Annotated in this window: 36 protein-coding genes and 6 tRNA genes (2 of these 42 cut by a window edge); 27 read left to right on the top strand and 15 right to left on the bottom strand. The window is 67.0% G+C overall.

The genetic code is table 11. From position 1 onward, the window contains the following. The 15 genes from DEH84_RS10210 to DEH84_RS10140 all read left to right on the top strand — a co-directional run. Positions 1-1,086, top strand: the 3' portion of a protein-coding gene (locus tag DEH84_RS10210) for an efflux RND transporter periplasmic adaptor subunit (RefSeq protein ID WP_109038319.1). The gene continues 78 nt to the left of window position 1, outside the view; the window shows 1,086 of its 1,164 coding nt (coding positions 79-1,164); its start codon lies off the left edge, out of view; its stop codon occupies positions 1,084-1,086. A gap of 16 nt (positions 1,087-1,102) precedes the next feature. Next, positions 1,103-4,270 carry an efflux RND transporter permease subunit gene (locus tag DEH84_RS10205; RefSeq protein WP_281262551.1) on the top strand — a complete coding sequence of 1,056 codons (3,168 nt, stop codon included), beginning with the start codon at positions 1,103-1,105 and terminating at the stop codon, positions 4,268-4,270. A 96-nt stretch (positions 4,271-4,366) separates the two neighbouring features. Beyond that, positions 4,367-4,453 (top strand) — tRNA-Leu (locus DEH84_RS10200). A 37-nt stretch (positions 4,454-4,490) separates the two neighbouring features. Further along, on the top strand, positions 4,491-5,813 hold the full coding sequence (gene tig / locus DEH84_RS10195; protein ID WP_109036763.1) for a trigger factor: 1,323 nt from the start codon (positions 4,491-4,493) through the stop codon (positions 5,811-5,813). Between the two features lie 285 nt (positions 5,814-6,098). Further along, on the top strand, positions 6,099-6,707 hold the full coding sequence (gene clpP / locus DEH84_RS10190) for an ATP-dependent Clp endopeptidase proteolytic subunit ClpP (protein WP_109036762.1): 609 nt from the start codon (positions 6,099-6,101) through the stop codon (positions 6,705-6,707). Positions 6,708-6,856: 149 nt separating this feature from the next. Continuing rightward, positions 6,857-8,134, top strand: coding sequence for an ATP-dependent Clp protease ATP-binding subunit ClpX (clpX, locus tag DEH84_RS10185; protein WP_109036761.1), 1,278 nt, complete (start codon positions 6,857-6,859; stop codon positions 8,132-8,134). A gap of 134 nt (positions 8,135-8,268) precedes the next feature. Continuing rightward, positions 8,269-10,692, top strand: a complete 2,424-nt coding sequence (gene lon / locus DEH84_RS10180; RefSeq protein WP_109036760.1) for an endopeptidase La — start codon at positions 8,269-8,271, stop codon at positions 10,690-10,692. Between the two features lie 160 nt (positions 10,693-10,852). Then, positions 10,853-10,928, top strand: a tRNA-Gly gene (locus tag DEH84_RS10175). 46 nt (positions 10,929-10,974) lie between these two features. Then, a tRNA-Cys gene (locus DEH84_RS10170) sits at positions 10,975-11,048 on the top strand. A gap of 47 nt (positions 11,049-11,095) precedes the next feature. Next, positions 11,096-11,171 (top strand) — tRNA-Gly (locus DEH84_RS10165). 131 nt (positions 11,172-11,302) lie between these two features. After that, positions 11,303-11,390, top strand: a tRNA-Leu gene (locus DEH84_RS10160). 169 nt (positions 11,391-11,559) lie between these two features. Further along, positions 11,560-11,635 (top strand) — tRNA-Gly (locus tag DEH84_RS10155). A 57-nt stretch (positions 11,636-11,692) separates the two neighbouring features. After that, positions 11,693-14,119, top strand: a complete 2,427-nt coding sequence (locus tag DEH84_RS10150) for a type I secretion system permease/ATPase (protein WP_245932553.1) — start codon at positions 11,693-11,695, stop codon at positions 14,117-14,119. Next, positions 14,119-15,354 (top strand): HlyD family type I secretion periplasmic adaptor subunit, encoded by a 1,236-nt coding sequence (locus DEH84_RS10145; RefSeq protein WP_109036758.1) that lies wholly within the window; start codon positions 14,119-14,121, stop codon positions 15,352-15,354. Before DEH84_RS10150 ends, DEH84_RS10145 begins: the two co-directional genes overlap by 1 nt. 4 nt (positions 15,355-15,358) lie before the next feature. Continuing rightward, complete coding sequence (locus tag DEH84_RS10140) at positions 15,359-16,768, top strand: TolC family protein (protein ID WP_109036757.1); 1,410 nt, start codon at positions 15,359-15,361, stop codon at positions 16,766-16,768. A gap of 116 nt (positions 16,769-16,884) precedes the next feature. On the opposite strand, the gene DEH84_RS10135 is transcribed toward DEH84_RS10140, so the two are convergent. The 5 genes from DEH84_RS10135 to DEH84_RS10115 form a co-directional block, all read right to left on the bottom strand. Next, a complete protein-coding gene (locus DEH84_RS10135; RefSeq protein ID WP_109036756.1) occupies positions 16,885-17,802 on the bottom strand; it encodes a glycosyltransferase family protein in 918 nt (305 codons plus the stop codon). 18 nt (positions 17,803-17,820) lie between these two features. After that, complete coding sequence (locus DEH84_RS10130) at positions 17,821-18,105, bottom strand: hypothetical protein (protein ID WP_109036755.1); 285 nt, start codon at positions 18,103-18,105, stop codon at positions 17,821-17,823. A gap of 86 nt (positions 18,106-18,191) precedes the next feature. Beyond that, positions 18,192-18,947 carry a class I SAM-dependent methyltransferase gene (locus tag DEH84_RS10125; protein WP_109036754.1) on the bottom strand — a complete coding sequence of 252 codons (756 nt, stop codon included), beginning with the start codon at positions 18,945-18,947 and terminating at the stop codon, positions 18,192-18,194. A 109-nt stretch (positions 18,948-19,056) separates the two neighbouring features. Continuing rightward, positions 19,057-19,830, bottom strand: coding sequence for a DUF5672 family protein (locus tag DEH84_RS10120; protein WP_109036753.1), 774 nt, complete (start codon positions 19,828-19,830; stop codon positions 19,057-19,059). Positions 19,831-19,876: 46 nt separating this feature from the next. Beyond that, positions 19,877-21,808, bottom strand: a complete 1,932-nt coding sequence (locus tag DEH84_RS10115; protein WP_109036752.1) for an O-linked N-acetylglucosamine transferase, SPINDLY family protein — start codon at positions 21,806-21,808, stop codon at positions 19,877-19,879. 371 nt (positions 21,809-22,179) lie between these two features. On the opposite strand from DEH84_RS10115, the gene DEH84_RS10110 reads away from it, so the two are divergent. Further along, positions 22,180-37,134 carry a beta strand repeat-containing protein gene (locus tag DEH84_RS10110; RefSeq protein ID WP_159098928.1) on the top strand — a complete coding sequence of 4,985 codons (14,955 nt, stop codon included), beginning with the start codon at positions 22,180-22,182 and terminating at the stop codon, positions 37,132-37,134. Here DEH84_RS10110 and murI read toward each other — a convergent pair whose 3' ends face one another. Then, a complete protein-coding gene (murI, locus tag DEH84_RS10105; RefSeq protein ID WP_109036750.1) occupies positions 37,135-37,965 on the bottom strand; it encodes a glutamate racemase in 831 nt (276 codons plus the stop codon). A gap of 181 nt (positions 37,966-38,146) precedes the next feature. On the opposite strand from murI, the gene DEH84_RS10100 reads away from it, so the two are divergent. The 4 genes from DEH84_RS10100 (at position 38,147) to DEH84_RS10085 (ending at position 42,906) form a co-directional block, all read left to right on the top strand. Beyond that, positions 38,147-38,896 carry an electron transfer flavoprotein subunit beta/FixA family protein gene (locus DEH84_RS10100; protein ID WP_109036749.1) on the top strand — a complete coding sequence of 250 codons (750 nt, stop codon included), beginning with the start codon at positions 38,147-38,149 and terminating at the stop codon, positions 38,894-38,896. Positions 38,897-38,906: 10 nt separating this feature from the next. Continuing rightward, positions 38,907-39,839 carry an electron transfer flavoprotein subunit alpha/FixB family protein gene (locus DEH84_RS10095; protein WP_109036748.1) on the top strand — a complete coding sequence of 311 codons (933 nt, stop codon included), beginning with the start codon at positions 38,907-38,909 and terminating at the stop codon, positions 39,837-39,839. Positions 39,840-39,965: 126 nt separating this feature from the next. After that, positions 39,966-41,771 (top strand): acyl-CoA dehydrogenase, encoded by a 1,806-nt coding sequence (locus tag DEH84_RS10090; protein ID WP_109036747.1) that lies wholly within the window; start codon positions 39,966-39,968, stop codon positions 41,769-41,771. 157 nt (positions 41,772-41,928) lie between these two features. Continuing rightward, positions 41,929-42,906 (top strand): NAD(P)H-dependent flavin oxidoreductase, encoded by a 978-nt coding sequence (locus DEH84_RS10085; protein ID WP_109036746.1) that lies wholly within the window; start codon positions 41,929-41,931, stop codon positions 42,904-42,906. A 41-nt stretch (positions 42,907-42,947) separates the two neighbouring features. Here the strand turns inward: DEH84_RS10085 and DEH84_RS10080 are convergent, their stop codons facing one another. The 4 genes from DEH84_RS10080 to DEH84_RS10065 form a co-directional block, all read right to left on the bottom strand. Beyond that, positions 42,948-44,780 carry an ATP-binding response regulator gene (locus tag DEH84_RS10080; RefSeq protein WP_109036745.1) on the bottom strand — a complete coding sequence of 611 codons (1,833 nt, stop codon included), beginning with the start codon at positions 44,778-44,780 and terminating at the stop codon, positions 42,948-42,950. Between the two features lie 15 nt (positions 44,781-44,795). Next, complete coding sequence (locus DEH84_RS10075; RefSeq protein ID WP_109036744.1) at positions 44,796-45,530, bottom strand: response regulator; 735 nt, start codon at positions 45,528-45,530, stop codon at positions 44,796-44,798. Positions 45,531-45,686: 156 nt separating this feature from the next. After that, complete coding sequence (locus DEH84_RS10070) at positions 45,687-46,535, bottom strand: urease accessory protein UreD (RefSeq protein WP_109036743.1); 849 nt, start codon at positions 46,533-46,535, stop codon at positions 45,687-45,689. Between the two features lie 69 nt (positions 46,536-46,604). Then, on the bottom strand, positions 46,605-47,135 hold the full coding sequence (locus DEH84_RS10065) for an MOSC domain-containing protein (protein ID WP_109036742.1): 531 nt from the start codon (positions 47,133-47,135) through the stop codon (positions 46,605-46,607). A gap of 17 nt (positions 47,136-47,152) precedes the next feature. Between DEH84_RS10065 and DEH84_RS10060 the strand changes: the two genes are divergently transcribed. Together DEH84_RS10060 and DEH84_RS10055 are read left to right on the top strand one after the other, a co-directional pair. Then, positions 47,153-47,761 (top strand): DUF1415 domain-containing protein, encoded by a 609-nt coding sequence (locus DEH84_RS10060; RefSeq protein WP_109036741.1) that lies wholly within the window; start codon positions 47,153-47,155, stop codon positions 47,759-47,761. A gap of 18 nt (positions 47,762-47,779) precedes the next feature. Next, the gene (locus tag DEH84_RS10055; protein ID WP_109036740.1) at positions 47,780-48,712 is read left to right on the top strand and encodes a prenyltransferase; all 933 of its coding nucleotides are present in this window, start codon (positions 47,780-47,782) and stop codon (positions 48,710-48,712) included. Here the strand turns inward: DEH84_RS10055 and DEH84_RS10050 are convergent. The 5 genes from DEH84_RS10050 to DEH84_RS10030 form a co-directional block, all read right to left on the bottom strand. After that, on the bottom strand, positions 48,657-49,418 hold the full coding sequence (locus DEH84_RS10050; protein WP_109036739.1) for an SGNH/GDSL hydrolase family protein: 762 nt from the start codon (positions 49,416-49,418) through the stop codon (positions 48,657-48,659). The genes DEH84_RS10055 and DEH84_RS10050 overlap by 56 nt on opposite strands. 8 nt (positions 49,419-49,426) lie before the next feature. Next, positions 49,427-50,110 (bottom strand): YceH family protein, encoded by a 684-nt coding sequence (locus DEH84_RS10045; protein WP_109036738.1) that lies wholly within the window; start codon positions 50,108-50,110, stop codon positions 49,427-49,429. 54 nt (positions 50,111-50,164) lie between these two features. Further along, entirely contained in the window at positions 50,165-50,572 is a 408-nt protein-coding gene (locus DEH84_RS10040) for an MAPEG family protein (RefSeq protein ID WP_109036737.1), read from the bottom strand. A 101-nt stretch (positions 50,573-50,673) separates the two neighbouring features. Continuing rightward, complete coding sequence (locus tag DEH84_RS10035; RefSeq protein WP_109036736.1) at positions 50,674-51,783, bottom strand: alkene reductase; 1,110 nt, start codon at positions 51,781-51,783, stop codon at positions 50,674-50,676. Between the two features lie 42 nt (positions 51,784-51,825). Then, positions 51,826-52,419 (bottom strand): TetR/AcrR family transcriptional regulator, encoded by a 594-nt coding sequence (locus DEH84_RS10030; protein WP_109036735.1) that lies wholly within the window; start codon positions 52,417-52,419, stop codon positions 51,826-51,828. Positions 52,420-52,566: 147 nt separating this feature from the next. Here DEH84_RS10030 and DEH84_RS10025 point away from each other — a divergent pair, with 147 nt between their 5' ends. The 5 genes from DEH84_RS10025 to DEH84_RS10005 all read left to right on the top strand — a co-directional run. After that, positions 52,567-53,220: a YbhB/YbcL family Raf kinase inhibitor-like protein gene (locus tag DEH84_RS10025; protein ID WP_109036734.1), complete on the top strand. Its 654-nt coding sequence runs from the start codon at positions 52,567-52,569 to the stop codon at positions 53,218-53,220. Further along, positions 53,217-53,579 carry a RidA family protein gene (locus DEH84_RS10020; protein ID WP_109036733.1) on the top strand — a complete coding sequence of 121 codons (363 nt, stop codon included), beginning with the start codon at positions 53,217-53,219 and terminating at the stop codon, positions 53,577-53,579. The genes DEH84_RS10025 and DEH84_RS10020 overlap by 4 nt, the downstream gene beginning before the upstream one ends. A gap of 9 nt (positions 53,580-53,588) precedes the next feature. Then, entirely contained in the window at positions 53,589-56,126 is a 2,538-nt protein-coding gene (locus DEH84_RS10015) for a sensor histidine kinase (RefSeq protein WP_109036732.1), read from the top strand. Then, complete coding sequence (locus DEH84_RS10010; protein WP_109038318.1) at positions 56,123-56,764, top strand: response regulator; 642 nt, start codon at positions 56,123-56,125, stop codon at positions 56,762-56,764. Before DEH84_RS10015 ends, DEH84_RS10010 begins: the two co-directional genes overlap by 4 nt. Positions 56,765-56,873: 109 nt before the next feature. Continuing rightward, positions 56,874-57,671, top strand: partial view of a putative bifunctional diguanylate cyclase/phosphodiesterase gene (locus DEH84_RS10005; RefSeq protein WP_109036731.1) — the beginning only. 999 nt of this gene lie beyond the right edge of the window; 798 of the gene's 1,797 nt are visible here — the first part of the coding sequence; the start codon lies at positions 56,874-56,876; the stop codon falls past the right edge of the window.

The following is a 57,671-nucleotide window of genomic DNA, read 5'->3' as shown; positions in this document are numbered from 1 at the left end:
GCCTGTGGCAAGCCGGCTGAGAGCCCCGCCCCGGTGCGATCGGTCCGCACGCTGGTGGTGGCAGAGACCGGTGGGCAGCTCGAACGCGAGTTTGCCGGCGAGGTGCGCGCGCGCACCGAGTCGCGCCTGGGCTTCCAGGTCGGCGGCAAGGTGGTGCGTCGCATGGTGGATTCTGGCCAGACCGTGCGCAAGGGGCAGCCCTTGGCGCAGCTCGACGCGCAGGACCTGCGCCTGAGTCAGGATGCCGCCCGGGCGGGTGTGGCGGCTGCCGAAGCGCAGGCCACTCAGGCCACGGCCGACTTGCGACGCTTCACCGACCTGAAGGCGCAGGGTTTCATCAGCCAGGCGCAGCTCGATCGCTACCAGGCCATGGCCACGGCCGCGGAGGCCAGCCTGCGCCAGGCGCGCGCCCAGGCTGGCGTGCAAGGCAATCAGGCGGGTTACGCCACCCTGGTGGCCGATGCCCCGGGCGTGATCACCGGTGTGGAGCTTGAGCCGGGCCAGGTGGTGAGCCCTGGCCTGCCCGTGCTGACGCTGGCGCATGACGGCCCCCGCGATGTGCTCTTCCATGTGCCAGAGGACATGGGCCCGACGCTGCGCGGCCTCCATGGACGCGCGGGCGGCGTGCAGGTGCGGCGCTGGGGGACCAGCGAGTGGGTGCCGGCCACCGTGCGCGAAGTGGCCGCTGCAGCAGACACCCTGACCCGCACCTACCTGGTCAAGGCCGATGTGGCCAGTGCCCGCGGCTTCGAGCTGGGGCAGACGGCCACCGTGCGCCTGATGGCCTCGGTGCGCGCCCAGGAAGGCGTGCGTGTGCCCTTGCAGGCCGTGGCCGAGCGTGAAGGCAAGTCGGTGGTCTGGGTGCTGGACGGCAACAGCATGACCGTCAAGCCGGTGCCCGTGGTGACCGCCGATGTCGTCGGCAACATGGTGCTGATCTCTCGCGGTGTGACGCCCGGGCAGGAACTGGTGACGGCTGGCGCCCATGTGCTGAGCCCGGGCCAGAAAGTGCGCCGCTACGAGGGCCGCATCGGTGTGTCGCAGCCGGCGGCATCGTCCGCGGCCCCGGCCGCTTCCCGCTCGTGATCGCCGGAGGCCTGTGGTGAGCATTCCCCCCCGCGATCCCGGCGCGTCGCGCCAGCGTTTCAATATTTCCCGCTGGGCGCTCGAGCACCCCGCGCTCACGCGCTACCTCATGGTCGTGCTGATGGTGCTGGGCCTGGTGTCGTACTTCCAGCTTGGTCAGGACGAAGACCCGCCCTTTGCCTTTCGCGTGATGGTGGTGCGGGCCTACTGGCCGGGCGCCACCGCACAGGAAGTCGCCCAGCAGGTCACCGACAAGATCGAGCGCACCCTGCAGGAGGTGCCCTACGCGGACAAGATCCAGTCCTACACCAAGCCCGGCGAGTCCTTCACGCTGATGCAGGTGAAGGACTCCTCGCCGCCCAAGGAGATTCCCAACCTCTGGTACCAGGTCCGCAAGAAGATCGGCGACATGCGGCACACACTGCCGCCCGGCGTGCTGGGCCCCTTCTTCAACGACGAGTTCGGGGACGTCTACGGCTCGATCTACGCCCTGTCGGCCGACGGTTTCACCGAAGAGGAACTGCGCCAGTTCGCCGACCAGACCCGTTCGCAACTGCTGCGCGTGCCCGGCGTGGCCAAAGTCGAACTGTTCGGCGTGCAGGCCGAGAAGGTCTTCATCGAGGTGCCGCAGCGGCGTCTGGCCGAGATGCGCATCAACATGCAGGAGCTGCTGGCTCAGCTCAACGCGCAGAACGGCGTGGAGGGCGCGGGCTTCTACGCCGGCGAGGCCGCCAACATCCAGATGCGGGTCAACGGGGCCTTCCGCTCGGTCGACGACCTGAGGGTCATGCCGATCCGTGTGATCGATCCGACCACGGGCCGTGCGCGCTCGCTCAAGCTGGGCGACATCGCCACCGTCCGCCGCGGCTATGAGAGCCCCCCGTCGACCCGGGTGCGCCATCAGGGCAAGAGCGTCATCGCGCTCGGTGTGTCCATGGCCAAGGGCGGCGACATCATCGCGCTGGGCAAGAACCTGACGGTCGCCACGGCGCGCATTCAGACCGAACTGCCCGTCGGCATCGAGATGACGCAGATCCAGAACCAGCCCCAGGCCGTGTCGACCTCGGTGGGCGAGTTCGTCAAGGTGCTGATCGAGGCCGTCGTCGTGGTGCTGGCCGTGAGCTTCGTCAGCCTGGGCCTGCACACGAAGCCACTCCGGCTCGATGTGTGGCCCGGCCTGGTGGTGGCCATCACCATCCCGCTGGTGCTCGCGGTCACCTTCCTCGTGATGTTCTACTGGGGCGTCGGCCTGCACAAGATCTCGCTGGGCGCGCTCATCATCGCGCTCGGCCTGCTGGTCGACGACGCCATCATTGCCGTCGAGATGATGGTGCACAAGCTCGAAGAGGGCTATGACAAGCTGACGGCGGCCACCGCGGCCTACGACATCACCGCCATGCCGATGCTGACCGGCACGCTGATCACCGCAGCCGGCTTCCTGCCCATCGGCATGGCGAACTCGTCGGTGGGCGAGTACACCTTCGCCATCTTCGCCGTCACGGCGGCGGCCCTGCTCATCTCCTGGGTGGTGTCCGTCTACTTCGTGCCCTACCTTGGGCAGTGGCTGCTGCGCACCCGTCCCAAGGTGTCGCGGGCAGAGGAGGGCAGCGCCGACCTGTATGCCGGGCCGTTCTACGTGCGCTTCCGCGCCCTGGTGAACGCCTGCGTGCGGCACCGCTGGATCACGATCGCCCTGACACTGCTCGCCCTGGCGCTCGGTTTCGTCGGCATGGGCAAGGTGCAGCAGCAGTTCTTCCCGGATTCCAGCCGCCCGGAGATCCTGGTCGACATCTGGCAGCCGGAAGGCAGCAGCATCGAGTCCACCGAAGCCATCGCCCGCCGCTTCGAGGCGCGGATGATGAAGGAGCCGGGTGTGCAGTCCGTGAGCACCTGGATCGGCTCTGGCCTGCCGCGCTTCTACCTGCCGATGGACCAGATCTTTCCGCAGAGCAACGTCAGCCAGGCCGTTGTGCTGCCAGTCGACATGGCGGCGCGCGAACGCCTGCGCCGGGACCTGCCCCGCCTGCTGGCCGAGGAGTTCCCCGAGGTTCGCGGACGCGTCAAGCTCCTCCCCAACGGCCCGCCGGTGCCGTATCCGGTGCAGTTCCGCATCGTCGGGGACGACGTCGTCACACTCCGCCGCCTGGCCGAGGAAGCGAAGACCCTGATGCGTGGCCACCCTGACATGCTGGGTGTCAACGACAACTGGAACGAATCCATCAAGGCCATGCGCCTGGAAGTCGACCAGGACAAGGCACGCGCCCTGGGCGTCACCACCCAGGCCATTGCGCAGGCCAGTCGCCTTCAGACCCTGGGCGTGACCGTCGGGCAGTACCGCGAGGGCGACCGTCTGATCGACATCGACGTGCGCTCGCCACAGTCCGAACGCCTGACGCTCGAGGCGCTCGACAACGCCTACGTCGCCACCGCCACAGGCCGCATGGTGCCGCTGCTGCAGGTTGCAAAACCCCACCTGGTGTGGGAGCCGGGCGTGCTGTGGCGCGAGGGCCGGCGCTTTGCCATCACCGTGCAGGGGGATGTGCGCGAAGGCATCCAGGGGCCGACCGTCAGCCAGGCCCTGTGGCCGAAGATGACGGATCTGCAGACCCGCATGCCGCCGGGCTACACCGTCCAGCTGGCTGGTACGGCGGAAGAAAGCAGCAAGGGGCAGGGCTCCATCCTGGCCCACGTGCCGGTGATGCTGTTCATCATCTTCACGCTGCTGATGCTGCAGCTGCAGAGCTTCTCGCGTGCGCTGCTGGTCTTCCTGACCGGGCCGATGGGCATTGCCGGTGTGGCCGGGGCCCTGCTCGTCCTGAACCGCCCGTTCGGCTTTGTGGCCCTGCTTGGCGTCATCGCCCTGATGGGCATGATCATGCGCAACTCGGTGATCCTGATCGACCAGATCGAGCAGGACCGTGCCTGCGGCGTGCCCGCCTGGGACGCCATCGTGGGCGCGGCCGTGCGGCGCTTCCGCCCGATCGTGCTGACGGCGGCCGCGGCCGTGCTCGCCATGATCCCGCTGAGCCGCAGCGCGTTCTGGGGGCCGATGGCCGTGGCCATCATGGGCGGGCTCATCGTGGCCACCGCGCTGACCCTGCTCGCACTGCCGGCGATGTATGCAGCCTGGTTCAGGGTGCGAGACCCCGGCACCGTGGCAAAAACCGGCACGGTCCCGCGCTAGAATCGCTGGTTCGGACCAAATCAGCCTGTCCGGCGGTCTGCGCCTGCGTTCCCGAAATCGGGGCGGGGCGTGACGGCTGGATGTTTTCAGGTCGATGCGCGGGTGGCGAAATTGGTAGACGCACCAGGTTTAGGTCCTGACGCCAGCAATGGTGTGGGGGTTCGAGTCCCCCCCCGCGCACCAGCCCTCATTCCTTCTTATTCATACTGAGAGATCAAACATGGCGATCACCGTGGAGACCCTCGACAAGCTGGAGCGCCGCATCACGCTGTCGCTGGCAGCCGATGCCCTTCAGAACGAAGTCGATGCCCGCCTGAAGAAGCTGGCTCGCACCGTCAAGGCCGACGGCTTCCGCCCCGGCAAGGTGCCGATGAACGTCGTGGCCCAGCGCTACGGCTATTCCGTTCAATACGAAGTGGTCAACGACCAGCTCGGCGAAGCCTTCGCCAAGGCCGCCCAGGAAGCGCAACTGCGCGTGGCTGGCCAGCCCCGCATCTCCGAAAAGGAAGGTGGCCCGGTCGACGGCCAGCTGCAATTCGATGCCACCTTCGAGGTCTATCCTGAAGTCGCCATCGGCGACCTCTCGGCCGTCGAGCTCGAGCGCGTGTCGGCTGAAGTCAACGAAGCCGCCATCGACCGCACCGTCGAGATCCTGCGCAAGCAGCGCCGCACCTTCGCACAGCGTCCGGCCACCGAAGGCGCTGCCGATGGCGACCGCGTGACCATTGACTTCGAAGGCAAGATCGACGGCGTGCCGTTCGAAGGCGGCAAGGCCGAAGGCTTCCAGTTCCTGGTCGGCGAAGGCCAGATGCTCGAAGCGTTCGAGAAGGCCGTGCGCGGCATGAAGACCGGCGAGTCCAAGACCTTCCCGCTGGCCTTCCCCGAGGACTACCATGGCAAGGACGTGGCCGGCAAGGAAGCCGACTTCCTCGTGACCGTCAAGAAGGTGGAAGCCCAGAACCTGCCCGAGATGACCGAAGAGTTCATCAAGAGCCTGGGCATCGCCGACGGCACCGTCGAGTCGCTGCGCGCCGACATCAAGAAGAACCTCGAGCGTGAAGTGAAGTTCCGCGTGCTGGCCCGCAACAAGGCGGCCGCCATGGAAGCCCTGCTGAAAGCCGTCGAGTTCGACCTGCCGAATTCGCTGGTGGCCGCTGAAAGCGACCGTCTGGTCGAAGGCGCCCGCGCCGACCTGAAGGCCCGCGGCATCAAGGACGCTGACAAGGCCCCGATCCCCGCCGAAATGTTCAAGCCCCAGGCCGAGCGCCGTGTGCGTCTTGGCCTGACGGTGGCCGAGCTGGTCAAGGCCAACAACCTGCAAGCCAAGCCCGAGCAGATCCAGGCTCACATCGAAGAGCTGGCCCAGAGCTACGAGCAGCCCGCCCAGGTCATCGCCTGGTACATGAGCGACCGCCAGCGCATGGCCGAAGTCGAGGCCGTGGTCATCGAGTCCAACGTGGCCGAGTTCATCTTCTCGAAGGCCAAGGTGGCTGACAAGGCCGTCGGCTTCGAAGAGCTGATGGGCCAGCAGGCCGGCGCCTGATCGCCCCAACCGGCGGCGCCCGCGTGGTGCCGCCTGCACGGTGTGCCCCGAAGGCACCTGCAATCCCGAGCGGAGGCAGGTGCCTTTTGTTTTGTGCAAACGTGACGCGTCGGTTGATGCAGCGTGGCCCGTCGGCAGCGGGGCTGTGCATGCAAACAACGGAAAGGGCGCCTGGGGGGCGGCTCGTTTTTTCCGTTGGCCGATGCAGCCTGCCGGCACGTCATAATGAATTCACAACTCATTTCCGGTTGCCCGTCAAGGGGTGGCCGTCACAAGAGGACGCACATGAGCGCACTGGACATCCAAAACCTGGGCATGGTGCCCATGGTGATCGAGCAATCGGGCCGTGGCGAGCGCGCCTATGACATCTACAGCCGCCTCCTGCGCGAGCGCGTGATCTTCCTGGTGGGGCCGGTCAACGACCAGAGCGCCAACCTGGTGGTGGCGCAGCTGCTTTTCCTGGAGAGCGAGAACCCCGACAAGGACATCTCGCTGTACATCAACTCGCCGGGCGGCAGCGTCAGCGCCGGCATGTCGATCTTCGACACGATGCAGTTCATCAAGCCAGACGTGTCCACCCTCTGCATGGGCATGGCGGCCTCCATGGGCGCCTTCCTGCTGGCTGCCGGCGCCAAGGGCAAGCGATTTGCCCTGCCCAACAGCAAGATCATGATCCACCAGCCGCTGGGCGGCGCCCAGGGTCAGGCCACCGACATCGAAATCCACGCCCGCGAGATCCTCAAGACCCGCGAACAACTCAACAAGATCCTGGCGGACCGCTCCGGTCAACCTCTGGAGAAGATCCAGAACGACACCGAGCGCGACTACTACATGTCCGCCAGCGAGGCCGCCACATACGGCCTCATCGACAAGGTCCTGGAAAAGCGTCAGTGATCCTCCGGGCCCGGCAGCAACGCCGGGCTGCCTCGTTTTGCGGGATGAAAAACCGCATCATGGCAGGGCAGTTCCACCCCATGGGCCCGGAATCATTTGACTTATCATCCTTGACATACCCCTTGCCGACTCCCTGACAGGCCTGCACCATGGCAGACAAAAAAGGCTCATCCAGCGAAAAAATCCTCTACTGCTCTTTCTGCGGAAAGAGTCAGCACGAGGTCAAGAAGCTCATTGCGGGCCCGTCGGTCTTCATCTGCGACGAGTGCATCGAGCTCTGTAACGACATCATCCGGGACGAAGTGGCGGCGGAGGCGGAGCAATCCCGTCCGGCGCGCAGCGACCTGCCCACCCCCCACGAGATCAAATCCAGCCTCGACCAGTACGTGATCGGGCAGGACACGGCCAAGCGCACCTTGTCCGTGGCGGTCTACAACCACTACAAGCGGCTCAAGCACATGGGCTCGGGCGAGGGCAAGAAGCCCGACGTCGAGCTGGCCAAGAGCAACATCCTGCTGATCGGCCCGACGGGCTCCGGCAAGACGCTGCTGGCCCAGACGCTGGCCCGCCTGCTGAACGTGCCCTTCGTGATCGCCGACGCCACCACGCTGACCGAGGCTGGCTACGTGGGTGAGGACGTCGAGAACATCATCCAGAAGCTGCTGCAGAACTGCAACTACGAGGTGGAGAAGGCCCAGCGCGGCATTGTCTACATCGACGAGATCGACAAGATCTCGCGCAAGTCCGACAACCCGTCCATCACGCGTGACGTGTCGGGCGAGGGCGTGCAGCAGGCGCTGCTGAAGCTGATCGAAGGCACGATGGCGTCGGTGCCCCCGCAGGGCGGCCGCAAGCACCCGAACCAGGACTTCCTGCAGATCGACACGACCAACATCCTGTTCATCTGCGGCGGTGCGTTCGATGGCCTCGAGAAGGTCATCCAGAACCGCTCGGTCAAGTCCGGCATCGGCTTCGGCGCCTCCGTGCAGAGCAAGGAAGAGCGCAAGGTCGGCGAGGTCTTCCGCGAGGTCGAACCCGAAGACATCATCAAGTTCGGCCTGATCCCCGAGTTGGTGGGCCGTCTGCCGGTGGTGGCCACCCTGGGCGAGCTGACCGAAGACGCGCTGGTTCAGATTCTGACCGAGCCGAAGAACGCGCTGATCAAGCAGTACCAGCATCTCCTGAACATGGACGGCGTCGAGCTGGAAATCCGCCCGGCTGCGCTGGCCGCGATCGCCCGCAAGGCACTGGCCCGCAAGACCGGGGCACGTGGTTTGCGATCCATTCTTGAACAGTCGCTGCTCGACACGATGTTCGAGCTGCCCAACATGGAGGGTGTGGAGAAAGTCGTCCTGGACGAGTCGACGATCGAAGAGAACGCCAAGCCCCTGCTTGTGTACCGGGAACAGGCCAAGGCCAGTGCCTGAGCGACGCACCCGAGGATCGCTCTGACGGGCACCGCAGGCAGCCGGCAGCACCCCCCAGTGCCAGGCGGTTGTCTCGGTGCCCTTGTGATTTGCAGATGAGGCCCCACGTGGACCCCATCAGAAAGTGAGCCCCTATGTCTGGACACCCCATTCTTCCCTCCGATCCGATCACGCTGCCGCTGTTGCCGCTGCGCGATGTCGTGGTCTTTCCGCACATGGTGATCCCGCTGTTCGTGGGGCGCCCGAAATCCATCAAAGCCCTTGAGGCTGCCATGGAAGCAGGACGGCAGATCATGCTGGTGGCGCAGAAGGCCGCCGGCAAGGACGAGCCGAAGGCGGAAGACATGTTCGACATCGGTTGCGTCTCCAGCATCCTGCAGATGCTGAAGCTGCCCGACGGCACCGTGAAGGTGCTGGTCGAAGGTGTGCAGCGTGCGAACACGAAGTCGATCTCTGACGAAGGCGAGTTCTTCACCGCCGAAGTGGTGCCGGTGCAGCCCGAGACCACGGTCACGCCCGAGGTGGAGGCCCTGCGCCGCGCCGTCACGCAGCAGTTCGACCAGTACGTCAAGCTCAACAAGAAGATCCCGCCCGAGATCCTCACCTCCATTTCCGGCATCGACGACGCCGGCCGTCTGGCCGACACCATCGCAGCCCACCTGCCGCTGAAGCTGGAGTCGAAGCAGGCCGTGCTCGACCTGTTCTCGATCTCGGCTCGCCTGGAAAAGCTGCTCGAGCAGCTCGAGCACGAGGTCGACATCCTTCAGGTCGAGAAGCGCATCCGTGGCCGCGTCAAGCGCCAGATGGAGAAGTCGCAGCGCGAGTACTACCTGAACGAGCAGGTCAAGGCCATCCAGAAGGAACTGGGTGAAGGCGAGGAGGGCGCGGACCTCGAGGAGCTGGCCAAGAAGGTCGAAGGCGCGCGCATGCCCAAGGAAGCGCGCAAGAAGGCCGAGGCCGAGCTCAAGAAGCTGCGCCTGATGTCGCCCATGTCGGCCGAAGCCACCGTGGTGCGCAACTACATCGACACGCTGGTCGGCCTGCCGTGGAGCAAGAAGTCCAAGGTCAAGCATGACCTGACGCTGGCCGAGCAGGTGCTCAATGAAGAGCACTATGGCCTGGACAAGGTCAAGGAACGCATCCTCGAGTATCTTGCTGTGCAGCAACGCGTCGACAAGGTGAAGGCACCCATCCTGTGCCTGGTCGGCCCTCCGGGCGTCGGCAAGACCTCGCTGGGTCAGTCCATTGCTCGCGCCACCGGACGCAAGTTCGTGCGCATGGCGCTGGGCGGTGTGCGTGACGAGGCCGAGATCCGCGGACACCGTCGCACCTACATCGGCTCGATGCCGGGCAAGGTGCTGCAGAGCCTGAGCAAGGTGGCCGTGCGCAACCCGCTGTTCCTGCTGGACGAGATCGACAAGCTAGGCATGGACTTCCGCGGCGACCCGTCCTCGGCGCTGCTGGAGGTGCTCGACCCCGAACAGAACCACACCTTTGGTGACCACTACATCGAGGTCGACTTCGACTTGTCCGATGTGATGTTCGTTGCCACGTCGAACTCGCTGAACATCCCGCCGGCGCTGCTGGACCGGATGGAAGTGATTCGCCTGGCCGGCTACACCGAAGACGAGAAGGTCCACATCGTGCAGACCTACCTGCTGCCCAAGCAGATCAAGAACAACGGCGTGAAGGACGGCGAGCTGGAGGTGGCGGAAAGCGCCATCCGCGGCATCATCCGTTACTACACCCGTGAGGCCGGTGTGCGTTCGCTCGAACGCGAGGTCTCCAAGATCTGCCGCAAGACCGTCAAGGGCTTTGCGCTGAAGCAGTACACCGACAAGGTCGTCGTCACCGACGAGAACCTGAACGACTTCCTGGGCGTGCGCAAGTACAGCTACGGCGAAGCCACGAAGGAGAACCAGGTCGGTCAGGTGGTCGGTCTGGCGTGGACGGAAGTGGGCGGCGATCTGCTGACCATCGAAGCCGCCATCATGCCGGGCAAGGGCAACATCATCCGCACCGGCCAGCTGGGCGACGTGATGAAGGAGTCGGTCGAGGCTGCGCGCTCTGTGGTGCGTTCACGCGCTCGTCGTCTGGGCATCAAGGACGAACTGTTCGAGAAGCGCGACATCCACATTCACGTGCCGGATGGCGCGACGCCGAAGGACGGTCCGTCCGCCGGTGCCGCCATGACGACGGCCTTCGTGTCGGCGCTCACGGGCATCCCGGTGCGTGCCGATGTGGCCATGACGGGCGAGATCACGCTGCGCGGCGAGGTCACGGCCATCGGTGGCTTGAAGGAGAAGCTCCTGGCGGCCCACCGTGGTGGCATCAAGACGGTGCTGATCCCGGAGGAGAACGTGAAGGACCTGGCCGAGATCCCGGAAAACGTGAAGAGCCAGATCGAGATCGTGCCGGTCAAGTGGATCGACAAGGTGCTGGAAGTGGCCCTGGAGCGTCAGCCGGAAGCCTTGCCTGAAGAAGAGGCGAAGGTGGACGCCAAGCCCGAGGCGCCGGCGGCGCCGCCGGCATCGTCCAGCGACGTGATGAAGCACTGACGGGGCCAGTCTCACGGCGGGAGTTGAAAAAACGCGACGCCGGCCGTGAGGCTTGAAAAGTGGTGTATAGTTCAAGTCTTCGCTGAGCACTGCACCAAACAGTGTTCAACGCAGCAAAGCAGGCCGCAAGGCCAGAGCATCTGCGTAAGGCGGAGACAATGCGGGAATAGCTCAGTTGGTAGAGCGCAACCTTGCCAAGGTTGAGGTCGCGAGTTCGAGTCTCGTTTCCCGCTCCAGATTTTCAGAAAAAGGAAGCCCGCAGCTTCCTTTTTTGTCAGACATGGCGCGGTAGCAAAGCGGTTATGCACCGGATTGCAAATCCGTGTAGGTCGGTTCGACTCCGGCCCGCGCCTCCAGAAGTTTGGCCGCCTGGGTCACCAAGCCCGGAAGGCATGCAGTTCATGCGGGAATAGCTCAGTTGGTAGAGCGCAACCTTGCCAAGGTTGAGGTCGCGAGTTCGAGTCTCGTTTCCCGCTCCAAGAGGAAAAGGGCGTTCACTTCGGTGAGCGCCCTTTTTTGCTTTTTGCCCCTCTGCTCGCTTTTTCTTCGCGGGGGGCAGGCCAGAGGGGTGGGCCGCTGGCGGGTACACTACGCACCGCTTCACGCTGCCGCCCGGGTGGTGAAATGGTAGACACCGGGGATTTAAAATCCCCTGCTTCGCGAGAGGCGTACCGGTTCGAGTCCGGTCCCGGGCACCAGGCATGCGTTCGACACGATGGCCGGGGTTGCATGAAGGCGACAGCGCATCCGATATGCACGGCATTCTTGTCAGAGCGCTGAAAAACGGTATAGAATTTAATTCTTCGCTGATCGCAGTAACAAAACGCGATACGAAAGCCGAGAGGTTTTACGCAAGGCGAAACACATGCGGGAATAGCTCAGTTGGTAGAGCGCAACCTTGCCAAGGTTGAGGTCGCGAGTTCGAGTCTCGTTTCCCGCTCCAATTCAAAAGGCAGCCCTCATAGGGCTGCCTTTTTTCTTTGGCTCGCCGTGAGCGAGCGTGTGGCTGCCGCGCTGCGGGCGCAAGGCGAGCCGCCCGGACCGGGCGGTGGGCAAAACAGGCGGCTTGAAGGCCTGCTATTTCCGCTCAGGTTCTTCCGGCCTGTCCCTACGATCAGGGGGCGCTTCAGTTTGGGCGCTTCTACCCATGATCGAACCCACCCTGCATCAAGAGCCGACCATGGACGACGACCCCCCGGTCGGCGCTCCTGATCAGGCTTCCGCAAAGGACGACCCGCTGGTCGGTGCCTTGCTGTGGATGTGTCGGCATCATGGTGTCGAGGCGTCCGAGAACGTCTTGCTCAAAGGGCAGGCGCTACGCGGGGCCCTTGAACCCCAGCAGGCGGTACTTGCACTGCGCCAGCTCGGTTTTGCCGCGTCGATCGTGCGGCGTCCGCCCAGCAAGATCTTGTCCTTGCTCATGCCGGTGGTGCTGCTGCTGTCGAATGGCGACGCGTGCATCGTGACCCGGCGCATTCCAGGGCGTCGCAAGGAATCGGCACGCTACGAACTGATCATGCCCGGCTCCGAGGGCGAACGGTGCCTGGCCACCGAGGAAGAACTGCTTTCCGAGTACTCGGGCTATGCCTTGATCGCGGCACCGAAAGCCGGCACGCGCAGTGCCGCAACGAGCACGGACCCGGAGGATCGCCCTCACTGGTTCTGGGGCACGATGCGGCGCTTCATTCCGTATTACCGTTCGTCCATGCTGGCGGCGTTCCTCAGCAACGTCCTGATGCTGTTCACGGGGCTGTTCACCTCGGTGGTGTACGACCGCGTGATCCCCACGCAGGCCTTCGTGACACTGTGGGCCCTGGCCATCGGCGTGCTGATCGCGATCGCCTTCGACATGGCGGCACGGCAGCTGCGGTCATATCTTATCGACATGGCGGGCAAGAAGGCAGACATTGCCCTCGGCTCGCTGATCTTCAACCAGTCGCTGGCTATTCGGCTCGAGAACAAGCCGGATTCCGCAGGGGCCTTCGCGCACCGGATCGCACAGATCGAGATCGTGCGGGACTTCTCGGCGTCGGCCACGATCTCTGCGGTGTCGGACATCCCCTTCATTCTGCTGTTCGTCGTTGTCACGTGGGTGGTGTGCGGGCCGCTGGTGCTCGTGTTGCTGATCGCGATCCCGCTGGTCACCGTCCTCGCATTGGGCATGCAGCACATCCTGCGCCGCTCGACGCGGGCCAACCTGAGGCAGCAGGCCGACCTCCATGGCGTGCTGATCGAAGCCATGGAAGGCCTGGAGGACGTACGTGCGTCCGGTGCTCAGGGACACTTCATTCAACGCTATGAGGAAGCGACCTCGCTGGCTGCCGCCTCCGCCTTGCGGACGCGCGTGGCCGCATCGTGGGTGAACAACTTCACCGCGGTGTCGCAGCAGCTCATCACGGTCGTCATGCTCACGTGGGGGGTGCACCTGATTGCCGACGGGCAGATCACCGGCGGCGCGCTGATTGCAGCCGTGATGTTCGGCGGGCGGGCGATGGCACCCTTGGGCAGCATCGTCAACCTGGCTTCGCGCTATCAGAGCGCCAAGGCGGCGTTGATGTCGCTGGACGACCTGATGCGCATGCCGACCGAAAGAGAGCTCGGCAAGCGTTATCTGGCGCGCCCCAGTCTGCTGGGGCAGATTGCCCTGCATGAGGTGCGATTCGCGTACCCGCAGGGTTCGCGCGCGCACAGCCCGATCGTGCTCAAGGGCATCAATCTCAACATCCAGCCGGGAGAGCGGGTCGCCCTGCTGGGCAAGATCGGCAGCGGCAAGTCCACCATTCTTCGCCTGATGGGGGGGCTCTATCAGCCGACGGAGGGCTTTGTCGAAGTCGACGGCCTCGACCTGCGTCAGATCGAGCCGGCAGATTTCCGGGCCAATGTCGGCTTTGTGCTTCAGGAGCCGCGCCTGTTCAACGGCACGTTGCGGGACAACGTCTTCCTCGGTCGCTCAACCGCTGATCCTGAGCTCTTTGCCGGGGTGGCCCGTCTGACCGGGCTGGATCGCATCGCCGCGGCGCATCCGCTGGGCTATGACATGCCGGTGGGGGAGATGGGCAGTCTGCTGTCAGGTGGACAACGCCAGTTGGTGGCCCTCGCCCGGTGTCTCATCACCAAGCCGAAGGTGCTGTTGATGGACGAGCCGACGAGCTCGATGGACGCGCAGGCGGAAGCCAATTTCATCCGACATCTCAAGGGTGCGGTTCAGAACCAGACCCTGATCGTGGTGACGCACCGGCCTGCCTTGCTGGACGTGGTCGACCGGGTGGTGGTGGTGGACAACGGCCGCATTCTGGCGGATGGGCCGAAGGCCGCCGTGCTGGCGGCGCTGGCGGGGCAGAAGCCGCCTGAGCCGGCGCGCCCGGCTGCTCCGGCTACGCCCCCACCTCAGGAGCGCCCGCCCATGGTTGCGGTGGGAGGGGCGTGATGCGGGGGCTGCGGCGCCGTCCCGCCCAGAATGGTCGGTTTTATCCGGGTGACGCCGAGTTCCTGGCCGGGCTGAAGGAGGCCGAGCTGGCGGAGGGAACGCCGCGCGCGGCCTGGGCGTTGTATCTGATGACGCTGATCGTGATGGCTGCGTTGGCCTGGGCAATGGTGGCGCGGGTGGACGAGGTCACCAAGGCCCAGGGCAGGGTGGTGCCGGAGGGGCGCGAGCAGATCATTGCCAGTCTCGAGGGCGGCATCCTGCGCTCGATGGCCGTCCGGGAGGGGATGCTGGTCGAGAAGGGCCAGGAGCTGCTTCAGCTGGACCCGACCCGGGTCGAAGCGCAGCAGAACGAGGGACTGGCCAAGTACCAGGCCTTGCGCGCCCAGCTGGCTCGCCTGCAGGCCGAAGCCAGCGGCAAGCCGCTCGTGTATCCCAAGGAGCTCGAGGGCGAAACCCTGCTGCGGGAGGCCGAGACCGAGGCCTACCAGGCCCGGAAGCAGGCATTGGAAGAGGCCGTGGGCATCACGCGTCGCAACCTTCAGTTGGCCCGACGCGAGTTGTCGATGGCCGATCTCATGGCCTCACGCGGTTTGATGTCGGATGTCGAGGTCATGCGGCTGCGTCGCCAGGTCAATGACATGGACCTGCAGATCTCCGAACGCATCAACCGGTTCCGACAGGAGGCGCGAACGGAGTTGGTGCGGGTGTCCAACGAGATGTCGCAGTTGCAGGAGCAGCTGGTGGTCAAACGCGATGTACTGCAGCGGACGACCCTTTATTCGCCTGTTCGAGGCATGGTGAAGAACATCAAACTCGGGACATTGGGCGGTGTGGTCCAAGGCGGAGCAACCATCATGGAGATCGTGCCGATCGGTCCTCGGGTGCTGGTGGAGGCGCGGATCAAGCCGGCCGACATCGGTTTCATCCGGGTCGGCCTGCCGGCAGAGATCAAGCTCTCGGCCTATGACTACTACACCTATGGCGGCCTGAAGGGGACGGTCGAGTACATCAGTCCTGATGCGCTCAAGGAAGACGCTGCTGCGGCTTCCGCGGACAACAGCTATTACCGCGCGTTGATCCGGACCGACTCGTCCACCTTGAAGGCCAAGGGCAAGGACCTGTCCGTGATCCCCGGCATGACCGCCGGCGTCGAGATCCGGACGGGCGAACGGTCGGTGCTGGATTTCCTGCTCAAGCCCGTCTTGAAATCGCAGGAAGCCTTCCGCGAGAGGTGAGAACATGAAACGACAGCGCTGGGCCCGATCTTCGACCTGGGTGGCGGTCGGCATGCTGGTGGGGCTTCACGCCTCGGCATGGTCCATGTGCAGTGAGGACCTGGGCAGCCTGACCAATGGCCGCTCGGCCCGTCCCGCAGCGCGGCCCACGGTGACGCTGGATGCGCCCGCTTCGGACCCGGTGCAGCAACTGTCTCCTACCGAGCAGCTGGCGAGCCTGGTCAAGGAGGCGGTGCTGCGCAGCAACCAGATCGGCGCCGCACGCCTGATTGCCGACGCATCGCTCGACGACGTGGTGGAGGCGCGCGGCGCGGAGTTGCCCAGGCTGACGGTCGGAGGCACGGTCGGGCAGCAGATGCAGGCCATCAATGGCGGCAACCGTGACGCGACCCTCAATGCCAGCGGCGGCTTCTCGTTGGGGGGCGTGCTGTGGGATGCGGGACGCACGGCGGCGCTGACGGCGTACCGCAAGGAACTGTCGAATGCCGCTCGGTTCAGCCTGCAGGCGGCGCAGGAGCAGGTGGCGCTGGAAACGATCTCTGCCGCGCTGGAGCGTGCGCGCTATCGCCAGCAGGCTCAGGTGTACCAGCAGTTCTCGCGCAAGATGGCCTGCCTGGTCGACGCCCTGACCCAGATCGTCGCAGAGGACCGCGGACGCGCCAGTGAGTTGGTGCAGGCCCGCAAGAGCCAGCTGCAGGCAGAGCTGTCGCGCGATGCCGCGATGGCGCAGGGCCGGCAAGCCGAGATCCGCTTGCGCAAGCTGGTCGGTGACCAGGTTGCCTTGGGAGAGGGTTATCCGGTTTCGCTGGTGCAGACGCCGAATCCGGACGAGGTTCGGCTGCTGATGCGGCGCGCAGGCGACGTCATGCAGATTCAGGCGCAGGCCGATGCCGGTGAGCGCTTTGCCAAGGCTGCCGAGGCGGCCACGCGACCCCAACTCAGTTGGGTGGCCAACAGCAGCTTGAGCAAGGTCGGCGACGTCAAGGCGGTCTCGGTGACCGCCGGGGTTTCGATCAGCCACACGCTGTTCGATGGGCGTGCCGCGGAGTCGGCGGCAGCGGCGGCGGCCAAGCGCGCCATGGCAACGCGGCAGCAGTACGAAGAGACGATCAAGCTGCGGCAGGCACGCATCACGGAGATCCATGATGTGGCCGAGACCTCGATGGACCGCGCCCGTCGCTATGTCGAAGTGCTCAAGGACAGTGAGCGGGTGCGCACGGCGACATTCCAGCAATGGTCCCAGCTGGGCAAGCGCTCGCTGTTCGATGTGATGTCGTCAGAAAGCGATCACTTCGGATTGCGCGTGGCCTACGTCAACGCCTTGTTCGATGGCTACCAGGCGAATGCCCAGCTGCGCTCGCTGGCGGGCGGGCTGACGGCGTGGTTGGGTGTCGGAGCGGTGCAGGCGAACTGACGCCAGCGCGGGACCGCACGTCGCGCATTGGCGTGGGGTCTCACCTGTCACCGAGGTGCGCATGCTGGCACCAGGCGGTTCAGCGCGGGAAGCGTGAGGTGTTCAGGGCGCGCCGCTCATGAGAGCGTGTCGATCGCTTGCACGATGGCGTCAGCGAGCAAGCCGTATCCGGAGTTCCGAGCAACGTCACGTTGCAGAGCCTGGATCAGCAAGGCCCGCTCTCTCGCCTTCTCGGGGCGAGCGAAGTAATCGGCCTTCTCCTTCAGCTCGGCCAGCGTCCGGTAGGACACCTCGGCGTGCAGAGGCGTCAGCTGCGAGAGGCCGTCGCGGGCATCGGTCAGGCAGAGTCCTCCGGACATGATGACGTCGTGAAACCGGTTGACCACCGCGTGATCGAACTGCAGGGATGAGATGTTGATGCTCACCCGGCTGCGGTTGAATATCTGCTGCACGGCTTCCTGGTCGTATACAGCCGGATGGTGATGGACGCTGTCGCGTTCGATCTGCAGGCTGCGAGCAACGTTGTGCAGGTAGGCGGGATCTCCCCCGAAGATGTCGATGCGGTCCAGACCGCACGCCTCGAAGACCCAGCCACGCAATGGCATGGTCTGCTTCGTCACTTCGTTGCGCAGCCACTGGGCCATGGCCAGTCTGAGGAGCGGCCTGTCGCTCTCGTGTCCGAGTCCGCTCAAGGCCTGATCCACACACGCCTTGACATTGGGTTCAAGCGGCATGGCAAAGTTGACCCGTCTTGCCGCGAGCATGTGCTCAATGGCGCTCTGATAGCGGGGGACGTCCGACAGCGGAGGGGCGTAGCTGCTGGGCACGACATGCCCAACGAAGCTGGCGTCGTATTCGAACTGATCGACACAAGGCTCTGCCGCCTGGATCTCACTCGCATGCGGGACGAGCGCGCCCCTGATGCCGGCCGTGGCCAGATCTGCGATGTTGTCGGCCTCGATGCACAGGTGAACCGCGCGCTGATTCACCCGCTGCCAGGCCTGCAGCTTGTTGAGCCCATCCAGGACCTTCAAGCCTCCCAGTATCGCGTCCTAGTGAACGAAGATGAGCCTGCCCGCGAACTTCTCGAAGGCGTACTCCGCGCTGCCCGCGGCCCTGCTTTGAATGAGATGGCTGGATGCGTTGGACACGAAGATCGCGTCTGCATTCTGCTGGCTCAGGAAGGCCAGGAAGGTCGAGCTGTCCATCGCATGGGGGTTGACCGCAAAGACCTGCATCCCCCGCTGGAGCAGCTCTGCCCCGATGGCGTGAGCGATTCTCCGGTAGATCGGGGTGCGGGACTCTTCGATGAAGACCGTGCGAGCGGCTCGGGACATGGGCGCGATGGATCCTGTTGATGAGGGCTCGGCGGGGTGTTCTCAGGCGGGCTCGTATCCGGGCGCCGGGGAAGACAGCAGCGGTGTCAGGCCGATGGCTTCTTGCCGCCCCAGTCCTGAACCTGCGCCACCGAACCGACGGTCAGGCGTTCGCCGAGCTTGTCGTGACCGGGGCGCTCGGCCTTGCGGATGGTGATGATGGAGTTTCGGAACTCGATCGACTCGATCCAGCCATCCAGGATGAAGGCCGGCGTCTGGTTGACGTCGAAGAAGGTGCGCAGGTAGTTCTGGACGCTCAGGGTGTCCTTCCAGAACTCGAAGCTGACGACATCGACCAGCTTCTTGAAGAAGGCGTATCCGCTGTAGTCGTTCAGGATGCCGCCGCCGTAGGCGTTCATGTACAGACAGTGCGCGTCTTCCACCACGTACAGGCCGCCCGGCTTGACGTGCGGGAAGTAGTTGATGAACGAATTGATGATGTCGGTGGACACGTGCGAGCCGTCGTCGATGACGACGTCGAACTGAGGGCACAGACCCAGGATCTTCTGGTAGGCCGGGGCGCTGTTGGCATCACCGACCACGACGCTGACGCGTGGGTCTTCGTAGCGCAGGGCTTCGCAGCTGGGGTCGATGTCGCAGCCGATGAACTGACGGGCTTGCGTGAAGTAGCTCGCCCAGGTCTCCAGCGAACCTCCGTTCTGAATGCCGATCTCCAGCATCGAGATGGGCGCCTCGCGCAGAGGGGCAAACAGGGCGTCGTAGTACGTCAGGTAGGAGGCCCACTTGTCGCTGACTTTCCCGGTCTTGCTCCGATGCAGCGCATCAATTGATCTGGACGCCATGTTCGCTCCGTCGTCGAAAGGTTGTGTGAATGCCGATTGTTGAACTTCCACAAACGGGTGGAAGTGAAAAAACTGCGTGCCTTGCACGGGTATTCCGCGCAATGGCGCCTTACACGGCTGCCGCGGTGGGTTCGTTCAGTGCATGAGCCAGGCTGGGTACCCGGCTGACCCAGAAGGCCGGGTCGTACTTCCACCAGGCGTGAGCGCCCATGGGCTCCCGCTGCCCGTTGACGTGGAAGTAGTGTGGGGGCTGCAACTCCATGGCGAAACAGGAGGCTTCGACTTCGCCTGGCATCACGAAGTCGAGCGACAGGGGCCCCAGCAAGCCGAAGAACAGGTCCTCGCTGGAACCGGTGTGGCGGAAGACCTCCAGGCTCTGTGGAAACTCCTGAAGCAGCGCCACGCACTTGTCGATGCGCCTCAGGCTCAGTCCGCCATTGCCGACCCGAGCACGAACCTTGCGCGCGTGCGGCCCGGCAAACCGGTCGGTGCTGACGAGGACCTCCATCCCTTCAGGCCAGGGCGCACCGATGTAGTCGTAGGGACGGGCCGCCCAGTGGTCCAGTGCATCGTGAAGCAGGAAGGCGTCCGTCTGCAGAATCAGGACGAAGTCATGGCCGGCGAATCCCCGGTAGAAGTCCGGGTCCAGCATCAAGAGGTTGTAGCCTTTGATGGAGCTGAAGAAGCGAGCCGGAAAGCGCATCACGGGCACGTCAGGGTAGCGCTCGGCATACCAGCCGGTGTCCATGCCTTCGGGGCCGATGAAGACGCAGGGGCGACCGGTGCTGCGGAGCACGGCCATCGACTGGTCGACCGAGGCCGTTTCCCGCCTGTCCAGCACGGGCCTGTAGATGGGGATGAGGACGAGCGTGTGCTGGGTCATGGTGGCGCGAGCTGTTCGATGGGATGTGGAGGCGACGCTCGTCAAGTCAGGCCGCGGCGCTCAGCGCATCGCGTGCGTCACCGAGTTGCTGCTGGCGCCACACGGCGATGTAGATGGCCTCGAGGTTCCGGCAGAACTGCTCGGTGTCGAACAGCGCGTGGGTGGCCTTGTTGCGCGCGAGTTGCTCTCGCAGGCGCTGCAGGCGCGGGCGGTCCGTGGCCAGCTCCACGGCCAGCGCCTCGTAGCCTGCTACATCGTGCGTGACCAGCTCCGGCATGCCGACGGCATGCAGGACGCTGCCGGCCACGCGAGAGGGGAAGGAGTGGCCCATGCGCGTGAGCACGGGCAAGCCGGCCATCAGCGCGTCCGCACAGGTGGTGTGCGCGTTGTAGGGGTGGGTGTCCAGGAACAGATCCGCCTGGCGGTAGCGCGCCAGGTGATCCTCGACCCGGGGAACGCGCTTGGCGAAGACGAGCCGTGATGCATCGATGCCGCGGGCTTGCGCTTCCTTGCGCAGATTGCCTTGCGCGATTTCGTTGCGAGACATGAGCCACAGCACGCTGTTGGGCACCTGTGCCAGCACGCGCATCCAGCTGTCGAAGACCTCCGGCGAGATCTTGTAGTCGTGGTTGAACGAGCAGAAGACAAAGGCGTCCTCGGGCAGGCCGCACTCGGCGCGGGTCGGGGTCTGCGCCGCGATCTCGACGCTGTTGTCGGTCGGCAGATAGGTGTCGGGCAGGTACAGCACCTTCTCGTCGTAGAAGCGCTGGTGCTCCGGCGGGATCACATGCCGGTCGGCAATGATGTAGTCCATGTCGGACATGCCCAGCGTGCCGGGGTAACCCAGGTAGTTGATGTGAACCGGGGCAGGGCGGTGGCAGAAGATGTCGGTGCGCGCATCGGAGGTGTAGCCGGCAAGGTCGATGGCGATGTCCACCTCCATCTCGCGCATCCTTTGAGCCACCTCGCGGGCGCTCATCCCTCTGGCGTCGATGAAGTGGTCGAACGCCTTCAGCATGCGGGCGCGGAGACGGCTGTTGTCGTCCACACCGATGGAGATGGCGATGGTCTCGAACCGGCTGTGATCATGGCGCTCGAAGATGCCGGCCATCAGGTGTCCGACCGGGTGTTCGCGGAGGTCTGGCGACACGTAGGCGATGCGGATCTTCTTGTGGCGATAGCGTTCGCCTCGCCAGTAGCGGGTGGAAGCAGGGCGGTAGCGTTGTTCCGCAAACAGGCGGGCACATTGCTGGTGGTCGCTCGCCTCGTCGGAGATGGCCATGAGCCCGAGTGACTTGCACGTGCGCTGTCCCGCCCGTAGGCCATCCAGGATGCGCTGTCGGAGCGGTGCATGGCCCTCCCAGTCGCACACCAGGAGCTGTTCGTAGCTGAGCAGGCCGAGCCCGTAGTCGTAGTCGGGATTGAGTGTCAGAAGGCGACGCAGGGTGGCGATGGCTTCGGCAGATTGCTTGAATTCGCCGAGGAGGATGGCGGTGTTGCCCAAGGCAGATTGATGGTCGGGCTGCACGGCGAGCACGGCCTGGAAGCGCTGCAGGGCGGCCGCATGCTGGTGCTTTTCTCGCAGCAGCGCACCGCTGTTGATCAGGGCCTCGGTGTAGTCGGGCTTCAATTCGATGGCGCGTTCGTAGCTGGCCAGCGCCCGCTCGCGCTCGCCCAGTGCCTGCAGAGCAAAGCCTTGTGCGCCCCACAGCGGCGCGAAGCCGGGGGTCGTCTGCAGTCCTTTTTCGAGCAAGGCCAGTGCGCCCGGCGGATCGGCACGCTGCATCAGGATGACGGCCAGCGAGTACAGCGCAATGGCATCGCCGGGGTAAAGCGCCAGGTAGTGCCTGAACATCTGCTCGGCCTCGTCGGTGTGACCGAGGCCCTGCTTCTCGACCGCTTTGAAGAGGTACTCACGGTCTTGCTGTGGGTCACCGCTCAAAGGCGTCTCGGTGGCAACAACGGCGGCATCACTCATGAACGGGGCTCCAGGAACACACGGGAAGGCATCTTCTGGATGTTCGCTCCGCGCGCTGCCGTCATTCGGGTGAAAAGTCCCCCGGGCGTGCGCTATTTCTCACGCATGTGCGGCCGCCTCTCCCGACGGTGCAAGTCAAAAAAGACAAAAGTTTCGACTGGGGTGGTCGATAAGACGATGTCGATGTCGGTATCGAAGCCGACAGCGACGAATGTTAAAGGTCGAACCGTCCCCTTTTCCGGCGTTTGTAAAGAAGGGTGACGCCCTAGGCTGCTTGGTATCCGTGCCGAAGCGTCTGGAGCTCAAGTGAACGTTTCGGCCTGCGAAATCTGCATCGAGTCGGGTGAACTATGGCCATCAACATCACGAACATGACCCCCAGCGAAATCGCCGCCTTGACGGCCAGCGAGATCGCCAGCCTCACAACGAGCGACTGGGCCGTGTTCACCTCCGAACAGATCCAGGCGTTGACCACCAGCCAGCTGCGTTCTTTGCAGACGGCTGCGCTGTCCATGCTGACCACCGAGCAACTCAAGGGACTGGAAGCCGGTGAGATGCGGGTGCTGTCGACGGCGCAGCTCGCGGCCTTGTCGGCCGAGCAGTTCGGCAGCCTCGGGGCCGACATCGTGTCGGGCCTGCAGGCGCAGCAGATTGCGTCCTTGAACACGGCCCAGGTGGCGTCGCTGAGCTCTGCGGTGTTCGGTGCATTCTCGACCACGCAGATCGGCGCGTTCAACAGCACCCAGCTGGGGGTCCTCACGACGCAACAGCTGGGCGGTGTCGACGCCGGCACGGTGCGGGCTTTCAACTCGACGGCGCTGCGCGGTCTGAGCACGCAAGCGATTGCCGGACTGACGGAAGAGCAGGTGGGCGGGCTCACCACGGGGCAAATCGCTGCCTTGTTGACATCGCAGATTGCAGCGTTGGAAACGGCGGACATCGCAGCCCTGTCGTCGGCACAGATCGCTGCACTGAACAGCGTGCAGGTGGCCGCATTGACCACGACCCAGGTTCAGGCGATCGAGGCCGGTGACGTGCGCGCGCTGTCGCCGAACGCCCTGCGGGCCTTCAGCACCGCCGCCATTGCGGCCCTGACGACCGAGCAGGTCGGCAGCCTGACGACGGCGCAGCTGGCATCGTTGTCGTCGAGTGCCGTGCGGGCCATCGAGACCGAGGACCTGCAACTGCTGAGCACCACGCAGCTGCGTGCGCTGAGCGCGGCTCAGCTTGCTGGCCTGAGCACAGCTCAGATTGCGGCCATGACGTCGGAGCAGATCGCTGGCCTGTCGACCACCCAGGTCGCCGCGCTGGGCACGGCGCAGCTGGCTGCTCTGGAGACAGAAGATCTGGCAGCGATGACGGGCGCACAGGTCGGGGCGCTGTCCAGCACCCAGCTGGCTGCGCTCAACACGGCCCATGTGGCAGCCATTGACTCGCAGGACATCCGTCAGCTGAACACGACGGCCGTGCGCGGCCTGACGACGGCCGCCATGGCCGCTCTTGGAACGGAACAGGTTGCGGCCATGAGCAGCCAGCAGGTCGGTGCATTGAGCACCGAGCAGGTGGCTGCGCTGACCACGGGCGGCATTGCCGCCCTGACGCCGGCTCAGGTGGCCGCGATGTCGAGCACCCAGGTGGCGGCTCTGACCACGGCGCAGATCGCCGCGATGGAGACGGCCGATCTGCGGGCCATGACGCCGACAGCCATCAAGGGCTTGAGCACGGATGCCATCGTGGCGCTGTCGACCGAGCAGATCGCAGCGTTGAGCTCCGGGCAGGTCGCCGGTCTTACGCCGCAGCAACTGGCCGCGATGGAGACCGCAGATGTGGTGGCACTCACCGCGGCACAGATGGGCGCTCTGGGCAGTGCCCAGGTGGCTGCGCTCACCACGGCACAGGTTCAGGTGATCGAGAGCGGTGACCTCCGTGCGATGAACACGACCGCGCTGCGCGCGATGACGACCGCTGGCGTGGTGGCGCTGACCTCCGAGCAGGTCGGCGCCCTGTCGTCGGCACAGATTGCCGCCTTGACCTCGCAACAGGTGGCGGCCATCGAGAGCGCCGACATCGCAGCCCTTGGCGTGTCGCAGGTCGCTGCGCTGAACAGCACGCATACCGCCGCGCTGGGTGCCGCGCAGCTTGCCGCGCTCGAGAGCACCAGCCTGGCCGCGATGAGCCCGGCCGCGTTCCGCGCACTGAGCGCCGATGCCATCGCTGCGCTGAGCAGCCAGCAGGTCGCGGGCCTGAGCGTCGCTCAGGTCGCTGCAATGACGACGGCTCAGGTGGCCGCCATCGAGACGAGCGACCTGGCCGCGTTGTCTGGCGCACAACTCCGCGCCTTCAACTCGATGCAGATCGGCGGCCTGACGACCGCGCAAGTGGCTGCGCTGGACAGCAGCCAGATTGCGGCGCTCACATCGTCCCAGGTGGCCGCGCTCAGCACGGCCCAGGTGGCTGCGCTGGCTGCAGAAGACCTGACGGCGATGAGCTCGGCACAGATCGCCGGCCTGACCTCGGGACAGATCGGGGCACTCAGCACCGAGCAGATCGTCGCCATTGATTCCGGCGACATGAAGGCCTTGTCGACCAGCGCGTTGCGCGGGCTGGGGACGGCTGCCATTGCGGCCCTGACGGGGGAGCAGGTCGCTGCGCTGGGGTCGGGGCAGGTGGCCTCGTTGACGACCACGCAGCTGGCCGCGCTGGAGACGGCCGATGTGGTCGCCATGACCACCGCGCAGTTCGGGGCATTGAGCAGCACGCAGACGGCCGCATTCACGACCGCCCAGGTGGCGGCCATGGAAACCGCAGACCTTCGCGCGCTGAGCGCCGTGGCAGTGCGCGGGCTGCGAACCGATGCCATCGCCGCGCTGGACAGCAGCCACGTGGCTGCCCTCAGCACAGGGCAGATTGCCTCGTTGACGACGACCCAGATCGCTGCCATCGAATCGGCCGATGTGGCCGCCATGAGCGGTGCACAACTGCGGGCGCTCTCATCGGCGCAGTTGGCTGCGCTGGGCTCCACCCAGGTGGGCGCCCTGAGCACCAGCCAGATCGGTGAGCTGTCTGCCGTTCAGGTCTCCGGTCTGGGGACGACGCAGATCGCTGCGCTCGATACCGCCCAGGTTGCCGCCTTGACATCGGTTCAGGCCGCGGCACTGGGCAGCAGCCAGCTGGCCGCACTGAGCACAGCACAAGTGGCCGCGCTCGAGACGGGTGACCTGCGCGCCGTGAGCGCAGCGGCGCTGCGCGGGCTGGGCACAGCCGGCATGGCGGCCTTGTTTTCCGAGCAGGTGGCGGCCCTGACGACGGCGCAGGTGGCGTCGCTGAGCACCTCCCAGATCGCAAACATCGAAACCACCGACATCGCCGGCCTGACGACCGCTCAGGTCGCCGCGCTCGGTTCTGCCCAGGTGGCGGCCATGACGACCGCGCAACTGGCCGCCATGGAGTCACGTGATGTGGCTGCCCTTGGCGTGAATGCGGTGAAGTCCATCGGTACGAGCGGCATTCAAGCCTGGTCCACCGAACAGATCGCCGCCCTGACCACGGCACAGGTGGCAGCGCTGACGACCGACCAGGTTGCCGCGCTGAGCAACGGTGACCTGACAGCGATGAGCAGCGGCCAGATTGCCGCGTTGAGCAGCGCCCAGGTTGCTGCGCTCAATACCGCCCAGGTGGCAGCCATTGATGCCGCCGACCTGCGGGCCATGTCGCCTGCCGCCGTTCGTGCGCTGGGCACCGACGCGATCGTCGCGCTGGACAGTGCACAGATCGCCGCCCTGAGCTCGGCTCAGCTTGCGGCGCTGACGACGGCCCAGGTGGCCGCCATCGAGGTGGCTGATCTGCCAGCGTTGGGCGCGGACAAGCTGCGTGCGCTGACCGCTGCGCAAGTCGCCGGCATGAACACGGCGCAGATCGCCGCGCTGGACAGCGCCCAGTTGGGCGGCCTGACCACGGCACAAGTCGCTGCGCTGCGCACAGAGCAGATCGCAGCGCTGGACAGCACCGACATCGCCGCGCTGACCAGCGCGCAAGTGGGGGCCCTCACGTCTGTGCAGGTCGCGGCCTTGTCGACTGCGCAATTGGTCGGCATCGAGACCCAGGACATCAAGGCGCTGAACGTGGCAGCCCTGCGTGCCGTGAGCACCGAGGGCATTGCAGCGCTGAGCAGCGACCAGATTGCTTCTCTGTCCAGTGCCCAGGTGGCAGCGCTGACCACGGCTCAGGTTGCCGCGATCGAAACCGCTGACATTGTGGCCATGAGCTCCACCCAGGTTGCGGCCTTGAGCAGCACGCAGGCTGCGGCACTGGGCACGGCCCAGGTGGCCGCGATGGAAACGACCGATCTGCGTGCCATGTCGGCGGCCGCCCTGAAGGCGGTCAGCACGGCGGCCATTGCGGCCATGACCTCGGACCAGATCGCAGCCCTGACCAGCGCGCAGGTCGCGGCACTGACCACGGCCCAGATTGCCGCCATCGAGACGGGTGGCCTGGCGGCTCTGAACTCCGCGCAGATGGCCGCTTTGGGCAGCACGCAAGTGGCGGCCCTGACGGCGGCGCAGGTGACCGCGATGGAGGCGGACGACCTGCGTGCCATAAGCACGGCGGCCCTGCGCGGCCTGGGTACGGACGGCATCGTCGCCCTGACCACGGCGCAAGTGGCTGCACTGACCACGGCCCAGGTGGCGGCGCTGACCACGGCGCAGATTGCTGCGCTTGAAACCGCCGACATCGTGGCCTTGACATCCGTCCAGGTGGCCGCGCTGAGCAGCGCGCAACTCGGTGCGTTGCGTACGGAGCAGGTCACGCCAATGGAAACGGTGGACGTGCGTTCGCTGGTGACCGGGTCGCTGAAGGGGTTCACCACGGAAGCGATCGCGGCGTTGACCACAGAGCAAGCGGCTGCGCTGACTTCCGCGCAGATTGCTTCCCTGACCACCACCCAGATGGCGGCCATGGAGACCGCAGACCTCGGTGTGCTGGGCGCGGAACAACTGCGTGCACTCAGTGCCGCTCAGCTGGCGGCGATGAGCACGACTCAGATCGCCGCGCTGAACAGCACCCAGGTCGCCGCGCTTGGCGTGCCACAGGTCGCTGCGCTGAGCGCAGCGCAGCTGGCAACATTCAGCGATGCCGAGATGGCTGCGCTCAGCAGCAGCCAGGTCGGCGCGCTGAACAGCGCACAGATCCAGGCCCTGAGCACAGCCCAGCTCGTCGCCATTGATGCGTCCGACATGAAGGCGCTGTCGTCGACGGCGCTGCGGGCCATCGACACGGCGGGTATCCAGGCTCTGTCGAGCAACCACATTGCGTCGCTGACGTCGGCCCAACTGGCCGCCCTCGACACCAACCAGATTGCCGCGCTCAGCACCAACAGCATCCAGGGGTTGACCACGGCGCAGGCCGCCGCCCTGACCAGCGCGCAGGCCGCGGCCTTGAGCAGCGCACAGATTGCCGCGCTGGAGACCGCCGATCTTCGGGCCTTGAACCCGCAGGCCCTCCGTGCGTTGAGCACCGATGGCATCGCGGCCCTGGACACGGCCCAGATCACGGCCTTGACCTCCGCACAGGTTGCATCGCTGAACACGGCGCAGGTCGCCGCGATGGAGACCGCCGATGTGGCCGCTCTGACGACAGCGCAGGTCGCGGCACTCGGTTCCGCGCAGCTGGCGGCACTGACCACGCAGCAGGTTGCGGCGCTGGAAACAACCGACCTGCGCGCCATCAGCTCCGGCGCGTTGCGCGCGCTGGGCACGGCCCAGATCGCCGCACTGACGTCCGAGCAGGTGGCCGCGCTGACTTCCGCACAGGTGGCCGGGCTGAGCACCGCTCAAGTGGCTGCCATTGAAACCGCCGACGTGGCGGCGATGTCGAGCACCCAGTTGCGGGCGCTGGGTTCTGTCCAGATCGCCGCACTGGGAACCAGCCAGCTGGCAGCCCTTTCGACCGAGCAGATTGCGTCCCTGGCAAGCGGACAGGTGGCCGCGTTGACGGTCACGCAGGTCGGCGCGCTGGACACGGCCATGATCCAGGCCCTGGGCAGTGCGCAGATCGGCGCGCTGGGCAGTGCGCAGATTGCCGCGCTGTCGACCAGCCAGATCGCCGCCATCGACTCGGGCGACATCCGCGCCATCAATGTGGCGGGCCTGCGGGCATTGGGCACCGATGCGATCCAGGCGCTGAGCTCGGCGCAGGTGGCCGCACTCAGCTCCGTGCAGATTGCCGCTCTCACCACGACCCAGGTCGCGGCGCTGGGCACCGAGGACATCGTGGCCCTGACGACCGCGCAGGCCGCAGCCCTGACCGGCGCCCAGCTGGCCGCGATGACGACGGCCCAGGTGGCCGCGATCGAATCCTCCGACCTGCGCGCGCTGAGTTCAGCCGCCTTGCAGTCGCTTGGCACGGCGGCCGTGGCCGCGATGACCTCGGAGCAGCTCAGTGCACTGAGCAGCACACAGGTCGCCACGCTCAACACCGGCCAGATTCGGGCCATCGAAACGGGTGACCTGGTGGCCATGACCACCGCCCAGTTTGCCGCACTGAACAGCACGCAAGCTGCGGCGCTGACGACCGCACAGCTGGCGTCGATGGAAAGCACCGACATCCGCGCCTTGAATCCCGCCGCACTGCGCGCACTGGGTACCGATGCCGTGGCAGCGCTGACCAGCCTGCAGGTGGGTGCGCTCACCACACAGCAGGTCGCAGGCCTCAGCTCGGCCCAGATCGCGGCGATCGAGACCACTGACCTGGCCGCGCTGGGCGCCGATCAGATCCGCGCGCTCAACACCAGCCAGGTTGGCGCGCTCGGCAGCACCCAAGTGGCTGCCCTCAGCACGGCCCAGGTGGTTGCCCTGACCAGCCTGCAGGTGTCGGCGCTCAAGCCGGTTCAGCTGGCTGCGCTCGACACGGCCACCGTGGCCGCGATGACGAGCACCCAGTTTGCTGCCTTGAACAGCACCCAGCTGGCGTCGCTCTCGACCGCCCAGGTGGCGGCCATCGAGACCAGCGACCTGCGGGCGCTGTCTCCCACCGCGCTGCGTGGCCTCGGCACCGATGCCATCGCGGCCCTCGGCACCAGCCAGATTGCAACCCTGAGCACGGGGCAGATTGCGGGGCTGTCGTCAACCCAGGTTGCCGCCATCGAAACCGCTGACATCGCCGCGCTGACCGAGACGCAGGCAGCGGCGCTCACCAGCAGCCAGCTGGCAGCGCTGAACACGGCCCAGGTGGCGGCCATCGAAACCGCGGACCTGCGTGCGATGACGTCGTCGGCCTTGCGTGCGCTGGGTGCGGATGCGATCGCGGCCTTGACCAGCAGCCAAGTTGCAGCACTGACCAGCACACAGCTCGCGGGCCTGAGCACCGCCCAGGTGGCGGCCATCGAGACCGGTGATCTGGCTGCCCTGTCGGTGAACCAGCTCCGCGCTCTGGGTACGGCCCAGGTGGGCGCGCTCACCACGGCCCAACTGCAGGCTCTGGACACGACCCAGATCGCGGGTCTGAGTACTGCTCAAGTCGCGGCATTGAGCACCGCCCAGGTGGCCGCACTTGAGACCGATGACCTCCGTGCGATGACGAGCGCCCACATCGGTGCCTTGTCTTCCGCCCATGTCGCGGGCCTTAGCACCAGCCAGCTGGCAGCCATCGACGCCGCCGATCTGCGTGCCTTGTCGAGCCAGGCGATCCGTGCGCTTGGCACGGCCGCCATTGCAGCGCTGTCCACCGAGCAGGTGGCGGCCTTGAGCAGCAGTCAGGTGGCGTCGCTGAGCACAGCTCAGGTTGCAGCCATCGAGACGGCAGACCTGGCCGCGATGAGCAGCGCCCAGATCGGTGCACTCAACAGCGCCCAGGTTGCCGCGCTGACCACGGCCCAGGTGGCCGCGATCGAGACCACGGACATTCGTGCCCTCAGCACCGCTGCACTGCGTGCCCTCGGCACCGCGTCCATCGGCGCGCTGTCCACTGAGCAGCTTGCCAATCTGAGCTCTGCTCAGGTCGCAGCGCTCGCGACGTCGCAGTTGGCCGCGATCGACACGGCAGGTGTCGTTGCGCTGACCTCTGCGCAGGTGGCGGCCCTGACCAGCACACAGCTTGCCGCCCTGACAACGGCTCAGGTGGCTGCCATCGACACGGGGGACCTCCAGGCCATCGGCACGGTGGCACTGAAGGCCATGGGTACCGCCCAGATCGAGGCCCTGACGACATCTCAGGTCCAGGCCCTCACCACGGGCCAGATCCAGGCCCTCACCACGGCCCAGATCGCGGCCATGGAAACGCAGGACGTTGCCGCCCTGACCTCCAGCCAGATGGCGGTCATGAACAGCGCCCAACTGGCCGCCTTGTCGACCGCCCAGATTCAACCGGTCGAGTCGCTGGACGTCCGCTCTTTGAGCACCGCGGCCTTGCGCGGCCTGACGACGTCCGTCATCGCTGCGCTGTCGACCGAGCAGGTGGCTGCGCTGAGCAGCGCCCAGGTGGCCGCGTTGACGACCGCTCAGGTGGCCGCCATCGAGACCGGTGACCTGGCTGTCCTCACGGCAGACCAGCTCAAGGGCTTGGGCAGCGCACAGATTGCCTCGCTCACCACGGCACAGATCGTCGGGTTGGGCAGCAGCCAGATCGCCTCGCTGAGCACAGGCCAGATCGCCAGCCTGCAGACTTCGCAGATCGCTGCGATGGAGACGCAGGACGTTGCGGCCCTCACGACCGCGCAGGCGGCGGCCCTGGGCAGCGCTCAAGTCGCTGCCCTGAGCACGTCGCAACTCGTGGCGATGGAGACCGAGGACCTGCGTGCGCTGTCTGCCGCTGCTCTGCGTGGCCTGGGCACCGCGGCGATTGCAGGCTTGACCACCCAGCAGGTGGCGAGCCTGACCACCGCGCAGGTCGCTTCCTTGAGCACCGCGCAGGTCGCCGCCATGGAGACCGCCGATGTCGCGGCCCTCACGGTCGACCAGATGAAGGCCATGACCTCCGCACAGGCGGCCGCGCTCACGACCAGCCAGATCCAGGCGGTCGAGACGGAAGACCTGCGCGCACTCGGCACGGTCGCGTTGCGCGCCCTGGGTACCGATGCCATCGTCGCGCTGTCCAGCAGCCAGATCGGCGCCCTCACCAGCATGCAGGTGGCGGGCCTGAGCAGCGCGCAACTGGCGGCCATTGAAACGGCCGACCTGGCCGCGCTCTCGAGCGGCCAGCTCCGTGCGCTCAGCAGCGCTCAGCTGGCTGGCATGACCACGGCGCAGATCGCCGCGCTGCATTCCAGCCAGATTGCTGCCCTGAGCAGCGGTCAGATCGCTGCGCTGAACACAGCACAGATCGCAGCCATCGAAACCGCCGACGTGGCGGCCATGGACAGCGCCCAGATTGGCGCCCTGACCAGCACGCAAGCACAGGCGCTGACCACCGCCCAGATCGCCGCCATCGAAACGGGCGACATCAAGGCCTTGAGTGCGGCTGCGCTGCGTGCCTTGGGTACGGAAGGCGTGCTGGCGCTCGGCACCGACCAGGTGGCCGCGCTGACGACGCAGCAGGTCGCCGCCCTGAGCACCCAGCAGATCGCGACGCTCACCACCAGTGACATCGGTGCCCTGACCTCGGTGCAGGCGACGGCTCTGAGTGGCGCCCAGGTTGCGGCCCTCAGCACGGCTCAGGCCGCCGCGTTGGGCACAGCGGCCCTCCAGGCGATCGGCAGCACCGCGCTGCGGTCGCTGGGGACCGCACAGCTGGCTGCGTTGGAGACCGATCAGGTTCAGGCGCTGACCACCACCCAGGTGGCCGCGCTCACCCGCACACAGCTCGGTGCCATGGAAACGGCTGACATCGCCGCACTGACTGGCTCGCAGGCTGCTGCACTGAGCAGTGCACAGCTGGCCGGCCTCACCACCGCGCAGGTTCAGGCCATCGAGGTGGCCGATCTGCGGACGCTGACGCCCGCTGCCCTGCAGGGGCTGTCCACATCGGCTGTCGCGGCGCTGACCACCACGCAGGTCGCCGCCTTGGGCAGCACCCAGATTGCGGCGCTCACCACAGGCCAACTGCAGGCCGTAGAAACTGCTGACCTCGCCGTGCTGGACAGCGTGCAGCTGCGCGCCTTGTCGCCGGCACAGCTGACGGCCTTGAGTGCGGACCAGATCGGTGCCTTGAGCGCCACCCAGGTTGCAGCCCTCACTTCCGGGCAGATCGCCAGCCTGCGCACAAGCCAGATCGGCGCGTTGGGGACCGATGACATCGCTGCCCTCAACAGCACCCAGGTCGCCGCGCTCACCAGCGCTCAGGTCGCCGCCTTGAGCGCCGACCAGGTTGTGGCCCTGGGCAATGACGATGTGCGGGCGCTTTCCGCGGCCGCCTTGCGTGGCCTGAGCACGGCCAACGTGGCCGCGCTCACCAGCGCACAGGTGGCTGCGTTGACCACCGGCCAGATCGGCGCCCTCAGCACCGCACAGGTTGCTGCCATCGAAACCGGCGACATGGCGGCGCTGACCACGTCGCAGATCGCCGCGCTGGCCAACAACCAGGTGGCCGCTCTGACCACGGCCCAGCTGGCGGCCATGGAGACGGAGGACCTCCGCGCCATCACCACGTCTGGGTTGCAGACGCTCGGTACGGCCGCCATCGCGGCTCTGTCGAGCCTGCAGGTCGGCTCGCTGACCACGACCCAGTTGGCTGCCCTCAGCACGACACAGGTGGCCGCCATCGAGACCGGTGACCTGGCGTCTCTCAACTCGACACAGATCCAGGCCCTTCGCACGGCTCAGCTGGCTGCCTTCACCACCGCGCAGATCGCGGCGCTCGATACCAACCAGGTCGCAGCGCTCAGCGTTCAGCAGGTGAGTGCCCTGAGCAGCACGCAGGTCGCTGCGATCGAGACCGCTGACATTGCGGCGATGGACAGCCGCCAGCTCGGCGCCCTGTCCTCGACGCAGGCCGCCGCGTTGACCACCGCGCAACTGCAGGCCATCGAAACGAGCGATGTCCGCGGGCTGAATACCGCCGCCCTGCGCGCCATCGGCACGACCGGCATCCAGACGCTCAACACCGAGCAACTTTCCAACCTCAGCAGCGCGCAGCTCTCGGCGCTCACGTCGGCACAGGTGGCCGTGCTGTCCACTGCCGACATCGTGGCCTTGACCAGCGTGCAGGTGACCGGGCTGACCAGCAGCCAGGTGGCTGCCCTGGACACGGCCCAGGCTGCAGCCCTGGAGACGGCAGACCTGCAGGCGTTGTCCGGACAGGCCCTGCGTGGCCTGACCCCGGAAGGCGTGGCCGCCCTGAGCAGTGCCCAGGTGGCTGTGCTGACAAGCGCGCAGGTCGCCAGCCTGACAACCGCCCAGGTGGCCGCCTTTGAAACGGGCGACATCTCGGCTCTGAGCTCCGGTGCGCTGCGGGCCATGACCACGGCCCAGACCACTGCGCTGACCTCGGCTCAGATCGGTGCGATGACGAGCACGCAACTGGCTGCGCTGGGCACCAACCAGGTCGCGGTGTTGACCACGACCCAGGTCGCCGCGCTCGAGGCCGAGGACATTGCAGCCTTCAACAGCGCCCAGATCGCGGTGCTGGGAAGCGCCCAGGTCGCTGCGCTCAACACGCAGCAGGTTGCGGCGATCGAGACCACGGACATCCGTGCGCTGTCGACCTCCGCGCTGCGCGCACTGGGCTCGGCTGCCATCGCAGCCCTCACGTCCGACCAGGTGGCGAACCTGTCGACCGCGCAGGTCGCTGCCCTGACCACGAGCCAGATGGCGGCACTCGAGACTGCCGATGTGGTGGCGCTGACCTCGGTGCAGGTTGCGAACCTGTCGTCGCAGCAAGTGGCTGCCCTGAGCACGAGCCAACTGGCGGCCATGGAGACCACCGATGTGCGGGCTCTGAGCACCGCTGCGCTGCGTGCGCTGGGCACGGATGCCATCCAGGCGCTGACCAGCGCGCAGGTTGCCGCGCTGAACACGGCGCAGGTCGCTGCCCTGAGCACGACCCAGATCGCCGCGATGGAAACCGCCGACGTGGCCGCGCTGGGGTCGACCCAGATCCGCGCGCTGACCACCGCGCAGGTGGTGAGCCTGGGCACCGCTCAGATCGTTGCGCTGGACACCGCCCAGGTGGCGGCGCTCTCGACCGCCCAGGTTGCTGCGCTGACCACCACGCAGATCGGTGGCCTGCAGCCTGAGGACGTCTCGGCCCTCAACAGTGCCCAGATCGCGGCGCTGTCCCGTAACCAGCTGGCCGCATTCAACACCGCGCAGGTGGCGGCCATCGAGACGTCGGACATTGGCGCAGTCGATGCCGTCGCCCTCAAGGGCCTCAGCACGTCGGGCATTGCGGCCCTGAACACGGCCCAGATCGTGGCACTGAACACCACACAGGTGGCCTCGCTCACCACCAGCCAGGTCGCGGCCATCGAAACCGATGACATCGTCGCGATGACGAGCGCGCAGTTCGGCGCCCTGACATCGGCTCAGGTCGCTGCGCTCGGAACCACGCAGCTGGCGGCCATCGAGTCCCGGGACATCGGGGCGCTGAGCACCGCTGCACTGCGTGTGATCAGCACCGATGCCATCGTCAGCCTGTCGAGCGAGCAGATCGCGGCGGTGACCACGGCCCAGATTGCGAGCCTCGGTTCCAGCCAGGTTGCCGCGTTCGAGACCCGTGACATCGCTGCCTTGAGCAGTGCCCAAGTCGGCGCGCTGAGCGCTGCGCAGGTGGGGGCGCTCAACAGCGAACAGGTTGTGGCGATCGAAACCCGCGACATCGGGGCGCTCACGCCCGCTGCGTTGCGCGCAGTCACCACGCTGGCCGTGGCCAACCTGGCCACCGATCAAGTGGCCGCGTTGACGACCAACCAGGTGGCCGGCATGGGCACGGCCCAGGTTGCCGCGCTGTCGACGGCGGCCATCGTCGCCCTGTCGACCACGCAGGCGGCCGTCCTGACCGCCGGACAGATCGGTGCTCTGCGCACCGATCAGGTGGCCGCCATGCAGACGGAGGACCTCCGCGCGATCTCGACCACGGCCATCCGGCAGCTGAACACCGAAGGCATCGTGGCGCTGGACTCTGCACAAGTGGCTGCGCTCACCACCGACCAGGTGGCGGCGCTGTCGACCGTGCAGCTGGCAGCGATCGAAACTGCTGACATCGGTGCCCTGAGCAGCGCACACATCCGTGCGCTGGCCAGTGTGCAGATCCAGGGCCTGACCACCGCCCAGGTGGCTGCGCTCACCACCACACAGGTGGCCGCGCTCACCACGGCCCAGGTCGCCGCGCTGAAGACAACGCAGATTGCCGCAATGGAAACGGAGGACGTGAAGGCGCTGACCTCCACCCAGTTCGCCGCGCTCAGCAGCACGCAGGTCCAGGCACTCGACACCGCCCAGATCGGGGCGATCGAAACGGCTGACCTGCGCGCTCTGTCCACGCAGGCACTGCGCGGGTTTGGCACCAGTGCCATCGCGGCGCTGGATACCGCCCAGGTCGCAGCACTGACCACCAGCCAGGTGGCCTCGCTGACCACGAGCCAGCTGCGCGCCATCGAGACCGCCGACATCGCGGCCCTCACCAGCGCGCAGATGGCGACCCTGGGCTCCACCCAGGTGGCGGCGTTCACCACCGCGCAGATCGCAGCGATCCAGCCGGCTGACCTGGCGGCCTTGAGCACGACGGCACTGGCTGGCGTGAACACCGCCGGGATGGTGGCACTCGACAGTGCACAGATCGCCGCCCTGACGACGGCCCAGCTGGTGTCGCTGACGACCGCTCAGCTCCGCGCCATCGAAACGGCCGACATCCCTGCGCTGACCACCGCCCAGGTGGCGGCGTTCGACACCCGTCACGTCGCAGCGCTCACCACGGCGCAGATCGTGGCCATGGACACGGCAGACCTCCAGGTGCTGTCGACCCAGGCTGTGCGCGGGCTGTCCACGGATGCCATCGGGGCGCTTCACACCGAGCAGGTGGTGGCCTTCACGTCGGCGCAACTCAACGCGCTGACAAGCAGCCAGATCCTTGCGCTCAACACCGACCAGGTCGACAGCCTGACGACGGCGCAGATCGCGGGCCTGAGCGTCGCCCAGATCCAGGCCATGGACACCACCCAGATCAGCAGCTTCACCACGGAGCAGATCCGTGTGCTGCAGTCGGCCCAGGTGGCTGCCCTGGCGCCTGAAGACCTCAAGGCCTTCGAGGCGGACCAGATTGGCGCGCTGACGTCAACCCAGGCGGCCGCGTTGTCGCAGGTCCAGGTCGCGGCGATCGACACTGCCGATGTTGCAAGCTTCAGCACCGCTGCACTCCGTGCGCTGTCGACCAGCGCCATCCAGGCACTCGGAACCGACGCGTTCGAGAGCCTGAACAGCAGCCAGATCGTCGCCTTGACCACGGCGCAGATCGTAGCCCTGTCGCCCACGCAGTTCGCGACGCTGAGCACCGACGAAATCGCGGCCATGACGACCGCGCAGGTTGGGGCTCTGTCGACGACCCAGCTCGGCGCTTTGGACATGGACCAGGCAGCGGCCTTCACAGGGGCTCAGCTGTCCGCCATGACCGCACAGCAACAGGGCGCGCTGGCCGCGATCTCGCCGATCGTGCTCGACCTCGATGGCAATGGCATCCAGACGCTGCTGGCCAGCGAGGGGGTCAACTTCGACCTGATGGGCAACGGTCTGAGTCGCCAGGTGGGCTGGGTCGGCGGCAACGACGGCCTGCTCGTGATGGACCACAACGGTGACGGCATCATCAACGACGGCCGCGAGCTCTTCGGGTCCGGGACCCGGGATGCCGAAGGGCGTCACATCGGCAACGGCTTTGATGCCCTGCGCGCCCTGGACACGGACGGTGATGGTCGGCTCAGTGCCGGGGATGCGGCCTTCTCGCAACTGCAGGTCTGGGTCGACGCGAACCGGGATGGCATCAGCCAGGCGCATGAACTGCGTTCGCTGGCCGACCTGGGCATCGTGTCGATGGACCTGGGCGCCACCCGTGGCACGGAGGTCGACAACGGCAACCTGCTGGGTCTGGTCTCCAGTTACACGACGACCCAGGGCGACACCCGCGCGCTGGTTGACGTGTGGTTCGCCAAGTCGACAGCGTCTGAGCCCCCGGTGGTGACCTCCGACCTGCTCGCCGACCATGGCGAGGTGGACGGTCTGGCACAGTTGTCGAACGAGGCCGTTGCAGGCAGCTCGAGCGTGACGTCCACGCAGACGGCCAGCGCAACGCCGACCGAGGCGCCGGCTGGCACGGCAGACAGCACCGCGTCCGACACGCACGTGAGCCTGGTCAGTGATCCGTTGAAGGGCCTGTTGGATGACCCCAACAAGAACCTGTTGATCTGATCAGGGCAGGGCGTGCGCTGGGGCGATGAGCCCCAGCCACCGAGCGGCGACCGAGCTCAGACGGGCTGGGTCGCCGCTGCTCCATAAGCGAGCCGCGCCCGGCATCACGGTCGCTCGCGGCGGTGGGGGCACCCTTGCGGCCAGTGCGGCGGCGCGGCGTGCCACCGCGTCCGATGTGTCCACGATGGTCACTGTGGGTCCCAGCACGGCCTGAAACAGCTCCCTGACAAAGGGGTAGTGGGTGCATCCCAGCACGACCGTGTCCACGCCAGCCCGCAGGAGCGGCTGCGAAAACGTGGCCACCAGCGTCCGCAGTTGGGGCGAATCGAGCTCGCCCAGCTCGATCTCGCGGGCGAGTCCCGGACAGGCCTGCGTCACCACCGACACGGTGTGCCCGTGCCGGGCGAGCAGGTCGCGAAAGCGCTGGCTGGCCAGGGTGCCTTCCGTGGCGAGCACCCCGACCTTGCCGTTGCGCGACAAGGTGGCGGCCGGCTTGATGCCCGGTTCCACCCCGACGATGGGCACATCCGGCCAAGTGTTGCGCAAAGCCTGAACGGCTGCAGCCGTGGCCGTGTTGCACGCCACCACCAGCATGTCGGCGCCTTGCGCCATCAGGAAGTCGGCGATGGCCTGCGAACGGGCGACCACAAAGGCGTCCGTCTTCTCTCCATACGGTGCGTGCCCCGAATCCGCCACATACAGCAATTCAGCCTGAGGCAGTTGCTCTCGCAGCGCCCGCAGCACCGACAACCCTCCAACGCCCGAATCAAAGACCCCGATGCGCACACCGGCAACAGGGGACAAAGACGCGTCATCTGGGGTATCAGGCATCGTGTGTTGTGCGCAGTCGTGAACGGCGCACGGTATGTGAAGGCGAACAGGGGAGATTTTCCCTCATCGGGTGCACCGATTGCACTTGCCAGCGGACGAAGTCGCGCTAGAATCGAACGATCGTGCTTTTTTAAAGGCGCGGCTTTTTGATCAACTTCCTCATTGCGCAGGAGAACAACGCATGAAGGCTCTGGTTCCAGTCAAGCGGGTTGTGGACTACAACGTGAAGGTTCGCGTCAAGTCCGACGGCTCTGGCGTCGACATCGCCAACGTCAAGATGTCCATGAACCCGTTCGACGAGATCGCCGTGGAAGAGGCGACGCGTCTGAAGGAAAAGGGCATCGTCACCGAGATCATCGCTGTGTCGATCGGCGTGGCGCAGTGCCAGGAAACCCTGCGCACCGCGATGGCCATTGGTGCCGACCGCGGCATCCTGGTCGAGACCGACGCCGAAGTGCAGCCCCTGGCCGTGGCCAAGGTGCTCAAGGCGCTGGTCGACAAGGAAAAGCCCGACCTGATCATCCTGGGCAAGCAGGCGATCGACGACGACAGCAACCAGACCGGCCAGATGCTGGCTGCGCTGGCCGACCTGCCGCAAGGCACGTTCGCCTCGAAGGTCGAAGTCGCGGACGGCCACGCCGTGGTCACCCGCGAAGTCGACGGCGGCCTGGAGACCGTGAAGCTGAAGCTGCCGGCCGTGGTCACCACCGACCTGCGCCTGAACGAGCCGCGCTACGTCACGCTGCCCAACATCATGAAGGCCAAGAAGAAGCCCCTGGAGACCGTCAAGCCGGCCGACCTGGGTGTGGACGTGGCCCCGCGCATCAAGACCCTGAGCGTCGCCGAGCCGCCCAAGCGCTCCGCCGGTATCAAGGTGCCCGACGTGGCCACCCTGGTGAGCAAGCTCAAGAACGACGCCAAAGTGATCTGAGGAGTAACCCATGACCGTTCTCGTCATTGCTGAACACGACAACAACAGCATCAAGGGCGCTACGCTCAACACCGTGACGGCCGCCAAGGCGATCGGTGGCGACGTGCACGTGCTGGTGGCGGGTGCCAACGCCGGTGCCGCGGCTTCGGCCGCTGCCCAGATCGCCGGCGTGGCCAAGGTGCTGCACGCCGACGGCGCCCAGTTCGCCGACGGCCTGGCTGAAAACCTCGCCGCCCAGGTGCTGGCCGTGGCCTCGGCCTACAGCCACATCGTCTTCCCGGCCACCGCGTCGGGCAAGAACGTGGCCCCCCGCGTGGCCGCCAAGCTGGACGTCGCCCAGATCTCGGAAATCACCAAGGTGGTCAGCGCCGACACCTTCGAGCGCCCCATCTACGCCGGCAACGCCATTGCCACCGTGCAATCGGCTGACGCCGTGAAGGTGCTGACCGTGCGCGGCACCGCCTTCGACGCCGCCGCCACCACCGGCGGTTCGGCCGCCGTGGAAACCGTGGCTGCCACCGCAGACGCCGGCACGTCGGCCTTCGTCGGCCGTGAAGTGACCAAGTCCGAGCGTCCCGAGCTGACCGCCGCCAAGATCGTGGTGTCGGGTGGCCGTGCGCTGGGTTCGGCCGAGAAGTTCAATGAAGTCATGTCGCCGCTGGCCGACAAGCTGGGCGCTGCCCTGGGCGCCTCGCGCGCTGCGGTGGACGCTGGCTACGCCCCGAACGACTGGCAGGTCGGCCAGACCGGCAAGATCGTCGCGCCGCAGCTGTATGTGGCCTGCGGCATCTCGGGCGCCATCCAGCACCTGGCCGGCATGAAGGATTCGAAAGTCATCGTGGCCATCAACAAGGATCCGGAAGCCCCGATCTTCCAGGTGGCCGACTTCGGCCTGGAAGCCGATCTGTTCACGGCCGTGCCCGAGCTCGTGAAGGCACTGTGATGAACGCGTGGTGATGCAGGCAGACCACCATGTCTGACTGAGCACCGCACCGGGGCGTCCTTCGAGGCGCCCCTTTTTTCGTCCGAGAATCCCTCGCATCGGACGTTGAACGTGGAGTGACACACCATGGCATTCAAGGCCCCCGTGAAAGACCAGCTGTTCTGCATGAAGGAACTGGCTGGCATCGACCAGATTGCGCAGATCCCCGGCTTCGAAGACGCCGGCTACGAGACGGCTCAGGCCGTGCTCGAAGAAGCCGCGAAGTTCAACGAAGAAGTGGTCGCCCCGCTGAACTGGAGCGGTGACCAGGACCACGGCTCGTGGGACAACGGCGTGGTGAAGGCTTCGCCGGGCTTCAAGGAAGCCTACAAGGCGCTGACCGAAGGTGGCTGGCAAGGCCTGCAGATGCCGACCGAATACGGCGGCCAGGGCCTGCCCAAGACCATCGGCGCGGCCTGCATCGAAATGACGATGGCGGCCAACCTGAGCTTCTCGCTGTGCTCCATCCTCACGACCGGCGCCACCGAAGCCCTGCTGACTGCGGCCAGCGATGAGCTCAAGCAGCGCTACATCCCCAAGATGATCGAGGGGACGTGGACGGGCACCATGAACCTGACCGAGCCGCAGGCCGGTTCGGACCTGGCGCTCGTGCGCTCCAAGGCTGTGAAGCAGGCCGACGGCACCTACCGCATCTCCGGGCAGAAGATCTTCATCACCTACGGTGAGCACGACATGTCCGAGAACATCGTGCACCTGGTGCTGGCGCGCACGCCGGACGCCCCGGAAGGCGTGAAGGGCATCTCGCTGTTCGTGGTGCCGAAGTTCATGGTCAATGCCGACGGCTCTCTGGGGCAGCGCAACGACGTGTACTGCGCCTCCATCGAAGAAAAGCTGGGCATCAAGGCCTCGCCGACCGCCGTGCTGGTCTACGGTGACGACAAGGGCGAAGTGGGCCCGGGCGCCATCGGCTACCTCGTGGGCGAAGAAAACCGCGGCCTCGAGTACATGTTCATCATGATGAACGCCGCCCGCTACGACGTCGGTCTGCAGGGGCTGGCCGTGTCCGAGCGTGCCTACCAGCACGCCGTGGCCTATGCCCGTGACCGCGTGCAGTCGCGTCCGGTCGACGGCTCGGCCAAGGAGTCGGTGGCGATCATTCACCACCCGGATGTGAAGCGCATGCTGATGACCATGCGTGCGCTGATCGAAGGCGAGCGTGCCATGGCCATGGTGGGTGCGGCGGCCTACGACACGGCCCACCACCACCCGGATGCCGACACCGCCAAGCAGGCGCAGGCTTTCTACGAGTTCCTGGTGCCGCTGATCAAGGGCTTCTCGACCGAGAACTCCGTGGAAGTGACCTCGCTGGGCGTGCAAGTGCACGGTGGCATGGGCTTCATCGAAGAAACCGGTGCCGCCCAGTACTACCGCGACTCGCGCATCCTGCCGATCTACGAAGGCACGACCGCCATCCAGGCCAACGACCTGGTCGGCCGCAAGACCGCGCGTGACGGCGGCGCCATGGCCCGTGCCATCGCAGCCCAGATCGCCGACGTGGAAGGCCAGCTGACCGGCCGCGCCAGCGAAGCGGGCAAGAAGTACGCCGCCCAGCTGAAGACGGCCCGCGAGGCCTTCCTGCAGGTGGTCGACTTCGTGCTGGCCAACGTCAAGGCCAACCCGAACGCCGTGTTTGCCGGCTCGGTGCCTTACCTGATGCTGACCGGCAACCTGGTGTCGGGCTGGCAGATGGGTCGTGCGCTGATCGTGGCCGAAGACAAGCTGGCGGCCGGTGAGGACGCGGCCTTCATGTCGGCCAAGGTCGCGACCTGCCGCTTCTATGGCGACCACATCCTGGCACGCGTCGCCTCGCTGCGCGACAGCATCCTGCAGGGTGGCGAGTCGGTCACCGCGATGCCTGTGGATGCGTTCTGATCGCATGACGGCCCACGTTGACGCGATGCCGCCACCGCGCTGCCCGCTTCTGCGATGAGCCTCTGGCCCCGTCCGGCACCGCGCTGGTCGGGGCCTTTTTTGTTTGAGTGGATCACGAAGCCGACACTGAAGCGGCCCGCCCTTTTAAGGAGACTTCATGCCTTTGCCTTCCGTTCTGCAGCGCGTGCGCTTTCCGGTGATCGCGTCGCCCATGTTCATCGTCAGCACGCCCAAGCTCGTGATTGCCCAGTGCAAAGCCGGCGTCGTGGGCTCGATGCCGGCACTCAACGCCCGCCCGGCATCCCAGCTCGACGAGTGGTTGCACGAGATCACCGAGGCGCTGACCGCGCACGATGCAGCCCACCCCGATCAGCCTGCGGCGCCGTTCGCCATCAACCAGATCGTCCACAAGAGCAACAACCGGCTGGAGCACGACCTGGCGCTGTGCGAGAAGTACAAGGTGCCGCTGATCATCACGTCGCTGGGTGCGCGTGAGGACGTGAACCAGGTCGTGCACGGCTATGGCGGTGTGGTGATGCACGACGTCATCAACAACCGCTTTGCGCGCAAGGCGGTCGAGAAGGGCGCCGACGGCCTGATCGCGGTGGCGGCTGGCGCGGGCGGGCATGCGGGCACGACCAGCCCCTTCGCCCTCGTGCAGGAACTGCGCGAATGGTTCGATGGCCCGCTGGCTCTGTCGGGGTCGATCGCCAACGGGCGCAGCATCCTCGCGGCGCGTGCCATGGGGGCCGACTTTGCCTACATCGGCTCGGCCTTCATCGCCACGGAAGAGGCGCGGGCGGTGGAAGGCTACAAGCAGATGATCGTCGACAGCAACAGCCAGGACATCGTCTACACCAACTACTTCTCGGGCGTGCACGGCAACTATCTGAAGGGCTCGATTGCCGCCGCCGGCATGGACCCGGACCACCTGCCGGAAGCCGACCCGAGCAAGATGGACTTCGGCACAACGGACGGCGGGCAGGATGCGGGCGCCGCCAAGAAGGCCTGGAAGGACATCTGGGGCTGCGGCCAGGGCATTGGCGCGATCAAGGCCGTGGTGCCGGCCGCCGAGCTGGTGGCGCGGCTGCAACGCGAGTACGACGACGCGCGTCGCGCACTCTGCGCTGGCTGAAGGCGGCGGCCGAAACGCCGGGGGCCCACAGGCCCCGGTGTTCAGCCCTGGCGCACGCCGAGTTTGAAGGCGATCATCGCCCGCAGCTTGGTGGGCACGACGGGCTTGATGAGCACATGGAAGTTATGCTGCCGCGCTTCCTCCTCATGGCCGGTCATCGTGCTGCCCGTGACCATGATGACGGGCAGATCCTTGCCGAACCGGGCCCGTAAGGCCCGGATGGCGTCGATGCCGGTCTGTTGCTCCGGCAGGCGGTAGTCCACGATCACCAGATCGGGGCGAGCGGTGGTCTGCTGAGCCCACGCGCTCACGCCGGGGACGGAATCGAAGGCACTGACGGTCGCCCCCCAGCCTTTGAGCAGCACCTGCAGTCCGTCCAGCACGGCCTGCTCGTCTTCCACCACCACCACGTGTCGGCGGTCGAGTGTGATGCCGAGGGTAGGCCGGCTCAGCGTGCTGGCCGGCTGCAGGCGCGGTGCTCGGCCGACCGGAATCATCAGCGTGAACACGGTGCCGTGACCGACACGTGAGCGCAGCGTCAGCGGGCTCTGCATCAGGTCGGCCAGCCGCTTGACGATGGCCAGCCCCAGGCCCAGGCCCTTGCGGTGGTGCGGTTCCAGCGGGCGGCCGCTGTGCGTCTGGTAGAACTCGTCGAAGATGCGGCCTTGCTCTTTCTCGGTGATGCCGATGCCGGTGTCCCAGACCTGCAGGCACAGCGCCTGACCGCGGCGACGGCAGCTGACCAGCACGCCCCCGTCTTCGGTGTAGCGGATCGCGTTGGACACCAGGTTGCGCAGGATGCGCTCGACGATGACCGGGTCGGCGTAGGCGTGGTGGTGTTCACCCCGGAAGCCGAGCATGAGGCCCTTCTCGAACGCAGTGGGCTCGAAGTGAAGCCGGATGCGCGCGAAGAGATCGCGCATCGAGAAGTGCTCGGGCTCGATCTCGACCGCCCCCGTGTCGATCTTGGTGATGTCGAGCAGTTCGCTGAACAGGCCTTCGAGTGCATCGACCGAGCTGTTGATGCTGTTGACGAGGTGGACGACGTCGTCGTCCTTGCAGCGCTGGCGCAGCGCCTCGGCGAAAAGCCCCATGGCGTGCAAAGGCTGGCGCAGATCATGGCTGGCGGCCGCAAAGAACTGCGTCTTGGCGCGGTTGGCGGTCTCGGCTTCGCGCTGCGCGGCTTCGGCCAGTGCCATTTCGCCCTTCAGGCGCTGAGCCAGGTCTTCGCTGTGCAGGCGCAGGCTGACCATGTCGCCGAACACGTTGTGAAAGCCGCGGCCCACGACCAGCGTGCACAGCGCCATGAGGCACCACACGCCTGCCAGGTGGACGTCGTCCGGGCCGCCGTGCAGGGCCGTGCGTCCGATCATGGGCAGGAAGTACAGCCCCATGCAGCTGAGAAACAGCTTGGGCTGCGAAGCCATGTAGGGCACGGCGCCGATCGCGAACGAGTAGATGGCCAGCATCAGCGTGGTGCGCTGGAACCAGCCGCCATGGTCGTACAGCAGCATGGAGCCCAGGCTCCAGAGCGCGGCGCCGGCCAGGGCACCGGCGTTCCAGCGACGCAGCCAGCGCGCGGGGGCGTCCTCGCCCTGCATCACGGCGCGGTCGTGCGCGAGCAGGGTCGCGAAGCGGATGGTCCACAGCACCAGAAAGGCGATGATCCAGCCGCGCAGCACGACGGGCGGGGCCACTTTCCAGTAAGCCAGCGCCACGACGACCATGCCGAGGAAGTGCCCCATGAGGCCGGCGCTGGTCTGGCGGTAGACCAGGCGCTCGGTGTCTTCGATCAGGGCGTCGTTGGAGGGCGCAGGCAGCCCGCGCCCCCCCGTGCCCGGCTCGATGGCGGGCAGGGTGGCAGTCACAGCCATGATGGTGGCTCCGGGTCAGCGAGGGCGCCAGACGCCCATGCCGCCCACGGTGGGCACGGGCACGCTCGTCTTCTGAAGAATCTGGCTGACGGCAATCACCGCCTGGGTGCGCGAACTGACGCCCAGGGCACGCAGCACGGCCGCCACGTGGTCCTTGACGGTCTCCACCGACAGGCCCAGTTCCCGGGCGATCAGCTTGTTGGGCTGGCCCTTGAGCAGCAGGCCCAGCACGTCGGCCTGCCGGGGGGTCAGCCCCAACTGGGTGAGCGAGGGCATGGTCTGGAAGCCGGAGTCGACGGCCTCGCGCTGTACCTGACGCAGGGCGGGCGAGCTGCTGAGCTGGGTGTGGCTGTGGGCGCCCATGCTCATGGGCGGCACGTACACGCCGCCTGACATGACCTGCTGGAGGGCGTCGAACAGGGTTTCGTTGGTGGCGCGCTTGGGCACGAAGCCCATGGCGCCCATGTCGATCGCGCGGATGACATCGCTGGTGCGGTCGGACGCCGAGATCACCACGACGGGCAGGGCGGGGTAGAGCGTCCGGAACTCGGCCAGGAGGTCAAAGCCGTCGACGTCGCCCAGGTGGAGATCCAGCAGCACCAGGTCATAGGCTGGCGGGGTGCGCAGCGCCTGGCGGGCCGCATGGCCGCTGTCTGCGGCGTCGACGGTGACGTTGTCGCCCAGGCCCTGAATCACCGACTGCAGCGCGGACAGGATCAGGGGGTGGTCGTCAATCAGCAAGACCCTCATGGGCGGACTCCTTGAAATGCTCTTGTTTTTTGCGGCCGCGTCAGTGGCCGTTCAAGGCCGCTGCATGGTCGTGTTTGTCAACCGCACATGATAGTGGCTTGCAGCCAGGCCGCTTCGCGCGGTCGCCCGCGCAGAAGAGGGGGCGGGGGCACCGCGTCAGGTGCGCCAGACGCGCGGGGGCACTGGATCGATCTGCCAGGCCTCGGTGCGCCAGCGGGCCCACACCTGGGCAAGCAACTGCATCACGGGCTCGACCCGGGGGCCCAGCACGCGCAGCACGATGACCTCGGCGTGCGGGCTGGTGGCGCCCGCCGTGGTGGCAAGTTCATGGGCGCTCGCGGCCTGGCGCGCGTGATCCAGCAGCGCCTCACGGCGTTCGCGCGCGAGCGGGCTGCCTGCCGCGAGCCACGCGGTGCCCATCACCCGGTGCCCGGCCCAGCCCAGCGGGCTGTCGAGCAGGGCGGTGTCGTCGGCGCGCACGGTGCCTCGTTCCAGCCAGACGCCGGGCACCTCGATTTCCTGCGTGTAGCGGCTGCCCACGGGCGAAGCCGCCTGCTCGAACGCTTCGCCTGCGGCCGGCAAGCCCAGGGCCAGCACGTCCCAGCCGATCATTTCGGCGCCCGGCGCCAGCTCGAAGCGCATGCGGTTAGTGGCCACGCTGCTGCGGTAGGCAATGGTTTCCAGCGGCAGCCATTCGAGGCGGGCGCCGTCGGCCACGCGGGCGGTGAGGGACTGCACGGCTTCCGGCCCGCTGCTGCGGTAGAAGCGTGTGGCGCCGGGGGTGGTGATGAGCGCATGGGTGTCCGCAGCCAGGTTGGCCTGGATGTCGAGCACATCGCCGCCGACGATGCCACCGGGCGGGTGCACCAGCACGTGGTGGCACACGCGCGGGCCTTCCGGGTAAAGACGCTGCAGGACGCGCAGGGGGCCATCGTGGCGGTCCAGCGCGGTGGTGCGATCGCCGTCGAGGCGGTAGTCCAGGGTCAGGTGGCCGAGCCAGCTCATGGTGTGAAGAAAGGGCAGGGAAGGGCGCAGGCCCGTCAAGGTCGGAAAGAGGGGGACTGGTGTGCGCGATCAGGCCGGTTCGCAGCGGACGGGGTCGCCTTCGCGGATCATCCCACCACGCAACACCCGTGCCGTCATGCCGCCGTGCCCGCGCATGGCGTTGTAGCCGCCAGGACCGAGCAGGGCCTCCATGCGTGAGCAGGGATCGCATGGGCCGGTCAGCTCGAGCACCACCTCGTCCCCGATGCGCAACTGCAGGGGCGCATCCTTGAACAGGGCGCGGGCCGCCAGGAGGTTGAGGCCACTCACGACCCGATTGCGGCGCAACAGGGCCGGGTCCACCGCGGGCTGCTGCATCAGCGCAGCCACCACAGGCAGGTGCTCGGCCTGGATGAGCGTGACCTGGCGCTTGCCGCCTTCGGGGCGCGTCGGCGCCCGGGCCGCGCTGCGGTCGCCCATCAGGCCGCGACCCGCCAGCGCCTGAACATGGCCCACCCGCTCGACCGGCGCGAGCCGCCGGGGACGAACGAACACGGCTTCAATTCGGCCAGGGCGGGGGAACTGGCAGGCCAGGTCACGCAGCGTGGGAGAGGACAGCATGCGTGGGAGAATGCCACATGCCTTACACCCCCACCGACACCGATGCTGCCGCCGTGACGGCAGCCACACGCAACTGGCTCGAAAAGGCCGTGATCGGCCTGAACCTCTGCCCGTTTGCCAAGGCCGTGCACGTCAAACAGCAGATCCGCTACGTGGTGTCGACGGCGACCACGCCCGAGGCCCTGGCCGAGGAGCTGATGGCCGAACTGGCCCTGCTGCGCGATGCCGATCCGGAGGCCGTGGAAACGACGCTGCTGATCCATCCGCAGGTGCTGGGCGATTTCCTCGATTTCAATGACTTCCTCGATGTGGCCGACGCCATCGTCGAGGAGATGGAACTGGACGGTGAGCTGCAGGTGGCCAGCTTTCACCCCGATTACCAGTTCGCCGACAGCGAACCCGACGACATCGAGAACTTCTCGAACCGGGCGCCATACCCGACCTTGCATCTGCTGCGAGAAAGCAGCATTGCGCAGGCGGTGGCAGCCTTTCCCGATGCGGCCGACATCTACGAGACAAACATCGCGACGCTGCAGCGGCTGGGCCATGCAGGCTGGCGCCAGCTCTGGCTGGCCGAGGCCGCGCCGAACGCTGGTGCCGAGGAAGGTGGCGCTGCCGCGCACTGAGGTGGAAAGGGCTGCGTGATGGCGCACGAGCGTGGCGGGCTGCCCTGGTGGGGCCCTGCGAGGCTGCCTTTCCTGCTGTTGACGCCCGCTTGCATGGCGCTGGCCCTGGCCGGGTGCCATCTGGCCGCGCAGGCTCAGGGATTAAGCTTGTCGCTGGTGGACGGTGTGGCCGCGGTGCTGGGCGCCCTGGCGGCGCACGTGGGCGTGAACGCGCTCAACGAGCATCACGATTTCCGGTCCGGTCTGGATCTGCGCACGCAGCGCACCCCGTTCAGTGGGGGCAGTGGCGCGCTGCCGGCTCACCCCGGGCTGGTGCCGCTGGCCTGGCGCATGGGCACGGGCTGTCTGGCACTGGCGGGCCTGACGGGCCTGTGGTTGCTGTCGCGGCATGGGGCCGCCTGGCCGGTTCTGTTGCCGGTGGGCGTGGCGGGACTGGGCCTGGCGGCCGCCTACACGCCGTGGGTCACCCGTCATCCCTGGCTGTGTCTGATCGCGCCGGGCCTGGGCTTCGGGCCGTTGATGGGCTGGGGCACGGTGTCGGTGTTGGTGGGCGTGCAGGCGTCGACAGTGGCTTGGCTGCTGCCCCTGCTGCCGTTCTTCCTGGTCAACAACCTGCTGTTGCTCAATCAGTTCCCGGATGTGGACGCCGACCGGTCGGTGGGGCGCCGCACGCTGCCGATGCAGTGGGGGCGCCGGCGTTGCGCCCACCTCATCGGGCTGCAGAGTGCCTTGGCTTACGCGTTGCTGGCCAGCATGGTGGCGGCCCGGCTGCTGCCAGTGAGTGCCATGGCAGGGCTGCTGACCCTGCCGCTGGCCTGGCAGGTGTGGCGCGGTGCAGCCGCCCATGCCGATGCGCCGGAGGCCTTGCTGCCCACCCTGGGTCGCAACGTGGCGCTCACGCTGCTGACGCCGGTGCTGGTGGCGCTGGGCGTAGCGTGGTCTGCGCACTGAACCGGCTGGCCTGGATGGCGTCGGCCGCCGCCTGGGCCCAGGCGCGGTGCGCAGCCGGGCCTGGATGGAACCCGTCTGACGCCATCAGGGTTGGGTCCAGCGGCAGCGCCGGGTTCAGGATGGCCACGTCGGGCTGTGTGCCGGCCCAGCGAGTCAGTGCGGTGTTGAAGCGACGGGCCTGCGCGCCGAGGTAGCCGCGCAGGGGCTGCGGCAGCGCAGGAAAATGCCCCATGGGCGGAACGACCGTGAGCCAGATCTGCGGCGCGCCACACAGGGCGCGCAACTGCCCGACCAACTCGGCCTGTTGCGCCAGCCAGGTGCCGGTGTGCAGCCCGGCCGTCACGTCGTTCACACCGAGGGACACCAGCACCGCGTCGGCGGGCTCGCGTGGCAGTGAACGCAGGTGCGCCAGGGTGTCAGCCGTGGTGCGGCCGGTCTGCGCTTCCAGTCGCCAGTGCACGGTGTGGTGGTCCGCCAGTTGCCGGACCAGATGGCCACACACGGCATCGTCCTGGTGATCGCATCCGACCCCAGCTGCGGCCGAGTCACCCAGGATCAGCAAGCGCAGGTCGGGGCCCGCGCCACGGTGGCCTGCGCGTGGGCCGGCGGCCTCTGGCAGGCGCGGGGTTCGTTTGCGCACGCCGCGACCCTGCATCAGCAACACGGGGCCCAGGGTCACGGTGGCCAGCAGGTGAGCGAGGTCCATGTTGCCGATCAGGCGTCGGGTTCGGTCGACACGCCGAGTTCGGCGGCCAGGCGTTGCACCAGCGCGCGCAGCCGATCGATCTCGCTGGCCTGAGCGGCCTGGGCGGTCTGCATGGTGGCCACCGTGTCGCGCAGTGAGGCCACCTCGGCTTCCAGCGCGGCGGGGGCCTGCACCGCCGATGCGGTGGCCAGCGGCATGGTCGGTTCACCACACAGCAGATGGGCCCACCGGGCCTCGCGGGCGCCTGGGGCGCGCGGCAGCTTCACCACGCGGTGCGGCTCGCGCTCGGCGAGTTCTTCCAGAAAGCCTTCGACCGATGAAATGTCGACAAAGCGGTGCAGTCGCTCGCAGTGCAGGCGCAACTCGGCGGCGGTCTGCGGGCCGCGCAGGATCAGCATCGTCAGCAGGGCCACCGACTGGCTGGGCACGCCCAGGCCTCGGGCCGCGTTGTGGTCGAAGCGCACCACGCGGCTGCCGCTCACTTCACTCACCAGGCTGAGTTCCTTCAAGCCGTTGACGGCCGCCAGGACATCCGCCTCGCTCAGGTTCATCACCGGGTCGCGGGCGGTCTTCTGATTGCAGCCCAGGGTGAGGGCGTTCAGGGACAGCGGGTAGCTGTCGGGCACCGTGTGCTGTTTTTCGACCAGCACGGCCAGCACACGGGCCTCTTCAGGGGTCAGGGGGCGTTGCATTCAGGGCTCCACGGTACGGCTGTTCAGGCCGTGGAGCTTAACCCCAGCGCACGCTCAGAACGGCAGTTTGAGCGTCGGCGCGAACATGGCGATGGTGACGCCCAGGCCCGCGGCCCAGACCAGCGAGCGCAGCGCCGCCACGTTGGCCAGATACAGCGCCGTGTACACCACGCGAATGCCGATGAAGGCCATGGCCAGCATGTCGGTGCGGCCCTGATCCAGACCCGCCGCCTGGGCTGCCAGCACGGCAAACACGAACAGCGGCAGTGCTTCGAAGCCGTTGTTCTGCGCCGCCGCCGCGCGGGCCGGCCAGCCTTGCAACTGGGTAGCCCATTCACGCGGGTTGTTGTTGTCGTAGCCGCCGTCACGGCGCTTGCGCCCCACGGTGCTGGCCTTGGCCAGGCCCATGGTGACGACGGGCATCACGGCGGCAACCAGCACGCAGGTGTTGGCAATGGACATCTTGTCTCCTGTTGGATGAGGGGTGGCGAGATTCTGGTTGTGACAACGTTCCTTGTCAAATCAGGCTGTCGCCATCTCCCCCATCAAACGGGTGTCCGATGTCAGGCGGGCAGGGCCGGGTAGTCGGTGTAGCCGTGGGCACCCTGACCGCCGTACAGCGGCGCGTCCTTGAACAGTTCGTTCAGCGGCGCACCTTCCTTCAGGCGGCGCGGCAGGTCGGGGTTGGTGATCATCGCGCGGCCGAACGACACCAGATCGCCCTTGCCGCTGGTGATGGCCTCGGCCGCCATTTCCTTGGTGTAGCCGTTGTTGACCATCCAGACGCCGGAATACAGCTTGTGCAGGGCGTCGTAATCGAACGGGGCGTTGTCGCGCGGGCCACCGGTATAGCCTTCGACGACGTGCACGTAGACCGGGTGCAGCTTCTCCAGCTCACGGACCACGTACTCGAACAGCGGCTGCGGGTTGCTTTCGCTCGAATCGTTGACGGGCGACACGGGCGACAGACGCACGCCGACGCGCTGGGCGCCGATCTCGCCGATCACGGCGGCCATCACCTCGAGCAGGAAGCGGGCGCGGTTCTCGATCGGGCCACCGTAGATGTCGGTGCGCTTGTTCGAGCCATCACGCAGGAAGGCGTCCAGCAGGTAGCCGTGGGCACCGTGGATTTCGACGCCGTCAAAGCCGGCTTCGATGGCGTTGCGGGCGGCGGTGCGGAAGTCGTTGACGATGCCGGGGATCTCGCTGGTTTCCAGTGCGCGCGGCTCGGAGGTGTCGACATAGCCCTGGCCAGGAATGTACGTCTTGGCGTTGGCGCGGATGGCCGACGGTGCGACCGGGGCCTGTTCACCCGGCTGGAAGGCGTTGTGCGACATGCGGCCGGTGTGCCACAGCTGCACGAAGATCTTGCCGCCCTTGGCGTGCACCGCGTCGGTGACCTTCTTCCAGCCGGCAATCTGCTCCGCGGTATGCAGGCCGGGGGTCGAGACATAACCCTGGGCCTGGGCCGACACCTGGGTGGCTTCGGCCACGATGAGGCCGACGCTGGCGCGCTGGGCGTAGTACTCGACCGTCAGCGGGCCGGGCACGTTGCCGGCTTCGGCGCGGTTGCGGGTCAGCGGGGCCATGACCATGCGGTTGGCCAGCGTGATGTCGCCCAGTTGGAAGGGCTGGAACAGGGCGTCGGCGGTGAGAGCGGTTTGGCTTGCCATGTGGTTTCCTCGGAGTAGGGAAGGGATGTGCCTGACAGACGTTCAGGGACGGAAAAAGGTGTCGAGCATCAGGCTGGCCGCGTCCTTCAGCGGCTGGGCGCTGTGTTCGACCTTCATGCGCAGCACGGCGCCTTCCCAGCTGTCCCAGAAGAAGGCAGACAGCGTGAGGGCGGGCAGGTCGGTTCGGATGCGGCCGGCCTGCTGCGCGCGTTCGATCAGCTCGGCGAGGCGCTCGCGCCATTGGCCCATCACGTGAGCGAGCTCGGTGCGGCAGGTGTCGCTGGTTTCGCTCACTTCGGCGGCAAAGTTGCCGACCAGGCAGCCGGGGCAGCTGGCCTGCTCGTGGTGGGCGATGAAGGCGTTGAAGAGGTGGCGCAGGGCGTCCAGCGGGTCTTCGGGGGCGTCGGCCATGATGGCTTCCCATCGCCGGCCCATCCACACCGCGTAGTTGCGAATGATCTGGGCGGCAAAGGCTTCCTTGCTGTCGAAGTGGTTGTAGAACGAGCCCTTCGGTACGCCGGCCGCCTCGGTGATCTGCTGGATGCCTGTGGCGTTGTAGCCAAGCTGGTTGAACAGCGTGTAGCCCGCCTCGGCGAGGCGGCGGGGGATGTCGGTCTTGTCTGCGGTGCGGGCCATGAAGAAATAATATGACCAGTCGTCTTGGAATGCAAGCGGGAAGCGGAAATGTCCTGCTGTGGGCTTGCGACGCCACACGGGCCACGCTTGCCGCGAAGCCGCGCTAGCATGGCGCCGACCGGATCTGTCCGAAACGGAGACACCCTGATGAAACTCCTCAGCCAAAGCTTTGCCGATGGCGAACGCATCCCCGACGCGTTCGCGTTCTGCGTGATCGACCCCTCCACGCGGGTGCGCCTGGCCCCCAACCGGAACCCGCATCTGGCGTGGTCCGATGTGCCGGAAGGCACGCAGTCCTTCGTGGTGATCTGCCACGACCGCGATGTGCCGAGCCGGGGCGACGACGTGAACCAGCCCGACCGCGAGGTGCCCGCCGACCTGCCGCGTGTGGACTTCTTCCACTGGACGCTGGTGGACCTGCCCGCCGCCGTGCGCGAGATCGCGGCCGGCAGCCACAGCGAGGGCGTGACGCCGCGTGGCAAGCCTGGCCCGGCGCTGCCGGCCGGGGGCGTGGGCCGTCATGGCCTGAACGACTACACCGGCTGGTTTGCGGGGGATGCCGACATGGCGGGCGCCTACTTCGGCTATGACGGCCCGTGCCCGCCGTGGAACGACAGCCTCATCCACCATTACGTGTTCACGGTGTTTGCGCTCGATGTGCCGGTGCTGGCGGTGGCGGGCGACCTGACCGGCCCGGCCGTGCGACAGGCCATGCAGGGCCATGTGCTCGCGCAGGCCACGCTGACGGGCACCTACACGCTGAACCCGCGCCTGGCGTCGCAACCGGCGGGCACGGCATGAGCGGGCTGCAGCGTCTGCATGTGGGTGCCCGCCTGAGCGAGGCCGCGATTGCGGGGGGCACGGTGTGGCTGGCAGGGCAGGTGCCCGAGTTGAATCCCGAGGCCGACATCGAGGGACAGACCGGCGAGGTGCTCGGCCACATCGACCGCCTGCTCGCCGAGTGTGGCAGCGACAAGGCTCACCTGGTGAGCGTGCAGATCTTCTTGAAGGACATTGCTGACATCGGCCGCATGAATGCCGTGTGGGACGCGTGGGTTGCGCCGGGGCAGAGCCCGCCGCGCGCCACGGTGCAGGCGGCGCTGGCCGATCCGCGCTGGCGGGTCGAGGTGGTGGTGGTCGCGCGGCAGATCGGCGCCTGACAAGCCCCCATGCCGGCACACCGCCTCAACCTGCACAAGGCGCTGCCGCTGGTGCCGCTGGCCGTGGCCATGGCACTGCTGCTCGCCATGCTGCTGGGGGTCGACCGCATCGTGGGTGACGACCTGACCCGGCGTGCCCGCTTCCGCATCGGCCAGGCGGCGCAGACCTATGCCGAAGAACTCAACCGGGATCTGTCGCGTCGCGCGGTCGCCATCGACCTGCTGGGACGCGACGCGGCGTTGCAGTCCTCGCAGGGCGGCGTGAAGGCCTGGCGCGCGGCGCTCGATGATTTCAGGGCGCGGGACCCCAACGTGGTGTGGCTGGGTCTGGTGGCACTGGATGGACGGGTGCTGGCCGGCTCGGGTGGGCTGCTGGAAGGCCGCTCGATTGCGAGCCGACCCGTGTTCGTGCATGGCCGCGATGGGCCTTGGTTCGGCAGCTTCCACCCGCCGGTGGCGCTCAAGCCCGTGCTGCAGGACGCCGGGATCGGCGTGCCCGACGAGGTGGCCGACCTGGCCGTGCCGGTGCGCGACGCACAGGGCCGGGTGTGGGCCGTGCTGGCCAGCCACTTTGACGCGAAGGCCTTCGCGCTGCTGCGTGAAGACGTGCTGGGCACGCCGGATGGTCGGCGCAGCATGGAACTGGCCATCATCGGACAGGAGGGCCGGGTCGTGCTGGGCCGCGCGCCGCTGGCTTCGACATACTGGCCGGCGCCGACGGGGCGCCCGTCGGTCGATGCGTTGTCGGTGGAGGACGACAGGCGGCACCGCTACATGGCCGCGCACGTGGCGGTGGGAGACACCCCGCTGGGTGTGCGTTCCGGCTGGAGCGTGCTTGCCACACAGCCGCTGGAGGCCGCGCTGGCACCGGCCCGGTCGCTCCAGCGCTATGTGCTGTTCTGGGGGGCCCTGTCGGCCTTGCTCATCGGGGGGGCGGGGGCCCTGCTGGCCCGGCGGCTGGCCCGGCCCTATGCCGACATGCTGGACGCGGTGGCAGCCCACGTGCCGCGTCGCCCGGACGCCTTGCCTGCCGAGCACTTCCGCGACGTGCTGCGCCTGCTGGCCCAGCGCGTGCGTCCGGCCAGCACCAACAGCCCGGGCGAGCAGATGCTGCTGCGTTTGTTGGCCGACGCCGAACGCCTGGGCAGCATGTTGGACCAGATGCCTGCACCGCTGTTTCTCGTCGATGACGAGGGGCGGCTGGTGTACTGGAACCGGCAGGCGGCCACCGTGTTCGACTGGCCGCCGGATGCGGCGGGCAGACCGCTTGCCGAGCTGTTGCGGTGGCCGGCCGATGCCCCCGCATGGCCGGGAACCGCCTCGATCCCGGAGGGCGCCTGGCACTTCCAGGCTCGGGCCGACACCTTGTCCGGCAAGGAGGTCTGGGCGGCATGGACCGTCACGCGCCTGCACGACGCCGATGGCGGCAGCGCGGGGGTGCTGACCCAGGTTCGTGATCTGACGGCAGAGCGGCACGCCAACCAGCGCTTGCTGGAGCAGACGGAGACGCTCGCGGCCGTGATCCAGGCTTCCAGCGATGCAGTCATCAGCACCGATGAGTCGGGCCGGATCGTGCTGTTCAACCCCGCGGCCGAGCGCATCTTCGGCGTGCAGGCCGATGACATGATGGGCGAGCAGCTGGACCGGCTGATTCCCGAACGCGTTCGGTCGGCGCACCAGCAGGACATGCAGCGTTTTTCGGCCTCGCAGGTCAGCCGGCGCACCATGGGTTCGGGCCGGGTGGCGGGGCTGCGCAGCGATGGGCAGGAGCTGGTGCTCGATGCGTCGATCTCTCAGACCACGGTGCAGGGGCGGCGGGTCCTGACCGCGATGCTGCGCGACGTGACCGAGCGTGTGCGCGCCGAGCGGGCACAAATCCAGTACCAGCTCGAGTTGTCGGAGCTGACGCATCAGCTGATGGACCAGGAGCGGGCCACGACGCGGCGGCTGGCGCAACTGCTGCACGATCGCCTGGGCCAGACGCTCACGGCGCTGCGGCTATCGTGCGAGGCGCTGGCCGTGCAGCAGCGGGATGACCAGGCGTTGTCCGAGCGCCTGGGCAAGGTCGACCGTCTGGCCCAGCAGGCCGTGGCCGAAGTGCGCGAGGCCCTGGTTGACCTGCGCCCGCCCTTGCTGGAAGACCAGGGGCTGGTCGCCGCGCTGGACAACGAACTGCAGCTCCACCAGCCAGCCACGTCCCGGACCGGTCTCGTCTTCGATGTCGAATTGCAGGATGCCGGCCAGCGCTGGCCGGCCGACGTCGAGTACGCGGCTTTCATGATCGCCCGCGAAGCGGTGGTGAACGCCTTGCAGCATGCCCGGGCCTCGTCCATCCAGATTGCGCTGTCGGGCCGTGAAGGCCTGCTGTGCCTGCGCGTGACGGACAACGGGTGCGGGCTGCCGCCGGACATGGCCATGGGGCGTCCCGGTCACCTCGGGCTGGTGGGCATGCGTGAGCGGGCGTTGGCCATTCATGGCACGCTGGCCGTCGTGCCGCGGCCGGAAGGCGGCACCCTGGTCGAATTGCAATGGGAGGCTGCACGGTGAGTCGTGTTTATCTGGTCGACGACCACGCGCTGGTGCGCGACGGCATGCGTGCCGTGCTGGAAGCCAGCGGCCACGAGGTGGTGGGCGAGGCAGACCAGCCCGGGCCCGCCCTGGCCGATATCCAGCAGTTGCAACCTGACGTGATCCTGCTGGACCTCCATCTGGGCTCTAGCTCCGGCATGGAGGTGCTGGCCGAGTTGCCGCGGCGCGCGCCGGACGCCCGCACCATCGTGCTCACCATGTCGCCGCAGCCGCAGCACATCACCGAGGCCTTGAGGCTCGGGGCGTCGGGCTATGTGCTCAAGGGCTCCTCGGCACGCGAGGTGCTGGCCGCCATCCAGACCGTGCTGCAGGGACGCCGGCATCTGGCCCACGACGTGGCCGACATCGCCTTGCGCGCCACGGCCCCCGACGCAGCCCCGGACCCGCTGGCCAGCCTCTCGGGGCGCGAGCGCCAGATCGCCACGATGGTGGTCAATGGCTTGTCGAGCGCTGCGATCGGCGAGGCGCTGCACCTGTCGCCCAAGACGGTCGACACCTACCGCAGCCGGCTGATGACCAAGATCGGCGTGAGCGACGTGACGGCGCTCGTGCGCTGGGCGATTCGCGTCGGACTCGTGAAGAACGACACGGTTTGATGTGGCAGGTGCGGCACCGTCCGCACCTCCTGACAGCACGCGTCAAGAACTCCTGACAGCGGCGCCGGGCGCGCCTTCCTACAGTGACCCCATCCACCACAGGGGTCTCATGTTGTCTGCCCATTCCGCGACGGCCGCGCTGCCGATGCCCGCCTTCGAGCTGGGGCCCCGTCTCCTGCACGAGGCCTTTCATCGCACGCTGTCGCCGATGCTGATCACGGACACGGCGGGGCGCATCTGTCATGTCAACCCGGCGTTCGAGCAGGCAACGGGGTACGCGCTGGAGGAATTGCGGGGCCGCTTCCCCACCGTCATGCATTCGAAGATGCAGAGCAGCGATTTCTATCGCCGCATGTGGACGGCCTTGCTGGACGAAGGGCACTGGCAGGGCGAGATCTGGAACCGTCGCAAGGACGGACGGCTGTTTCGCGAATGGTTGAGCATCTCGGCGTTGAACGAGGGCGGTGGCGAGACCACCCACTTTCTGGGCGTCTACAGCGGGCTGTCTTCGCCGCAGCTGGCCGAGGCGCAGAGCGAGGATTACGGTGGCGTCGATGCCGTGACCGGGGTGCTGGGGCGTCGGGCCTTCATCAAGGCGACCGAGCGACTGCATGCCAGCGCCGGCCCGCTGGCCTTCATGGCGCTGGACATCACCGGCTTCACCGACATCAACGAGCACCACGGGCTGTATTGCGGCGACGGACTGCTGCGCCAGGTGGCGCACCGGTGCACGCAGGCGGCGGCCCAGCATGGCGCGGAGTGCGTGGTGGGCCGCGTCGGTTCCGATGAGTTCGCGCTGGCCTGGGCCGTCGGGGGGCTGGACGGCAGCGACACGCCGCGTGCCGAGATCCATCGCATGGCCGAGCAGATGCGCCATGCCGTCGCCACGCGCTACCAGCTCGATTCG

The organism is Aquabacterium olei, assembly GCF_003100395.1.
GTDB lineage: Bacteria > Pseudomonadota > Gammaproteobacteria > Burkholderiales > Burkholderiaceae_C > Aquabacterium > Aquabacterium olei.
This window is presented reverse-complemented; position numbering and strand designations above follow the sequence as displayed.

What these genes read in the sequence shown, in the direction of transcription:
- tig (WP_109036763.1), top strand. Translation starts at nt 4,491, where the DNA reads ATGGCGATCACCGTGGAGACCCTCGACAAGCTGGAGCGCCGCATCACG.
- clpP (WP_109036762.1), top strand. Translation starts at nt 6,099, where the DNA reads ATGAGCGCACTGGACATCCAAAACCTGGGCATGGTGCCCATGGTGATC.
- clpX (WP_109036761.1), top strand. Translation starts at nt 6,857, where the DNA reads ATGGCAGACAAAAAAGGCTCATCCAGCGAAAAAATCCTCTACTGCTCT.
- lon (WP_109036760.1), top strand. Translation starts at nt 8,269, where the DNA reads ATGTCTGGACACCCCATTCTTCCCTCCGATCCGATCACGCTGCCGCTG.
- DEH84_RS10145 (WP_109036758.1), top strand. Translation starts at nt 14,119, where the DNA reads ATGCGGGGGCTGCGGCGCCGTCCCGCCCAGAATGGTCGGTTTTATCCG.
- DEH84_RS10140 (WP_109036757.1), top strand. Translation starts at nt 15,359, where the DNA reads ATGAAACGACAGCGCTGGGCCCGATCTTCGACCTGGGTGGCGGTCGGC.
- DEH84_RS10130 (WP_109036755.1), bottom strand. Translation starts at nt 18,105, where the DNA reads ATGTCCCGAGCCGCTCGCACGGTCTTCATCGAAGAGTCCCGCACCCCG.
- DEH84_RS10125 (WP_109036754.1), bottom strand. Translation starts at nt 18,947, where the DNA reads ATGGCGTCCAGATCAATTGATGCGCTGCATCGGAGCAAGACCGGGAAA.
- DEH84_RS10120 (WP_109036753.1), bottom strand. Translation starts at nt 19,830, where the DNA reads ATGACCCAGCACACGCTCGTCCTCATCCCCATCTACAGGCCCGTGCTG.
- DEH84_RS10115 (WP_109036752.1), bottom strand. Translation starts at nt 21,808, where the DNA reads ATGAGTGATGCCGCCGTTGTTGCCACCGAGACGCCTTTGAGCGGTGAC.
- DEH84_RS10110 (WP_159098928.1), top strand. Translation starts at nt 22,180, where the DNA reads ATGACCCCCAGCGAAATCGCCGCCTTGACGGCCAGCGAGATCGCCAGC.
- murI (WP_109036750.1), bottom strand. Translation starts at nt 37,965, where the DNA reads ATGCCTGATACCCCAGATGACGCGTCTTTGTCCCCTGTTGCCGGTGTG.
- DEH84_RS10100 (WP_109036749.1), top strand. Translation starts at nt 38,147, where the DNA reads ATGAAGGCTCTGGTTCCAGTCAAGCGGGTTGTGGACTACAACGTGAAG.
- DEH84_RS10095 (WP_109036748.1), top strand. Translation starts at nt 38,907, where the DNA reads ATGACCGTTCTCGTCATTGCTGAACACGACAACAACAGCATCAAGGGC.
- DEH84_RS10090 (WP_109036747.1), top strand. Translation starts at nt 39,966, where the DNA reads ATGGCATTCAAGGCCCCCGTGAAAGACCAGCTGTTCTGCATGAAGGAA.
- DEH84_RS10085 (WP_109036746.1), top strand. Translation starts at nt 41,929, where the DNA reads ATGCCTTTGCCTTCCGTTCTGCAGCGCGTGCGCTTTCCGGTGATCGCG.
- DEH84_RS10080 (WP_109036745.1), bottom strand. Translation starts at nt 44,780, where the DNA reads ATGGCTGTGACTGCCACCCTGCCCGCCATCGAGCCGGGCACGGGGGGG.
- DEH84_RS10075 (WP_109036744.1), bottom strand. Translation starts at nt 45,530, where the DNA reads ATGAGGGTCTTGCTGATTGACGACCACCCCCTGATCCTGTCCGCGCTG.
- DEH84_RS10070 (WP_109036743.1), bottom strand. Translation starts at nt 46,535, where the DNA reads ATGAGCTGGCTCGGCCACCTGACCCTGGACTACCGCCTCGACGGCGAT.
- DEH84_RS10065 (WP_109036742.1), bottom strand. Translation starts at nt 47,135, where the DNA reads ATGCTGTCCTCTCCCACGCTGCGTGACCTGGCCTGCCAGTTCCCCCGC.
- DEH84_RS10060 (WP_109036741.1), top strand. Translation starts at nt 47,153, where the DNA reads ATGCCTTACACCCCCACCGACACCGATGCTGCCGCCGTGACGGCAGCC.
- DEH84_RS10055 (WP_109036740.1), top strand. Translation starts at nt 47,780, where the DNA reads ATGGCGCACGAGCGTGGCGGGCTGCCCTGGTGGGGCCCTGCGAGGCTG.
- DEH84_RS10050 (WP_109036739.1), bottom strand. Translation starts at nt 49,418, where the DNA reads ATGGACCTCGCTCACCTGCTGGCCACCGTGACCCTGGGCCCCGTGTTG.
- DEH84_RS10045 (WP_109036738.1), bottom strand. Translation starts at nt 50,110, where the DNA reads ATGCAACGCCCCCTGACCCCTGAAGAGGCCCGTGTGCTGGCCGTGCTG.
- DEH84_RS10040 (WP_109036737.1), bottom strand. Translation starts at nt 50,572, where the DNA reads ATGTCCATTGCCAACACCTGCGTGCTGGTTGCCGCCGTGATGCCCGTC.
- DEH84_RS10035 (WP_109036736.1), bottom strand. Translation starts at nt 51,783, where the DNA reads ATGGCAAGCCAAACCGCTCTCACCGCCGACGCCCTGTTCCAGCCCTTC.
- DEH84_RS10030 (WP_109036735.1), bottom strand. Translation starts at nt 52,419, where the DNA reads ATGGCCCGCACCGCAGACAAGACCGACATCCCCCGCCGCCTCGCCGAG.
- DEH84_RS10025 (WP_109036734.1), top strand. Translation starts at nt 52,567, where the DNA reads ATGAAACTCCTCAGCCAAAGCTTTGCCGATGGCGAACGCATCCCCGAC.
- DEH84_RS10020 (WP_109036733.1), top strand. Translation starts at nt 53,217, where the DNA reads ATGAGCGGGCTGCAGCGTCTGCATGTGGGTGCCCGCCTGAGCGAGGCC.
- DEH84_RS10015 (WP_109036732.1), top strand. Translation starts at nt 53,589, where the DNA reads ATGCCGGCACACCGCCTCAACCTGCACAAGGCGCTGCCGCTGGTGCCG.